59 protein-coding genes, 2 tRNA genes, 3 pseudogenes and 1 riboswitch (2 of these 65 running past the window's edge) are annotated in these 54180 nt (G+C 69.2%); of the genes and pseudogenes, 38 read left to right on the forward strand and 26 right to left on the reverse strand.

Going from position 1 to position 54180, the window contains the following annotated elements; genetic code table 11:
• From thiD to folP, 4 genes are all read left to right on the forward strand, one after another.
• A protein-coding gene (gene thiD, locus AC2YHA_RS17910; protein WP_487402708.1) for a bifunctional hydroxymethylpyrimidine kinase/phosphomethylpyrimidine kinase crosses the window boundary here: on the forward strand, window positions 1–2 show a 2-nt sliver of it. 769 nt of this gene lie to the left of the window's left edge; a 2-nt sliver of its 771-nt coding sequence is all that appears in the window; the start codon falls outside the window, past its left edge; only part of the stop codon is in view: it crosses the left edge, with 2 bases visible at window positions 1–2.
• Complete coding sequence (gene rnhB / locus AC2YHA_RS17915) at window positions 2–700, forward strand: ribonuclease HII (RefSeq protein ID WP_487402709.1); 699 nt, start codon at window positions 2–4, stop codon at window positions 698–700. The genes thiD and rnhB overlap by 1 nt, the downstream gene beginning before the upstream one ends.
• Window positions 701–797: 97 nt before the next feature.
• Window positions 798–1925 (forward strand): DNA methyltransferase, encoded by a 1128-nt coding sequence (locus tag AC2YHA_RS17920; RefSeq protein ID WP_487402710.1) that lies wholly within the window; start codon window positions 798–800, stop codon window positions 1923–1925.
• Between the two features lie 18 nt (window positions 1926–1943).
• On the forward strand, window positions 1944–3068 hold the full coding sequence (gene folP / locus AC2YHA_RS17925) for a dihydropteroate synthase (RefSeq protein WP_487402711.1): 1125 nt from the start codon (window positions 1944–1946) through the stop codon (window positions 3066–3068).
• Between the two features lies 1 nt (window position 3069).
• Here the strand turns inward: folP and AC2YHA_RS17930 are convergent, their stop codons facing one another.
• Both AC2YHA_RS17930 and AC2YHA_RS17935 read right to left on the reverse strand, forming a co-directional pair.
• Complete coding sequence (locus AC2YHA_RS17930) at window positions 3070–3393, reverse strand: hypothetical protein (RefSeq protein WP_487402712.1); 324 nt, start codon at window positions 3391–3393, stop codon at window positions 3070–3072.
• 49 nt (window positions 3394–3442) lie between these two features.
• The gene (locus tag AC2YHA_RS17935) at window positions 3443–4867 is read right to left on the reverse strand and encodes a sigma-54-dependent transcriptional regulator (RefSeq protein WP_487402713.1); all 1425 of its coding nucleotides are present in this window, start codon (window positions 4865–4867) and stop codon (window positions 3443–3445) included.
• Window positions 4868–5160: 293 nt separating this feature from the next.
• Here AC2YHA_RS17935 and AC2YHA_RS17940 point away from each other — a divergent pair, with 293 nt between their 5' ends.
• The 7 genes from AC2YHA_RS17940 (at window position 5161) to AC2YHA_RS17970 (ending at window position 9760) form a co-directional block, all read left to right on the forward strand.
• Window positions 5161–5286: an aa3-type cytochrome c oxidase subunit IV gene (locus AC2YHA_RS17940; RefSeq protein ID WP_233784768.1), complete on the forward strand. Its 126-nt coding sequence runs from the start codon at window positions 5161–5163 to the stop codon at window positions 5284–5286.
• The gene (locus AC2YHA_RS17945; RefSeq protein WP_487402714.1) at window positions 5287–6414 is read left to right on the forward strand and encodes an NAD(P) transhydrogenase subunit alpha; all 1128 of its coding nucleotides are present in this window, start codon (window positions 5287–5289) and stop codon (window positions 6412–6414) included.
• A gap of 26 nt (window positions 6415–6440) precedes the next feature.
• Window positions 6441–6776, forward strand: a complete 336-nt coding sequence (locus AC2YHA_RS17950; protein WP_487402715.1) for a hypothetical protein — start codon at window positions 6441–6443, stop codon at window positions 6774–6776.
• 3 nt (window positions 6777–6779) lie between these two features.
• Window positions 6780–7076: an NAD(P) transhydrogenase subunit alpha part 2 gene (locus AC2YHA_RS17955; protein WP_233784770.1), complete on the forward strand. Its 297-nt coding sequence runs from the start codon at window positions 6780–6782 to the stop codon at window positions 7074–7076.
• Window positions 7077–7170: 94 nt separating this feature from the next.
• Complete coding sequence (locus tag AC2YHA_RS17960; RefSeq protein WP_487402716.1) at window positions 7171–8586, forward strand: NAD(P)(+) transhydrogenase (Re/Si-specific) subunit beta; 1416 nt, start codon at window positions 7171–7173, stop codon at window positions 8584–8586.
• Window positions 8587–8708: 122 nt separating this feature from the next.
• A complete protein-coding gene (locus AC2YHA_RS17965; RefSeq protein ID WP_487402717.1) occupies window positions 8709–9659 on the forward strand; it encodes a hypothetical protein in 951 nt (316 codons plus the stop codon).
• A 25-nt stretch (window positions 9660–9684) separates the two neighbouring features.
• A tRNA-Val gene (locus AC2YHA_RS17970) sits at window positions 9685–9760 on the forward strand.
• A 21-nt stretch (window positions 9761–9781) separates the two neighbouring features.
• Here AC2YHA_RS17970 and AC2YHA_RS17975 read toward each other — a convergent pair.
• A complete protein-coding gene (locus AC2YHA_RS17975; protein WP_487402718.1) occupies window positions 9782–10345 on the reverse strand; it encodes a helix-turn-helix domain-containing protein in 564 nt (187 codons plus the stop codon).
• A gap of 93 nt (window positions 10346–10438) precedes the next feature.
• Between AC2YHA_RS17975 and AC2YHA_RS17980 the strand changes: the two genes are divergently transcribed.
• Window positions 10439–10915: a DUF6456 domain-containing protein gene (locus AC2YHA_RS17980; protein WP_487402719.1), complete on the forward strand. Its 477-nt coding sequence runs from the start codon at window positions 10439–10441 to the stop codon at window positions 10913–10915.
• Here AC2YHA_RS17980 and AC2YHA_RS17985 read toward each other — a convergent pair.
• Window positions 10900–13356 (reverse strand): DUF2339 domain-containing protein, encoded by a 2457-nt coding sequence (locus AC2YHA_RS17985; protein ID WP_487402720.1) that lies wholly within the window; start codon window positions 13354–13356, stop codon window positions 10900–10902. The two genes, AC2YHA_RS17980 and AC2YHA_RS17985, sit on opposite strands and share 16 nt — an antisense overlap.
• Window positions 13357–13565: 209 nt before the next feature.
• On the opposite strand from AC2YHA_RS17985, the gene dapF reads away from it, so the two are divergent.
• From dapF to AC2YHA_RS18065, 16 genes are all read left to right on the forward strand, one after another.
• A complete protein-coding gene (dapF, locus tag AC2YHA_RS17990; protein ID WP_487402721.1) occupies window positions 13566–14498 on the forward strand; it encodes a diaminopimelate epimerase in 933 nt (310 codons plus the stop codon).
• A 348-nt stretch (window positions 14499–14846) separates the two neighbouring features.
• Window positions 14847–15359: a hypothetical protein gene (locus AC2YHA_RS17995; RefSeq protein ID WP_487402722.1), complete on the forward strand. Its 513-nt coding sequence runs from the start codon at window positions 14847–14849 to the stop codon at window positions 15357–15359.
• The gene (locus tag AC2YHA_RS18000) at window positions 15343–16683 is read left to right on the forward strand and encodes a DNA-packaging protein (RefSeq protein WP_487402723.1); all 1341 of its coding nucleotides are present in this window, start codon (window positions 15343–15345) and stop codon (window positions 16681–16683) included. The genes AC2YHA_RS17995 and AC2YHA_RS18000 overlap by 17 nt, the downstream gene beginning before the upstream one ends.
• 278 nt (window positions 16684–16961) lie before the next feature.
• A complete protein-coding gene (locus tag AC2YHA_RS18005) occupies window positions 16962–17930 on the forward strand; it encodes a hypothetical protein (RefSeq protein ID WP_487402724.1) in 969 nt (322 codons plus the stop codon).
• Between the two features lie 120 nt (window positions 17931–18050).
• A complete protein-coding gene (locus AC2YHA_RS18010; RefSeq protein WP_487402725.1) occupies window positions 18051–19148 on the forward strand; it encodes a phage portal protein in 1098 nt (365 codons plus the stop codon).
• Window positions 19145–19456 carry a DUF6127 family protein gene (locus tag AC2YHA_RS18015; RefSeq protein WP_487402726.1) on the forward strand — a complete coding sequence of 104 codons (312 nt, stop codon included), beginning with the start codon at window positions 19145–19147 and terminating at the stop codon, window positions 19454–19456. Before AC2YHA_RS18010 ends, AC2YHA_RS18015 begins: the two co-directional genes overlap by 4 nt.
• A complete protein-coding gene (locus AC2YHA_RS18020) occupies window positions 19441–19869 on the forward strand; it encodes an HK97 family phage prohead protease (protein WP_487402727.1) in 429 nt (142 codons plus the stop codon). The genes AC2YHA_RS18015 and AC2YHA_RS18020 overlap by 16 nt, the downstream gene beginning before the upstream one ends.
• Window positions 19870–19947: 78 nt before the next feature.
• Entirely contained in the window at window positions 19948–20076 is a 129-nt protein-coding gene (locus AC2YHA_RS18025) for a hypothetical protein (RefSeq protein ID WP_264757862.1), read from the forward strand.
• A 212-nt stretch (window positions 20077–20288) separates the two neighbouring features.
• Window positions 20289–21338 carry a phage major capsid protein gene (locus AC2YHA_RS18030; protein WP_487402728.1) on the forward strand — a complete coding sequence of 350 codons (1050 nt, stop codon included), beginning with the start codon at window positions 20289–20291 and terminating at the stop codon, window positions 21336–21338.
• Between the two features lie 68 nt (window positions 21339–21406).
• On the forward strand, window positions 21407–21961 hold the full coding sequence (locus AC2YHA_RS18035; RefSeq protein ID WP_487402729.1) for a head-tail connector protein: 555 nt from the start codon (window positions 21407–21409) through the stop codon (window positions 21959–21961).
• Window positions 21955–22158, forward strand: a complete 204-nt coding sequence (locus tag AC2YHA_RS18040) for a hypothetical protein (protein ID WP_487402730.1) — start codon at window positions 21955–21957, stop codon at window positions 22156–22158. The genes AC2YHA_RS18035 and AC2YHA_RS18040 overlap by 7 nt, the downstream gene beginning before the upstream one ends.
• On the forward strand, window positions 22155–22553 hold the full coding sequence (gene gp17 / locus AC2YHA_RS18045; protein ID WP_487402731.1) for a tail completion protein gp17: 399 nt from the start codon (window positions 22155–22157) through the stop codon (window positions 22551–22553). Before AC2YHA_RS18040 ends, gp17 begins: the two co-directional genes overlap by 4 nt.
• A 156-nt stretch (window positions 22554–22709) precedes the next feature.
• Window positions 22710–23117: a phage major tail protein, TP901-1 family gene (locus tag AC2YHA_RS18050; RefSeq protein ID WP_487402732.1), complete on the forward strand. Its 408-nt coding sequence runs from the start codon at window positions 22710–22712 to the stop codon at window positions 23115–23117.
• Window positions 23114–23425, forward strand: coding sequence for a gene transfer agent family protein (locus AC2YHA_RS18055; protein WP_487402733.1), 312 nt, complete (start codon window positions 23114–23116; stop codon window positions 23423–23425). The genes AC2YHA_RS18050 and AC2YHA_RS18055 overlap by 4 nt, the downstream gene beginning before the upstream one ends.
• A 49-nt stretch (window positions 23426–23474) precedes the next feature.
• Complete coding sequence (locus tag AC2YHA_RS18060; protein ID WP_233784789.1) at window positions 23475–23645, forward strand: phage tail assembly chaperone; 171 nt, start codon at window positions 23475–23477, stop codon at window positions 23643–23645.
• Window positions 23638–24207 carry a tail tape measure protein gene (locus AC2YHA_RS18065; protein ID WP_487402734.1) on the forward strand — a complete coding sequence of 190 codons (570 nt, stop codon included), beginning with the start codon at window positions 23638–23640 and terminating at the stop codon, window positions 24205–24207. Before AC2YHA_RS18060 ends, AC2YHA_RS18065 begins: the two co-directional genes overlap by 8 nt.
• Here the strand turns inward: AC2YHA_RS18065 and AC2YHA_RS18070 are convergent.
• Window positions 24204–24455, reverse strand: a complete 252-nt coding sequence (locus tag AC2YHA_RS18070; RefSeq protein WP_487402735.1) for a hypothetical protein — start codon at window positions 24453–24455, stop codon at window positions 24204–24206. The two genes, AC2YHA_RS18065 and AC2YHA_RS18070, sit on opposite strands and share 4 nt — an antisense overlap.
• Before the next feature lie 35 nt (window positions 24456–24490).
• Between AC2YHA_RS18070 and AC2YHA_RS18075 the strand changes: the two are divergent.
• From AC2YHA_RS18075 to AC2YHA_RS18105, 7 genes and pseudogenes are all read left to right on the forward strand, one after another.
• Window positions 24491–26772, forward strand: a pseudogene (locus tag AC2YHA_RS18075) (phage distal tail protein, Rcc01695 family).
• A gap of 115 nt (window positions 26773–26887) precedes the next feature.
• Window positions 26888–27695: pseudogene (locus tag AC2YHA_RS18080) on the forward strand (DUF2163 domain-containing protein).
• On the forward strand, window positions 27692–28051 hold the full coding sequence (locus AC2YHA_RS18085) for a peptidoglycan endopeptidase (RefSeq protein WP_487402736.1): 360 nt from the start codon (window positions 27692–27694) through the stop codon (window positions 28049–28051). The pseudogene AC2YHA_RS18080 and the gene AC2YHA_RS18085 overlap by 4 nt, the downstream one beginning before the upstream one ends.
• A gap of 3 nt (window positions 28052–28054) precedes the next feature.
• The gene (locus AC2YHA_RS18090) at window positions 28055–29155 is read left to right on the forward strand and encodes a phage tail protein (protein WP_487402737.1); all 1101 of its coding nucleotides are present in this window, start codon (window positions 28055–28057) and stop codon (window positions 29153–29155) included.
• On the forward strand, window positions 29107–30201 hold the full coding sequence (locus tag AC2YHA_RS18095; RefSeq protein WP_487402738.1) for a GTA baseplate fiber-binding domain-containing protein: 1095 nt from the start codon (window positions 29107–29109) through the stop codon (window positions 30199–30201). The genes AC2YHA_RS18090 and AC2YHA_RS18095 overlap by 49 nt, the downstream gene beginning before the upstream one ends.
• Before the next feature lie 12 nt (window positions 30202–30213).
• Window positions 30214–30717 carry a DUF2793 domain-containing protein gene (locus AC2YHA_RS18100; protein ID WP_233784796.1) on the forward strand — a complete coding sequence of 168 codons (504 nt, stop codon included), beginning with the start codon at window positions 30214–30216 and terminating at the stop codon, window positions 30715–30717.
• 108 nt (window positions 30718–30825) lie between these two features.
• Window positions 30826–31962 carry an OmpA family protein gene (locus AC2YHA_RS18105; RefSeq protein WP_233784797.1) on the forward strand — a complete coding sequence of 379 codons (1137 nt, stop codon included), beginning with the start codon at window positions 30826–30828 and terminating at the stop codon, window positions 31960–31962.
• A 351-nt stretch (window positions 31963–32313) separates the two neighbouring features.
• Here the strand turns inward: AC2YHA_RS18105 and ygfZ are convergent, their stop codons facing one another.
• Complete coding sequence (ygfZ, locus tag AC2YHA_RS18110) at window positions 32314–33036, reverse strand: CAF17-like 4Fe-4S cluster assembly/insertion protein YgfZ (RefSeq protein ID WP_487402739.1); 723 nt, start codon at window positions 33034–33036, stop codon at window positions 32314–32316.
• 47 nt (window positions 33037–33083) lie between these two features.
• On the opposite strand from ygfZ, the gene pyrC reads away from it, so the two are divergent.
• Entirely contained in the window at window positions 33084–34121 is a 1038-nt protein-coding gene (gene pyrC / locus AC2YHA_RS18115; RefSeq protein WP_487402740.1) for a dihydroorotase, read from the forward strand.
• A 99-nt stretch (window positions 34122–34220) separates the two neighbouring features.
• Here pyrC and AC2YHA_RS18120 read toward each other — a convergent pair whose 3' ends face one another.
• Window positions 34221–35018 carry a DUF1134 domain-containing protein gene (locus tag AC2YHA_RS18120; RefSeq protein WP_233784800.1) on the reverse strand — a complete coding sequence of 266 codons (798 nt, stop codon included), beginning with the start codon at window positions 35016–35018 and terminating at the stop codon, window positions 34221–34223.
• 185 nt (window positions 35019–35203) lie between these two features.
• Between AC2YHA_RS18120 and AC2YHA_RS18125 the strand changes: the two genes are divergently transcribed.
• Together AC2YHA_RS18125 and AC2YHA_RS18130 are read left to right on the forward strand one after the other, a co-directional pair.
• A tRNA-Ser gene (locus AC2YHA_RS18125) sits at window positions 35204–35296 on the forward strand.
• Window positions 35297–35551: 255 nt separating this feature from the next.
• Window positions 35552–37819 (forward strand): FdhF/YdeP family oxidoreductase, encoded by a 2268-nt coding sequence (locus AC2YHA_RS18130; protein WP_487402741.1) that lies wholly within the window; start codon window positions 35552–35554, stop codon window positions 37817–37819.
• Window positions 37820–37822: 3 nt separating this feature from the next.
• On the opposite strand, the gene AC2YHA_RS18135 is transcribed toward AC2YHA_RS18130, so the two are convergent.
• The 19 genes and pseudogenes from AC2YHA_RS18135 to AC2YHA_RS18225 form a co-directional block, all read right to left on the reverse strand.
• Window positions 37823–39043, reverse strand: a complete 1221-nt coding sequence (locus tag AC2YHA_RS18135) for a molybdopterin molybdotransferase MoeA (RefSeq protein WP_487402742.1) — start codon at window positions 39041–39043, stop codon at window positions 37823–37825.
• Window positions 39040–39570, reverse strand: a complete 531-nt coding sequence (mobA, locus tag AC2YHA_RS18140) for a molybdenum cofactor guanylyltransferase (protein ID WP_487402743.1) — start codon at window positions 39568–39570, stop codon at window positions 39040–39042. Before mobA ends, AC2YHA_RS18135 begins: the two co-directional genes overlap by 4 nt.
• Window positions 39567–40400, reverse strand: coding sequence for a formate dehydrogenase accessory sulfurtransferase FdhD (gene fdhD / locus AC2YHA_RS18145; protein WP_487402744.1), 834 nt, complete (start codon window positions 40398–40400; stop codon window positions 39567–39569). Before fdhD ends, mobA begins: the two co-directional genes overlap by 4 nt.
• Before the next feature lie 33 nt (window positions 40401–40433).
• A complete protein-coding gene (gene thiC / locus AC2YHA_RS18150; protein WP_487402745.1) occupies window positions 40434–42281 on the reverse strand; it encodes a phosphomethylpyrimidine synthase ThiC in 1848 nt (615 codons plus the stop codon).
• A gap of 33 nt (window positions 42282–42314) precedes the next feature.
• Window positions 42315–42424: riboswitch (TPP riboswitch) on the reverse strand.
• Window positions 42425–42490: 66 nt separating this feature from the next.
• Entirely contained in the window at window positions 42491–43345 is an 855-nt protein-coding gene (locus AC2YHA_RS18155; RefSeq protein WP_487402746.1) for a MipA/OmpV family protein, read from the reverse strand.
• Window positions 43346–43572: 227 nt separating this feature from the next.
• A complete protein-coding gene (gene katG, locus AC2YHA_RS18160; RefSeq protein WP_487402747.1) occupies window positions 43573–45804 on the reverse strand; it encodes a catalase/peroxidase HPI in 2232 nt (743 codons plus the stop codon).
• A gap of 162 nt (window positions 45805–45966) precedes the next feature.
• The gene (locus AC2YHA_RS18165) at window positions 45967–46887 is read right to left on the reverse strand and encodes a hemolysin family protein (RefSeq protein ID WP_487402748.1); all 921 of its coding nucleotides are present in this window, start codon (window positions 46885–46887) and stop codon (window positions 45967–45969) included.
• Window positions 46888–46895: 8 nt separating this feature from the next.
• Complete coding sequence (gene ybeY, locus AC2YHA_RS18170) at window positions 46896–47420, reverse strand: rRNA maturation RNase YbeY (protein WP_487402749.1); 525 nt, start codon at window positions 47418–47420, stop codon at window positions 46896–46898.
• Window positions 47420–47818 (reverse strand): type II toxin-antitoxin system VapC family toxin, encoded by a 399-nt coding sequence (locus tag AC2YHA_RS18175; RefSeq protein WP_487402750.1) that lies wholly within the window; start codon window positions 47816–47818, stop codon window positions 47420–47422. The genes ybeY and AC2YHA_RS18175 overlap by 1 nt, the downstream gene beginning before the upstream one ends.
• Window positions 47815–48072, reverse strand: a complete 258-nt coding sequence (locus tag AC2YHA_RS18180; protein ID WP_233784811.1) for a type II toxin-antitoxin system VapB family antitoxin — start codon at window positions 48070–48072, stop codon at window positions 47815–47817. The genes AC2YHA_RS18175 and AC2YHA_RS18180 overlap by 4 nt, the downstream gene beginning before the upstream one ends.
• A 48-nt stretch (window positions 48073–48120) precedes the next feature.
• Window positions 48121–49119, reverse strand: coding sequence for a PhoH family protein (locus tag AC2YHA_RS18185; protein WP_487402751.1), 999 nt, complete (start codon window positions 49117–49119; stop codon window positions 48121–48123).
• A 198-nt stretch (window positions 49120–49317) separates the two neighbouring features.
• Window positions 49318–50622 (reverse strand): tRNA (N6-isopentenyl adenosine(37)-C2)-methylthiotransferase MiaB, encoded by a 1305-nt coding sequence (gene miaB / locus AC2YHA_RS18190; protein ID WP_487402752.1) that lies wholly within the window; start codon window positions 50620–50622, stop codon window positions 49318–49320.
• 17 nt (window positions 50623–50639) lie between these two features.
• Window positions 50640–51035, reverse strand: coding sequence for a DUF7079 family protein (locus AC2YHA_RS18195; protein ID WP_487402818.1), 396 nt, complete (start codon window positions 51033–51035; stop codon window positions 50640–50642).
• Window positions 51027–51809 (reverse strand): annotated as a pseudogene (locus AC2YHA_RS18200) (lysophospholipid acyltransferase family protein); the annotation flags it as partial. The pseudogene AC2YHA_RS18200 and the gene AC2YHA_RS18195, both read right to left, overlap by 9 nt.
• Before the next feature lie 80 nt (window positions 51810–51889).
• Window positions 51890–52312 (reverse strand): Fur family transcriptional regulator, encoded by a 423-nt coding sequence (locus AC2YHA_RS18205; RefSeq protein ID WP_233784814.1) that lies wholly within the window; start codon window positions 52310–52312, stop codon window positions 51890–51892.
• 148 nt (window positions 52313–52460) lie between these two features.
• Window positions 52461–52877 carry a Ros/MucR family transcriptional regulator gene (locus AC2YHA_RS18210; RefSeq protein ID WP_233784815.1) on the reverse strand — a complete coding sequence of 139 codons (417 nt, stop codon included), beginning with the start codon at window positions 52875–52877 and terminating at the stop codon, window positions 52461–52463.
• Between the two features lie 104 nt (window positions 52878–52981).
• Window positions 52982–53467: a GNAT family N-acetyltransferase gene (locus AC2YHA_RS18215; protein WP_233784816.1), complete on the reverse strand. Its 486-nt coding sequence runs from the start codon at window positions 53465–53467 to the stop codon at window positions 52982–52984.
• The gene (gene tsaB, locus AC2YHA_RS18220; RefSeq protein WP_487402819.1) at window positions 53464–54090 is read right to left on the reverse strand and encodes a tRNA (adenosine(37)-N6)-threonylcarbamoyltransferase complex dimerization subunit type 1 TsaB; all 627 of its coding nucleotides are present in this window, start codon (window positions 54088–54090) and stop codon (window positions 53464–53466) included. The genes AC2YHA_RS18215 and tsaB overlap by 4 nt, the downstream gene beginning before the upstream one ends.
• Window positions 54077–54180 carry the end of a malonic semialdehyde reductase gene (locus tag AC2YHA_RS18225; RefSeq protein WP_487402753.1) on the reverse strand. It continues 490 nt past the right edge of the window, so only the last 104 of its 594 coding nucleotides appear in the window; its start codon lies beyond the right edge, outside the window — the gene reads right to left on this strand; the stop codon is at window positions 54077–54079. The genes tsaB and AC2YHA_RS18225 overlap by 14 nt, the downstream gene beginning before the upstream one ends.

The following is a 54180-nucleotide window of genomic DNA, read 5'->3' on the forward strand; positions in this document are numbered from 1 at the left end:
GATGCCGGGCCTCAAGCACGAGAAGCTGTGCCTGGCGCCGGTCGCGGGCGTCGACGAGGCGGGCCGCGGGCCGCTGGCCGGCCCGGTGGTGGCGGCGGCGGTGATCCTGCCGGCCAGAGGCGTGCCGCGCGGCATCGACGATTCGAAGAAACTCACCGCGCCCGAACGCGCGCGGCTGTGCGAGCGGCTGCGCGGCTGCGCGACCGTCGGCATCGGCATCGTCGAGGCGGACGAGATCGACCGGCTCAACATCTACTGGGCGACGATGAAGGCGATGACGCTGGCGGTGGAGGCATTGGGCTGCGCGCCCGGCCATGTCCTGGTCGACGGCAACCGCCTGCCGCGCTGGGGTTATGCCTCGACCGCGATCGTGGGGGGCGACGCGATCAGCCTGTCGATCGCCGCCGCCTCGATCGTCGCCAAGCACACCCGCGACACGATCATGATCGCCCATGCCGAATCGCATCCGCACTATGGCTGGCATTCCAACAAGGGCTATGCCGCGCCCGAGCATCTCCGGGCGCTGCGAGAACACGGACCGTCGCCGCTCCACCGCCGCAGCTTTGCGCCAGTCGCCCAAGCCGAGCTGCCGTTATCCATGCCGGCTGAGTCTTTCGTGCCACACCCCAAGGGGTTGTGGATCGAGGATTCGGACGGACTCAATATCGAGTCGCGGTCCACGAATGTTCCGCTCGGTTAACGACTTGGCAAGATTTTCCGTTAACCAATGTTCGCTTGACGGGTAGGAGTTCGCCCGCTGACGTGACCCGTCCGGAAAACAGGGTGAAGGACCGCCGATGGGGGTGATCGAGAAGGTTGCGCGGGGACACGCGAGCGCGGAGGCGCCGATCGAGCTCGCGCTCGACCGCATCATCCGCGGCGACTGCATCGAGGCGATGCGGGCGCTTCCCGCCAAGTCGGTCGACCTGATCTTCGCCGATCCGCCCTACAACCTCCAGCTTGGCGGCGACCTCAGTCGGCCCGACGGCAGCCGTGTCGACGCGGTCACCGACGACTGGGACAAGTTCGACAGCCTCGCCGCCTATGACGCCTTCACCCGCGCCTGGCTGGCCGAGGCGCGCCGCGTGCTCAAGGACGATGGCGCGATCTGGGTGATCGGCAGCTACCACAACATCTTCAAGGTGGGGGCGGCGATCCAGGATCTCGGCTTCTGGATCCTCAACGACATCGTGTGGCGCAAGGCCAATCCGATGCCCAACTTCAGGGGCACGCGCTTCACCAACGCGCACGAGACGCTGATCTGGGCATCCAAGGGCGAGAAGGCGAAATACACCTTCAACTACCGCTCGATGAAAACGCTCAACGACGAGCTGCAGATGCGATCGGACTGGGAGTTTCCGATCTGCGGCGGGCAGGAGCGGCTCAAGAAGAACGGGGTCAAGGTCCACCCGACCCAGAAGCCCGAGGCGCTGATCTACCGCATCCTGCTCGCCTGCTCGAAGCCGGGCGACGTGATTCTCGACCCCTTCTTCGGCACCGGCACCACCGGCGCGGTGGCGAAGCGGCTCGGGCGGCGCTGGATCGGGATCGAGCGCGAGGGCGTCTACATCGACGCCGCCGAGGAGCGGATCGCCGCCGCACTGCCGCTCGACGAGAGCGCGCTCACCACCATGCAGAGCCCCAAGGCGCAGCCCAAGGTGGCGTTCGGCACCCTGGTCGAGACCGGGCTGCTGCCGGCGGGGAGCCGGCTCACCGACACCAAGCGGCGCTGGTTCGCGACCGTGCGCGCCGACGGCAGCCTGGCGAGCGACTGCGGCGCCAGCGGATCGATCCACAAGCTCGGCGCGACCCTGCAGGGCGCGCCGGCGTGCAATGGCTGGACCTTCTGGCACCATGAGGAGAACGGCGCGCTCGCCCCGATCGACACGCTGCGCCAGCGCTACCTGCTCGCGACGCAGCCCTAGACCGGCTAGGGCGCCGGCATGATCGACCCTGCCGAGATTCCTGCCGGTGCCCGCCTCTATCTCCGCCCCGAGCAGCTCGTCGATTCGCCGGTCGGCCGCGATGGCGAGGTGGCGCGGATCGCGGGCGGCCTCGTCTGGTGCGCGGCCTATGAGCTGATCGCGGTCGAGGACGGCCGGCGCGTCGTGCAGGCGAGCCTACCGGTGAGCCGCCTGCCGGGGATGATCGCCAACCTGCCGCCAGCGCAGGCCGAGCGGCTGCGCGAGCTCGCGCATCGCATCTCGGCCCCGCGTGCGCCGATGACGCTCGGCGAGCGCGTGCTGCGGTTCGAGCAGCCGCAGGTGATGGGCATTCTCAACGTGACGCCTGACAGTTTCTCCGACGGCGGCAAGCATCAGGGCGATCAGGGTGCGATCGCGCGGGCGGGCTTCGATCTGGGGGTAGCCGGCGCCGCGGTGGTCGACATTGGTGGCGAATCGACGCGGCCCGGCGCGGCCACGGTGTGGGAAGGCGACGAGATCGCCCGCGTCGTCCCGGTGATCGCGGCGATGGCGCCAGGCGGCACGCCGATCTCGATCGATACCCGCAAGGCCGCAGTGATGGAGGCGGCACTCGCGGCCGGAGCGCACATGGTCAACGACGTCGCCGCGCTGCTGTGGGACGATCGCGCGGCCGGCGTGGTCGCGCGCGCCGGCTGTCCCGTGGTGCTGATGCACTCGCCCGATCCGGCCAAGGGCCCGCACGGGGACGAGGGCTATCGCGACGTGCTGATCGAGGTGTTCGACTGGCTGGAGGCGCGGATCGAGGCCGTCGTGGCGGCGGGAATCGATCGCGCGAAGATTTTGATCGATCCCGGCATCGGCTTCGGCAAGAGCCTGGCCGACAACCTCGCGCTGCTGAACGGGCTCGGCCTGCTCCACGGCCTCGGCGTCCCGATCGTGCTCGGCGCGAGCCGCAAGCGCATGATCGGCGCGCTGAGTCACGAGGCGCCGGTCGACGAGCGGCTGGGCGGCAGCCTGGCGCTGGCGCTGCACGGCGCCCAGCAAGGCGCGCAGATCCTGCGCGTCCACGATGTCGCCGAGACCGCGCAGGCGCTGCGGGTGTGGCGCGGCCTCAGGGACGCGGCGCTGAGCGCGGTGCGTTAGATCAAACGGGCTGGATCGGCTGAAATCCGGTCGCGAAGGCGATCACGATGAGCAGTCCGCCTAGCACGGCCAGCACGGCCGCGGCGATCCGCAGCAGGCGGGACGCGCCGATCCAGCCGAGCACGGTCGCCGCCAGGATCAGCCCCGCGCCGACCAGCCAGCGCGAATCGCCGATCGCATGCCAATGAGCGATGCCGAACAGACCGCCGGCGAGTCCGGCCACTGATGCGGCCAGGCGGGTCGCCGCCGGGGCGGCTGCGCTGAGGCGATAGAGCATGATCAGAGCGAAGGCGACGGCGGCGACGAGTGCGATGAAGTCGATCATGACGGGCTCCCCGTTGGATAGACGAGCATGATGTTTCCGCCGCTGCCCATCAGGCGGCGCTGCTCTGGTCGATGCCGAGCTCGCCGAGCTTGCGGTAGAGCGTCGAGCGGCCGATGCCGAGCCGGCGCGCCACCTCCGTCATCCGGCCGCGGTAATGGCCGATCGCGAGGCGGATGACGTCGGCCTCGATCTCCTCGAGCGCGCGCAGGTTGCCGTCGGGGCGGAACAAGGTGACGCCGCTCGCGCCGGCGAGGCTGCCGGCCGGGCCGCCCTGGCGCACCCCGGCGAGCGTCGCGATCTGCGGGAAATCCGAACGCGTCAGCGCATCGCCGTCGCACAGCACCGCGGCGCGGAACAGCGCGTTGTGGAGCTGGCGGACGTTGCCGGGCCAATCATACTGGACGAGCAGCGACAGTGCGTCGTCGGTGATGCCGAGCGGCCTCAGCCCCGGCTGGGTGGCGATGCGGCCGAGCAGGTGGCGGGCGAGCGGGGCGATGTCGTCCGGCCGCTCGCGCAGCGGCGGGATCGTCACCTGCACCACATTGAGACGATAATAAAGGTCCTCGCGGAACCGGCCCGCCTCGACCTCTTCGATCAAGGTCTTGTTGGTCGCGGCGATGACGCGGACGTCGACCTCGCTGGTGTGGCGCGCGCCGATCGGCTGGATCTCGCCCGACTGGAGCACGCGCAGCAGCTTGACCTGCGCCTCCAGCGGCATCTCGCCGACCTCGTCGAGGAACAGGGTGCCGCCGTCGGCCTCCTGGAAACGGCCGATCTTGCGCTCGAACGCGCCGGTGAACGCGCCCTTCTCATGCCCGAACAGCTCGGATTCGACGAGGTTGGCGGGGATCGCGCCGCAATTGACGCGGACTACGGCCTTGCGGCCGCGCGGCGAGGCGGCGTGGATCGCCTCCGCCACCACTTCCTTGCCGACGCCGCTTTCGCCCTCGATCAGCACCGGGACACGGGCGCGCGCGGCCTTGGCGGCAATGGCGAGCGCGGCGCGGAACTGCGGTGCGGCGCCGACGATCTCGTCGAAGGCGAGTGCGGCGGGAATCTTCTCCGTCAGCGGGCGGAGCTCACCGGCGGCGCTGCCGCCCACGGCGGTATCGAGCGCGGCGAGCAGGCGTTCGGCGCCGATCGGCTTGACCAGGAAATCGGTGGCGCCGGCGCGCATGGCGTCGACCGCGGCGGCGACCGAGCCATTGGCGGTCAGCATCAAGAGCGGCAGCGCCGGGCGGCGCAGGCGGATCTCGCGGATCAGCGAGCCGGCATCGGCGTCGGGCGACCAATGGTCGAGCAGGACCACGTCGAGCGCCATGCCATCGGGGGTGCCGAGCGTGGCGATCGCCGTCTCCGCGTCGCCCGCGAAGATCGTCCGCCACCCGCGCCGCGCCGCGATGGCGGCGACCAGGCGGCGCTGCGCCGGCTCGTCGTCGATCAGCATCAGCACGCGCTGGCCGTTCCGCGTCATAATCCTATCCCACTGTCCCAGATCAGGTCAGCGACTTTTAGGTGCGGTTCGGTAAAGGCCGCCTTAAGCGCGTCTCGTGGTGGTGACGAGCGCGGCTCTTCTTCTTCGTCATTCCCGCGAAGGCGGGAATCCATTCTGGCTGGCGCCGATGGGTCTCACGACATTCAGCGACAATGGATTCCCGCCTTCGCGGGAATGACGACGGGGAGGCTCATCCCATCTCTTGCCAGGACTTGAGGGGCGGCGGCGGGGTGGGTAAGACGGCGGCCACAGCAGCTAGGGGATGGATGCGAATGGCCGAGCAGACCGACATGAAGGCGCACGAGGCGACCTATCACGGGGTGATGGCGCTGCTGAAATGGGGCGCGCTCGGTTGCTTCCTGGTGGCGTTCGCCGTCATCCTGCTGATCGCCAGCTAAGTGCGGATCGCCGTCCTCAAGGAGGGGGCTGCAGGCGAACGCCGCGTCGCGGCGGTGCCGGAGACGGTGAAGAAATTCGTCGCGCTCGGCGCCGAGATGGCGGTCGAGGCCGCCGCCGGCGAGGCCGCTTCCTATGCCGACGCCGACTATGCCGCGGCGGGAGCGACGCTGGGATCGCGCGCCGAGGTGGTGAAGGGCGCCGACATCCTGCTCGGCGTGCAGGGACCCGACCCGGCCAGCCTTGCCGGCGTGCAGCCGGGCGCGTGGCTGGTGGCGGGGCTCAATCCGTTCGGCGAACGCAAGCGGGTCGACGACTACGCCAAGCTCGGTCTCGAAGCGCTGGCGATGGAGTTCATGCCGCGCATCACTCGCGCGCAGTCGATGGACATCCTGTCCTCGCAATCGAACCTCTCCGGCTACAAGGCGGTGCTCGACGCGGCGGCGGAATATGGCCGCGCCTTTCCGATGATGATGACCGCGGCCGGCACAGTCAGCGCCGCCAAGGTCTTCGTGATGGGCGTCGGCGTCGCTGGGCTCCAGGCGATCGCGACCGCGCGGCGGCTGGGGGCGCAGGTCTCGGCCACCGACGTGCGTTCGGCGACCAAGGAACAGATCCTGTCGCTGGGCGCCAAGCCGATCTTCGTCGAGAACGTCGCCGGCATCGAGGGCGAGGGCTCGGGCGGCTACGCGACCGAGATGAGCGAGGAGTATCAGAAGGCGCAGGCCGAGCTGGTCTCCGGCCATATCGCCAAGCAGGACGTGGTGATCACCACCGCGCTGATCCCCGGCCGGCCGGCGCCGCGGCTCATCTCCGACGCGCAGGTCAGGGCGATGCGGCCGGGCAGCGTGATCGTCGACCTCGCGGTCGAGCAGGGCGGCAACGTCGAGGGTGCGGTCGCCGGCGAGGTGGTCGAGAAGCACGGGGTGAAGATCGTCGGGCACAGGAACGTGCCGTCGCGGCTGGCGAGCGACGCCTCGGCGCTGTTCGCGCGCAACCTCTACAATTTCCTGTCGGCCTTCTGGGACAAGGATGCCGGGCGGCCGGTGCTGCCCGACGGCGACGAGATCGGCGATGCGGTTCGGCTGACCAAAGGTGGTCAGGTGGTGAGCGTGAGGTTGCTGGGGTGATCGCAAACCTCCTTCTGCCGTTTGCAATGGCGACCGCTCTGCAAGGCGCACCGGTTCCGGCCGAGCCACCAATGGCAATTCTGTTCGGCTTTTATCGTATCAAGAGCTTTCATGATCGCGCGGATGACTTGCGCTGCAACCACCCCGACCGAAGCGAGGCCGACGCCCAATACAAGGCCTTGCGGGAGCGACTGATCGCGCGATATGGCGACAAGTTTTTCTCACCGAAACGCTCGCCGTCCGGCGGCCCCGGAGAGTGCCAGACGGTATTAATGGTGTATCGCACCAACCTTGCCGAATATCGTGCTGTCGTCGAAGCGGAATTGGCTAAATCGTCAACGACCGCAAAGAATCCGGAGTAGTCAATGGACTTCATCTCGATCCTGTCGATCTTCGTGCTGGCCTGCTTCGTCGGCTATTACGTCGTCTGGTCAGTGACGCCGGCGCTCCACACGCCGCTGATGGCGGTGACCAATGCGATCTCGTCGGTGATCGTCGTCGGCGCGCTGATCGCCAGCGCGGCGGCGGGATCGGCCACCTCGAAATGGCTGGGCCTCGCGGCCGTCGTGCTGGCGAGCGTCAACATCTTCGGCGGCTTCGCGGTCACCGAGCGGATGCTGGCGATGTACAAGAAGAAGGACCGGCCGGCGGCCAAGCATTGACTGACGTCACCCCGGTGGAAGCCGGGGTCTCAGGCGATGGCGCGATCCGGCGCGAGATTCCGGCTTTCGCCGGAATGACGATTTGGGGGATGGAATGGAACACGCAGCACCGGTGAACCCTTGGGTGGCCCTGGCCTATCTCGTCGCCGGTGTGTGCTTCATCCTGGCACTCCGCGGGCTCTCCTCGCCCGAGAGCAGCCGCCGCGGCAATCGCTTCGGCATGATCGGCATGGGCCTGGCGGTGGTGACCACGCTCGTCACCCATGAGATCGCGAGCCTGCCCGAGATCGCGGTCGCCATCCTGATCGGCGGCGGTATCGGCTTCGTCGTCGCGCGGCGGATCGCGATGACGGCGATGCCGCAGCTCGTCGCCGCCTTCCACAGCCTTGTCGGCATGGCCGCGGTGCTGGTGGCGGCCGCCGCCTTCCTCAACCCCGAGGCGTTCGGGATTGTCGGCGCCGACGGTGCGATCCTGCCGGTCAGCCGGATCGAGATGGGTCTCGGTGTCGCGATCGGCGCGATCACTTTCTCCGGATCGGTGATCGCGTTCCTGAAGCTCAACGGCAACATGTCGGGCAAGCCGATTCTGCTGCCCGCGCGCCACGTCATCAATCTCGGCGTGCTCGCCGGTATCCTCGGGTTGATCGGCTATTTCACCCAGGACCAGGCGCCCTGGGTGTTCTGGACGGCAACCGCACTCGCCTTTGCGATCGGCTTCCTGCTGATCATCCCGATCGGCGGCGCGGACATGCCGGTCGTGGTCTCCATGCTCAACAGCTATTCGGGCTGGGCGGCGGCGGCGATGGGATTCACGCTGCACAACACCGCGATGATCATCACCGGCGCGCTGGTGGGCAGCTCGGGCGCGATCCTCTCCTACATCATGTGCCGGGCGATGAACCGCAGCTTCCTCTCGGTGATCGCGGGCGGCTTCGGCGGCGGCGACGCGGCGGCCGCCGGCGGCGGCGCGGCGATCGACCGGCCGTGGAAGCGCGGCTCGGCCGAGGACGCGGCTTTCCTGATGAGCCAGGCCGAGCAGGTCATCATCGTCCCCGGCTACGGCATGGCGGTGGCGCAGGCGCAGCATGTGCTGCGCGAGATGGCCGACAAGCTCAAGGAAGAGGGGGTGCGCGTCAAATATGCGATCCATCCCGTCGCCGGGCGCATGCCGGGGCACATGAACGTGCTGCTCGCCGAGGCGAACGTGCCCTATGACGAGGTGTTCGAGCTCGAGGACATCAACTCCGAGTTCGCGCAGACCGACGTCGCCTTCGTGATCGGCGCCAACGACGTCACCAATCCCGCGGCCAAGACCGACAAGTCGTCGCCGATCTACGGCATGCCGGTGCTCGACGTCGAAAAGGCCAAGACCGTGCTGTTCGTGAAGCGCAGCATGGGCGGCGTCGGCTATGCCGGCGTCGACAACGAAGTGTTCTACCGCGACAACACGATGATGCTGCTCGCCGACGCCAAGAAGATGGTCGAAGAGATCGTCAAGGCGCTCGGTTGATCCGCTCCGGAGGCATTTCGCACGGATTCGGCGGGTGACGGGTCCATTCCGGCGGTGATGCTACTCGTCCGGATAGATGCCTTGCGGCAAACCGGAACAGAGATCGAACGAAGGGGATCGCGATGAGCGAGAGCGATGCGCCTGATGTGACCTATGCCGACGCACCCACCGTCCTGCTGATCGCCGACGACACCCGTGCGGGCGGCGCGGCGGAGCGGGCGGTCGCCCTTGCCGGCGCCCGGCTGCTCGACCGTGTCCGCATTGCCGACGCGGCGGAGCGGCTGGCGGTGCAACCCGCGCTCGATATCCTGATGGTCGAGTTGACCGGGATCACAGCCGATGTTGCCGACGATGTGCTCGGCCACGTCGAGGCGGCGATGCGTGAGCGCGAGCTGCGCGTGATCATCGCGTTCGGCGAGGATCAGATCGATCTCGTCGCCGCCCGGCTGATGGGACCGGGCATCAAGCTGCTGTGCGCCCCCGGCGTCGGCGATCGCGTCGCCGCGCTCGCGACGATGCCGCAGGGCCCCGCTACGCAGATCAACGAGCCGCGCCGGGACGAGGCCGAGCAGCTCCGGATGCTCAACGCGGAGGTGGCACGGATCGCCGAGACGCTGGCGCGGCTGACGCGCGGCGAAGACGACGAGCCGGGCAGCCGTATCCGGCCGACCCTGCACGAGCCTGCGCGCGGCTACGGCATGCCGCCGGTGATCGAGACGGGCGTGACGGTGAGCGCCGCCGAGGTGCGCGGTGCGATCCGGGCGCGGCGGCTGCGCGCCAATTTCTTCGCCGCCGATCTGTTCGCCGATCCGGCCTGGGACATGCTGCTCGACCTGTTCGCGGCCGAGCTCGAGCATGTGCGCGTCTCCGTCTCGAGCCTGTGCATCGCCGCGGCGGTGCCGGGAACGACGGCGCTGCGCTGGATCGGAACGATGATCGACGCCGGGCTGTTCGAGCGCCACGCCGATCCGTTCGACCGGCGGCGCGCCTATGTCTCGCTGTCGGAGAAGGCGCGCGAGGGGATGCTGCGCTATTTCGCTGCGATCCGCCGCGCGGGCTTGGCGAGCGCCTGAGCCTGGCGTATCGAGGCCGTCCCGAGGGCGGTTAGCTCAGTTGGTAGAGCATCTCGTTTACACCGAGAGGGTCGGCGGTTCGAGCCCGTCACCGCCCACCATCGGCCGATCCCCTAGAGGTACTAGAGGCTCCGGACCAGCCGCACCGCCCGGGCAAGCCAGGGCGGATCGGTGACGACCTGCTGCCGCTGACCGGCGCCGAGCGGGAGCAGATGGAGCTTGCCTTCCTCCCGACCGATCAGGCGGCCGAACAGGAAGCGGCCGGCGGGGCGGGGCACCAGCACGTCGCGGTTGAGCGCCTGGCCGAAGGCATCGGGCGCAAGCCGTTCGCACCAGATCTCATCACCTGCGCGATAATCGCCGACTCCGTTGGCAACCGTGACTGCAACCATCTCCGGCGCCGGCCGCGGCGGAACGACTGTGGCGGGGCGACGGGGCGCGTGGACACCGTCGGCGCCGAGTTCGGCCGCCACCGCAACGTCAGGGCGGTCGGGAAGTGTCACCAGATCGCTCGCGTCGACGCCGAGCGCGGCGGCGATGCGATTGAGCCAGGCGACCGAGACGGTGCGGGTCCCCGTCTCCAGCCGGCCGATCGTCTGCGCGGTCGTCGGCGGCACGCACGCCCTGGCGACGTCCTCGAGCGTCATTCCCTTGGCGCGGCGGACTTCGCGGATGGCGGTGATCATGATCGGATTCCTGAACCTATATGGTGATTCCTGTTTCCTACATACTTGCCGTTATGGCAAGCCCCTCCCGCGACTCGGAACAATGGAGGGTGTATGCGGGAACTTGTGGAGCGGACCTTCGAGGACGGGCGGGTGACGGAGCGGCGGTCCGGCCGCGGCGGGCGGAGCGTGACGGTGAACCTGGCCGAATCGCCGCTGAGCTGGCTGCGCTCGCGCGGGCATGTCGACGTACGGCAGTATGAGGCGGGGGAGCGGCTGCGTGCGGACTATGAGACGGCGGAGCTGGGCCCGCGCGTCACCATGCGCTGGGACGCGGCGCCGGCCGGCCGCGGGCGGCGATCGGCGCCGGACGCGCTCGATCCGACGCTGGCCGGGATCGCGGCGAAGCGGCGGTTCGATGCGGCGATGCGGGCGGTCGGCGCCGGGCTCGGCGACGTGCTGTGGCGCGTGGTGTGCGCGGGCGAAGGGCTGACGATGGCGGAGAAGGCGCTCGGCTGGCCGAGTCGGTCGGGCAAGCTGGTGCTCGGCCTGGCGCTCGACCGGCTGGCGGATCATTACGGGCTGGGCTGAGGGTCCTCCGCCACGGTGCTGGGGAAGACGCGGCGATAGGCCCAGCCGATCCCGATCAGCGCGATCCCCAGCCCGAGCAGCGAGACGATGCGCAGCAGCCCGCCCGACGAGGCGATGTCGAGCAGGAATACCTTGAGCACCACCAGCGTGAGCAGGCCGAGCCCGAAGCTCCTCAGAGTATGCGACCGCGTCGTGATGCCGCGCCAGAGCCAGGCGATCGCGAGCAGCAGGAAGGCGGCCGAATAGCCCCAGTTCTCGCCGCTGCCGACGGGACCGGTGAGCAGGTTGCCATGGGCGAGCTGGCGGACGGCGGCGGCGACGGCGAGCGCGGTGAGCGCGAGGCAGGCGATGCGCCAGACGCCCATGCGCCGGACGAGCAGCGCCGCCGCGATCGCCGGGAGCAGCACCGCCGCATTGGCGACCGGCGCAGGGCCGACGAGTTGCGGCGTGTGGAGCGGGTCGAGGATCAGCAGGTCGAACCAGAGGATGCGCAGCAGGGCGATGCCGGCGAGCACGTTGCCCAGGACATCGCGCCGCAACCGCCAGGCGAGCCAGCCGGCGGCGAGGAAAGCGAGCGTGATGATGGCGCGCTCGGTGAATCCCCAGGTGATGAAGCGCTCGGGCGTGGCGATCTCCAGCGGTTGCTTGGCGAGCGCGTAGAGCGCCGCCGCGATGAACAGGACGGCGACGGCACCGGCGCCCGGACGGCTGCTCGCGAAGGCGGTGCGCTCAAACGCGAGAAGACCGGCGACGGCGAGACCGGGCACACCGACGCGCAGCAGCAGGTCGGCGAGCGGCGGGAGGTGCGTGTAAGGCGTGTGGTTGCCGATCAGCGATTCGCCGATGAGGCCCGCCATGCCGATGAGCGGCTGCATCGCGAGCAGCACCAGCGCAACCAGGGCGAGCGTCGGGAGCCGTGCGAGAGCCGGATCAGGCCAGCGCCTTGCCCAGAAGGCGAGGCCGGCCATGATGGCGGCAATGGGCAGGCCCGCCCAGAGCGGGGGGACCCAGGTGGCGAGCGCGATGCCGGCGAGCAGCGCCGCAGCGGCGGTGCCGCCGACCAGCCCGACGTCGCTGCTGCCCGCGCGATCGCGGTGGCGCCAGGCAAGCGCGAGGGCGGCGGCGGCGAGGACCAGCTCGATCGCGCTCCAGGCGGACGGTGCGAGCAGGGTTGGAGCGAGGCCATGGACGACAAGCACCGGTCCGGCGAGGCCGACGACGGCGACGCCGGCCCATTCGCGCGCGGTGCGGGACAGCGCGCCGCCGGCACCGGCGAACAGCAGCGTCGCCGCCGCGGCTGCGATCGGCGTTACGCGCGTTTCGGGTGCAAGCAGGCCGGCACCGATCAGAAACAGGAGGAGCAGCGCGGCGGCGAGCGCTCCCGCACGCATCCGGGGGTCGCGCCATGCCAGGATCAGCGCGGCGGCGGCGAGAATCAGGTCGAAGCTCCACGACAGCGCATCGAAGCGCAGGACCGGTGCGAGCACGACGAGCTGGATCAGTCCGGCAACCAGCGGCGCGAGCAGCAGCCAGGGATTGCGTGCGCCCGTGCGCGGCAGCGCCAGCGTCGCGCCGATCGCCAGCGCGACGACGAAGCCCGCGACCGCACCCGCGTCGCGGCCGTCAAGCAGCAGCGTAGTCAGGTTCGCCCAGCCGAACCCCGCGGCGACGGCGGCGATCGCGAGCCAGCTCCACCCGCGCCGGATCGCGAGGCCGAACAGCGCCGTCACGAGCAGCGCAAGATAGACCAGCAAAGGCCCGACGCCCGTTGCTTCGAAGCCGGCGACGAGCGGCGCGGCGAATCCGCCGACCAGCGCCATCACTGCCGTCGGCGGGCCGTGACGCAGCGCCAGGAACAGCGCCAGCGCGGTGATCGCGACCATGATCGCGAACCCGGCGAGCGCGCCGATCAGATGATATTGTGCGGCGGCGATGTAGAGCGTGCCATAGGCGCTGGCGACACCCGCACCCGCCAGCACCTGTCCCACGCGCGGATCGTCCCGCGTGAGCGGCAGACGGCGCGCGACTTCGCTGGCAGCGACCAGCAGCAGCGAGAACAGCGCCGCGAGAATCGTGCGGACGGCCGGGCCGAGAAGGCCGGTTTCTATGGAATAGCGCACCAGAAAGAAGCCGGCGAGGACCAGAGCGGCGCCGCCGATCCAGATCGGGAGGCGTCCGCCGATCGCGTCCTCCAGGCTGAAGCGCGGCAGGGCAGTGAGCGGGCTTTCGTACGGCGGCGGAACAGGTTCGGGTGGTGATGCCGGTGTTTCGCTGCGTTGTCCCGCGACGACCGTGGCCGGAGCGCGGCGTTCCGCCGCCGGCCGTGCGGACGAAGCGACCTCGCGTTCGGCCGGGCGGACGGACATGCCGGGATCGAGCGCGATCAGCCGGTCGTGGAGCCGCTCGACCTCCGCTTCGAGGCGGGCGATCCGCCGATGCAAGGCAGCGGCCCCGACGACACCGATCAGCAGGATGACGAACGATGAGAAGATAAGCGGCCCCTTTCGCTGGACCTGCTATGCCACAAGCGAGCGACGCCGTCCGCCGCGAAACTGCGTTGCGATGAAAAACGGCAACGCTAGGCTTGCCATGGATTGGAGCACATCATGATTCTCGTCGGATCGACCCCTTTGCCGGACGCAGCGCGCGCATGAGATTCACGTTCGTCAAATGCCACGGATCGGGGAATGATTTTCCCTTGATCGACGCCCGCGCGATCGAATTGAGCGACACCGAGTGGGCAGCGGTAGCGCGGGCGCTCGCCGACCGGCGGGGACCGGTGGGCGGCGATGGACTTCTACTGCTGACACCCGGTAATAAAGTTGCGAAATTCGGGCAAAGAATGTTCAATTCTGACGGGTCCGAGGCGGCGACCTGTTTGAACGGGCTGAGGTGCGTGGCGCGGGCAGGGTTCGAGGCGTTGGGGATCGATGCCGCGACCGTTCAGCTGATGCGGTCGACCGCCGAGGTCGAGCGGGTGGCGGAGCTGGCGCCCGGGGTGGTGACGGTGCGCACGCGGGTGGGGCCGGCTTCGCTGGCGCCGGGCGACGTCGGGCTGAGGGTCGACGCGCCGGTGATCGAGGCGACGATTCCGGGACTGCCCAACGCGCGCGCCTTCACCGCGGTGGCGATGCCCAACCCGCACCTGGTGGCCTTCGTCGACAAGGTCGACGAGCGCGAGCTGGTGTCGCTTGGCTGGTGGTGCGAGGCCGGCCCGGAGCTGCTCGCCGACCGCGCCAACGTGTCCTTCGTCGAGGTGCGGGGAAGCGACCTCTACGTGCGCACCTTCGAGCGTGGGGTCGGCCTGACCGACGCCTGCGGCAGCGCGATGGCGGCGTCGACCTATGCCGCGGGCCTGACCGGCCGCGTGCCGTTCGGGCGCGAGATCACCGTGTTCAATCCGGGCGGGATGGTGCGCGCCGCAGCGGGCGAGGACGGCATGGTGACGATCGCCGGCAACGCCACCTTCGAGTGGGACGGCGAGATCGAGGTGGACCTCGCCACCGCCACCGCATCCGGCCTCACCGTGACGCGGCGACGCGAGGACGAAGTGGCCGCCTGGGAAAGTGCCAAACCAATTTAACCTATCTGGCACTTTTCTATTGACATCGTCACGCTCTTCTGGCACAAAAAGAGAACGCTGAAGAATTGCGAGTCGGGGGATGGCGTCGCCGCAGGCCGTGCCATCGTCCGATCGAGGATCAGCTGGCCAAGAGGATTCATTTCTCCGGCAAAAGCCGGGATCCAGGGCCGCGGGCGACAACCTGCCTGACCCTGGATCCCGGCTTTCGCCGGGATGACGACGGAGAAGGAACGGAAACAAGTTCGAAGCGGGGATAGCGGTTGGGCGGCCGCATCCCTGCTTCGCAGCGAACGGGCTGGCGCGCCGCAGGGCTGCTGCCGGCCCATTCGCGTTTCGGGAGATCGTGACATGGACGATACCATGCGAAAGCGGCGGAGAGCGTCGGGGTACGACACGGGAACGAGAGCGAACAGCTTCGGGATAAGGAAGCGGCAGAAGTTCCTCGATGCACTGGCGCTCACCTGCAATATCACCAAGGCGGCCGCCTATGCGGAGGTCTCCAGCGCCACCATCGCACGCACGCGCCATCGCGATCCGGTGTTCGCCGAACAATGGCGCAAGGCGCTGGAGATGGGCTACGATCGGATCGAGGCGCTGGTGCTCGAGTATAGCGGCGCCTGCGGACGGATAGAGCCCGATCCCGAACGCGCCGCGGCGGACGGCGCCGATCCCGAACCATTTGATTTCGAGCGGGCGATGAAGGTGCTGATCTATCGCCGCGGCGAGCGCAATGGCGAACCCAATCGCCGCACCGGCGGTCCGCGCCGCGCCGCGACGCGCGAGGAGACCAATGCCAACCTGCTGAAGGCGCTCGCCGCGGCGAAGCGGCGCGTGGAGAAGCGTCGTGGCGACGGGAGCTGAGCCCGCGGATGCGGTCGACGATGCCTGGCTGCGTGATGCGCTGGCCGACCTGCCCGAGGATGAGCAGGCGCGCGTGGTGGCCGCGCTCAGCGACCCGCAGGCGCGCGAGCTCGAGCGGCGCTGGACGATGTGGCGCCGCGACGAGCAGCACGAGCCGCCCGGCGACTGGCGCGTGTGGATGATCCGCGCCGGACGCGGCTTTGGAAAGACTCGGACCGGGGCGGAATGGGTGAGCGAGCTGGCCCGGCGCGATCGCTCCGCGCGGATCGCGCTGGTCGGCGCGACCTTCGACGAGGTGCGGCGAGTGATGATCGAGGGCAAGAGCGGCTTGATCGCGGTCGCCCGCGACGGCGAGACGATCGACTGGCGGCCGACCGCGGGCGAGCTCGTCTTTGCCTCGGGCGCTGTCGCCTTCGTCTATTCGGCCGAGGCGCCCGAGGCGCTGCGCGGGCCCGAGCATCATTTCGCCTGGTGCGACGAGCTCGGCAAATGGCGCGAGCGCGGCGAGCCGGCGTGGGACAATCTGGTGATGGGCCTGAGGCTTGGCGAGCGGCCGCGCGTGCTGGTGACGACGACGCCGCGGCCGACACGGCTGATGCGGCGGGTGATGGCGCTGCCGGACATCGCGCAGACGGTGGGGCGGACACGCGACAACCCGCACCTGCCCGAGAGCTTCGTCGAGGCGGTGACGGCGGAATATGGCGGCACGCGGCTGGGGCGGCAGGAGCTGGACGGCGAGATGATCGACGACGTCGCCGGCGCGCTGTGGACGCGCGCGCTGCTGGAGGCGTGTCGGGTGCGCAGGCGGCCGGAGGTGACGCGGGTGGTGGTTGGCGTCGATCCGCCGGCGGGGGTCGACGGCGATGCGTGCGGGATCGTGGCGGTGGCGCTGGGCGCGGATGGGATCGGTTACGTGCTGGAGGATGCGAGCGTCGCGGGCGCCTCGCCCGGCGAATGGGCGGCGGCGGTGGCGGGCTGCGTGGCGCGGCACGGCGCCGACCGGGTGATCGCCGAGAAGAACAACGGCGGGGAGATGGTGCGCAGCGTGCTGACGGGTGCGGATGCGGCATTGCCGCTGACGCTGGTGCACGCGAGCCGAGGAAAGAGCGCGCGGGCGGAGCCGGTGGCGGCGCTCTACGAGAACGGGAAGGTCAGGCACGTCGGGGCGTTTCCGGCGCTCGAGGACGAGCTGTGCGGGCTGACGGCGGGGGGCGGCTACGAAGGGCCGGGGCGGTCGCCGGATCGGGCGGATGCGCTGGTGTGGGCGATGACGGAGCTGATGCTCGGGCGGCGGAGGGAGGCTCGGGTGCGGGGGTTGGGGTGAGGGGGATGCCCCGCCGATAGCCTAGGACCGCCAGGGTGACCTTCAGAATGCCTCTACTCGCCCATGAGCGGCTCTATCGCAAACAGCATAGACGATCTCGACACGACAACGCAGGTTGGCCGAGATGTCATCGCGCGCTCGGCCAAGTCATGCAGGTCATGGGCGCCGAGTTTTCCGAGGGAACCCGCTATTACTGGGCGCGGGGCTTTTGGCGCGCTCGGAGGCCAATCGGTCTCGCGGGGCCGGCGATCGCAACGGTTGGTTGAGGAGGTAAGACGATGGTTATCAAGGCGAGCGATGAGGTCGGAACCACGGCCGACAATAATACAGTCCTGGGGCTCAACGCCGGCGAGATGGTGTTGTTCGACTTCACGATGTTCCGCAAGGCGGGGCTCGGCGGGCAGGCGATCTTCATCGGCAATGCCGGAAATTTCACCGCAACGGGAGGCGCCAATATCGCGATCGGCATCACCGCTGGTTTCAGCCTCGCCAATGCGGACAGCAATACGCTCATCGGCTATGAGGCGGGCTACAATATCGTCAGTGGCGGCAACAATGTCGCGCTTGGGGCGCGGGCGCTGATCTCCGGTACGACGGCGCGCGACTGTACCGCCGTTGGAGCGGGTGCGCTCAACAAGATGATCGATGGCGTCGGCGTGACTGCGATCGGGCGCTATTCGCTTCAGTCGCTCGTGCAGGGCGGGAACAATACGGCGCTCGGCGATTCCGCCGCCCGCAACCTTTATGGCGGCGCGGATGCCAGCGCCGCCGGGCTGGGCCAGGGCGAGCAGAACTGCGTCGTTGGGTACGGCGCGATGCGATACGGCTATTACAACAGCTATAATGTCGTGATCGGACAAGGCGCCCTCTACAATGCCGGAAAGCCGGTCGGGCCGTTGCCGGAAGATAGCGGCACGCCGACAGACCCGGGCACGCCCAGCAGCTACAACGCGATTGTCGGCTGGCTAGCCTTCGAGAACACGTCTGGCGGAGGTCATACGGGCCTCGGAGCCAATGCTGGACGGTCGCTCACCGGCGGCAACGACACGATCTTTATCGGGCGCGATGCCGGCTTCGGTGCCGGGCAAAAGATCGATGCGAGCGGCAGCGTGGTGATCGGAGTCGGGGCCGTCTCCACTCGCGATAATGAAATTGTCATCGGCAAAACGGCCGACACCCATGTGACCATTGCCGGGGTGGAATTCACTAAGAGCCAAGTCGAAGCATTGCTGGGCCTGGTAAGCTAACCCTTCTCGGGAGCGTCTGCGGTGCTCTCCTTGTCCACGGCTTTCCACGGACGATCGCGACCCGGTCCTGATTAAGTTTAAGCGCTAACCCGCCTCCGCGACAAACAAGGAGCACGTCACATGAAATTGTTCGGACGCAAGTCCGGGCGCGAGGGTTCGCGTCCGGCGCTGGGGCGCGTGTCGGTGGGGCCGGCGGTCGGGGAATGGCCGCGGTCCTATGAGGCGCAGGTGCGGGACGGCTATTGTCTCAATCCGATCGCGCAGCGCGCCGTTCGGATCGTCAGCGAGGGGGTCGGCTGGGCGCCGGTCGACGCCTCCGCGCCCGAGCTTGCCCAGCTGCTGGCTGCGCCTTCCGGGGCGCAGCCGCTGCTCGAGACGGTGGCGGCGCAGCTGCTGCTGCACGGCAATGCCTATGTGCAGCTGCTCGGCGACGGCCAGGGCGGGATCGGCGAGCTGTTCGCGCTCAGGCCCGAGCGGGTGACGGTCGAGCCGGCCGCGGACGGGTGGCCGGCGGCCTATCGCTACCGCGTCGGGGAGCGCGTCATGCGGCTGATGGCCGAGGGGCCGCGGCCGGAGGTGATCCATCTGAAGGCCTTTCATCCGGCCGACGATCATTATGGGCTCGGCTGCCTGGGGGCGGCGGCGGGCGCGATCGCGATCCACAATGCGGCGACGCGCTGGAACAAGGCGCTGCTCGACAATGCGGCGCGGCCGTCCGGCGCGCTGGTCTATGATCCCGGCGACGGGGCGGCGCTGTCGGCGGAGCAGTTCGCGCGGCTCAGGCAGGAGATGGAGGAGGGGTTCGCCGGCGCCGCCAATGCCGGGCGGCCGATGCTGCTCGAGGGCGGGCTCAGGTGGCAGGCGATGAGCCTGTCGCCGGCCGACATGGACTTCGTCGGGCTGAAGGCGGCGGCGGCGCGGGAGATCGCGCTGGCGTTCGGCGTGCCGCCGATGCTGGTCGGGCTGCCGGGCGACGCCGCTTATGCCAATTACCGGGAGGCCAACCGGGCGCTGTGGCGGCTCACCATCCTGCCGCTCGCCGCGACGATCCTCGGCGGGCTGGCGCATGGATTGCGGGGATGGTGGCCGGAGGCGGCGATGAGCGTCGACCTCAACCGGGTGCCGGCGCTGGCGGAGGACCGCGAGCGGCTGTGGCGGTCGGTGGCGGGGGCGGATTTCCTGACGGACGACGAGAAGCGGAAGGTGGTGGGATTATGAGCAGCGCGGCGGTGCTGGCGCAGCTGATGGCGCAGGCGGCGGGCGACGGGGCGGACCTGTCGACGCTGCGCGCGATCGCCGAGGAGGCGGGCGAGCTCGGCGCCGGGCGGGCGCTCAAGCGGCTGGGGCTGGCGGATGAGGATGCGGCGGCGGACATGGCGGAGCTGCGCGAGCTGCTGCGCGCCTGGCGGGATGCCAAAAGATCCGCGGTGAAGGCGGCGGTCGGTTGGGTGGTGCGGATGCTGCTCGCGCTGGTGCTGGTGGGGCTGGCAGTGAAGCTGGGGTTCGGCGCATGGGTGGGGGAGTGAGGTTCGCGGGCTATGCCGCGGTGTTCGACGCGCCCGACCGGGGCGGCGACGTGGTGCGGCGCGGGGCGTTCGACGCGACGGCGCGGCCGGTGCCGCTACTGTGGCAGCATCAGGGTTCGCCGATCGGGGTGATCGAGGCGCTGGGCGAGGATGCGCGGGGGCTTCGGGTGATCGGGCGGATCGACGAGCCGCGGCTGGCGGCGGCGGTGCGCGCGGGAGCGGTGGACGGGCTGTCGTTCGGCTATCGCGTGCGCGACTGCCGGGAGGGGGCGCGGCGCGAATTGACCGCGCTGGAGCTCGTCGAGGTGAGCCTGGTGGCCGAGCCGATGCAGCGGCTGGCGCGGGTCCACGCCGTTGTGGAGGATTCTCCCACTCGGTCTGCGTCCCAAGCCTCCGAAACGGAGACTGTTTGAGGAAACTTGGAAGGCCGGTTCGCGTCACATTGCGCGCGAGCCGCCGGTCCTGGCGGTGGAAGCGAGGCGGAGGACCTTATGGCCGATCGAGTGAGGAACAGGGATCGCAAGCAGCCGTGGCAGGCGCCGCGCGTGACTCGGCTGCGCGCGGGCGAGGCGGAGAACGGCTCGCTGCTCGGGCAGGAGGCGCTGGTGCTGCTGTCGTGATGTGCCTGTTTCAGCGAAGCTGAAACGGTTGCGGTGCCGGCCCGCTCCCCCACCCGGCCACCCATAGAATACTGCCGTTGGGTGGCCGGGTGGGGGAGCGGGCCGGCACCGCGACGACACAGCTAAACCGGCCGGCCGGTGCCGGTCGCAGGTTTTGGACGGAAAGGGCGTGCCCCGGTGGGCGCGCCCTTTTTCTTTTGGAGGAGACGGGGATGAGTGAGGTGATGGACGCGCTGGAGGCGAGCTTCGGCGCGGTGGAGGGTGCGGGCGTGCCGGCGGCGCGGCCGCCGCTGGCGGGGGCGAGCGCGCGGGACGGCGCGTTCGCGGGCTTCGTGCGATCGGGCGCGATGCTCGAGACCAAGGCGATGAGCGGGGCGAGCGACGCCGCGGGCGGCTATGCGGTGCCGTGCGAGATCGACGCGGCGATCGACGAGACGCTGGCGAGCATCTCGCCGATCCGCGCGATCGCCAATGTGGTGAAGGTGGGATCGGCCGGCTATCGCAAGCTGGTCGCCTCCGGCGGCACGCCGTCGGGCTGGGCGAGCGAGACGGGCGCACGGGCCGAGACCGGCACGCCGACCTTCAACGAGGTGGCGCCGCCGATGGGCGAGCTCTACGCCAATCCGGCGGCGAGCCAGGCGATGCTCGACGACGCCGCGTTCGACGTCGAGGAATGGCTGGCGCACGAGATCGCGACCGAGTTCGCCAAGGCCGAGGGCGCGGCGTTCGTCAACGGCGACGGCGTCGACAAGCCGCGGGGCTTCCTCAAGGTGCCGACCTCGGCGGCGGGCGACGCGACGCGGCCGTTCGGGACGCTGCAGCATCTGGTGAGCGGCTCGGCGGGCGCGTTCGCGGCCAATCCCGAGGAGGTGCTGATCGACCTGGTGCAGGCGCTGCGCGCGCCCTATCGCCAGGGCGCCGTCTGGGTGATGAACTCGGCGACGCTGGCCAGGATCCGCAAGTTCAAGACCAGCGACGGCGCCTTCCTGTGGGTGCCGGGGATCGCGGCGGGGCAGCCGGCGACGCTGCTCGGCTATCCGGTGGTCGAGGCCGAGGACATGCCCGACATCGCCGCCAACAGCCTGTCGATCGCGTTCGGCAACTTCAAGGCGGGCTATCTGATCGCCGAGCGGACCGAGACGCAGATCATGCGCGATCCCTACACCAACAAGCCGTTCGTCCACTTCTACGCCGCCAAGCGGATCGGCGGGATGGTGTCGAACTCCGAGGCGATCAAGCTCATCAAGTTCGCCGCGAGCTGAGTGGAGGGCCCCTCCCTCTCCTATGCGGGAGAGGGAGGACGGCGTAACGGCAACATTGGGGGACGAACATGACACCACCGCCCTTTCCGGCGGAGGCGATCGCGGCTGCGCGCGATGCCGCCAAGGCGCACCTCAGGATCGCGAGCGCGGACGAGGATGCATTGATCGAGACGCAGGCGGCCGCGGCGCTGGCGCTGTGCGAGAGCTTCACCGGCGCGGCGATGATCGCGCGCGAATGGCACGAGACGGCGCCGGCGGACGGGCGCTGGACCCGGCTCACGATGGGGCCGGTGCAGGGCATTGCCGGTGTCGAAGGACTGGCCGACGATGGCACGGCGATCGTGCTGCCGGCGGAGGCCTATGCAGTCGATATCGATGCGGCCGGCGACGGCTGGGTGCGGGCGCATCGCAGCGCCGGCGAGCACCGGGTCGCGATACGTTACCTGGCCGGATCGGGCGAAAGCTGGGAGGCACTCCCGGCGCCGGTGCGGCAGGGCGTGGTGCTGCTCGCCGCGCATCTGTTCAACGCACGGCCCGGCAGTGCGGCGCCGCCGACGGCGATCGCGGCGTTGTGGCGGCCGTTCCGGCGGATGCGGCTGTCGGCGGAGCGCGGGCGATGCTGAGCGGGGTCGAAGCGCGGGGCGACGCGGCGGCGGAGCGGGCACGGCAGCGCGCCGTCGAGCGGGTGCTGGCCGCGCTGGGCGAGATGCAAGGCGTGCGGGCGGAGGCGGTCGACGAGGGCGTCGCCGTCAGCGGGCGCGGGCTCCGGCGGCGCTGGCTGACCGACGCGCGTCTCCGATGGCTGGGGGGCTGGCTGTGAGCGGGGCAGCGGCGGTGCGCGCAGCGGTGGCCGAGGCGCTGCGGGACAATGCCGAGCTGCGCGGGCTGCTCAACGGCGTGTTCGCGGGACCGGCGGTGCGTGTCTCCACGCCCTTCGCCGAGGTGAGCGAGACGCTGGCGGCCGACTGGGGGACCAAGGACGCGCGCGGGCGCGAGGTGCGCGTGGCGGTGATGCTGCGCGATGCGGCGGAGACGCCGGCGCGGCTGGGTACGATCGCGGCGCTGGCGGAGCGGGCGATCGAGGCGATGCCGCGCGAGGTCGCGGGGTGGCGGGTGGCGAGCATCGCCTTCCTGCGTTCGCGGACCACCGGCGACGGGCCGGGGAAATGGCTGTGCGTGCTCGAATATCGGGTGCGGGTGCTGGAGGCGATGTGATCCTCCCCGGCGCGGGGAGGGGAACCGCGCGACGTCGTCGCGTGGTGGAGGGGGCGGGCCACGGGCGATGTCGTCCGAGGAGGCGGGCCCCCTCCACCATCCGCTGCGCGGATGGTCCCCCTCCCCGTGCCGGGGAGGATTTTTTGGGAGAGTCTTATGGCGGCGGAAAAGGGAAGCGCGTTCCTTCTCAAGGTGGGGGATGGGACGGCGACGCCCGCATTCACTACGGTGGCGGGGCTGAGGACCACGCAGCTTTCGATCAACGGCGAGATGGTGGCGATCACCTCCAAGGATTCGGGCGGGTGGCGCGAGCTCTTGTCCGGGGCCGGCGTGCGGTCGGTGAGCGTGTCGGGGGCCGGCGTGTTCACCGGCAGCGCGGCGGAGGCGCGGATCAAGGCGTCGGCGCTGTCGGGCGTGCTCGACGACTATCGGCTGAGCTTCGAGGGAGGCGAGACGATGACGGGCAGGTTCCTGGTCACGCGGCTCGACTATTCGGGCGATTTCAATGGGGAGCGGGCCTACACGCTCAGCCTGGAGAGCTCCGGGCCTGTGGTGTCGGCGTGAGCGGGGTTAACCCCGCGCGGGGCGAGGCGGTGCTGCGGGTCGGCGGCGTCGAGCTGGCGGTTCGGCCGAGCTTCGCTGCGCTGGTGGCGGCCGAAGCCGAGATCGGGCCGCTGTTCGCGCTGGTCGAACGGGCGGCGGAGGGGCGGCTGGCGCTCGGGGAGATGACGGCGCTGTTCTGGCATTGCCTGCGGGAACGGCCGGATGGGCTGACGCGGGAAGCGTTCGGGGAGGCCGTGGTGGCCGGCGGACTGGTGAGCGCGACGCCGGTGCTGAAGGCGCTCGTCGGGCAGATTCTGGCGGGGCGGTGATGGAGGCGAAGATCCTCCCCGTGCCGGGGAGGATTTTCGGAGTGCCGCCGTGCGGCTCGCAGGGTTGGCCGGCGTTTTGTTCGGCTGGGCACCCGACACCTTCTGGAATGCGACGCCGGCGGAGCTGGGGGCGCTGGTGGCGGCGGTGGCGGGCGATGCGCCCGACGCGCTCGGCGGCGGCGAGCTTGCGCGGCTGATGGAGGCTTTTCCCGATGGATGAGGAGATCGAGCGGCTGATCGTCAGCGTACGTGCCGATACCGGCGCCTTCGCCAGGGACGTGGCCGAGATGCGCGGCAACTTGGAAGGGCCGTTCGCCGACGGGGTCGATCGCGCCGGGCGACGCATCGAGACCTCGCTGGCGCGGGCGATCGCGACCGGCAAGGTCGGATTCGACGACCTGGGCAAGCTCGCGCTGCAGGTGCTGTCGGAGATCGCGACGGCGGCAGTGCGCAGCGGGATCGATGCGATCCTGCACGGCGGATCGGGCGGAAGCGGCGGCGGTGCCGGCGGGCTGCTGACCGCGCTGCTGGGGTTGCCGGGACGCGCGACGGGCGGACCGGTGTCGCCGGGCGCGGCCTATCTGGTCGGCGAGCGCGGGCCCGAGCTGTTCGTGCCGACGACGAGCGGGCGGGTGGCGGCGCCGGCCGCGGCGGCGGGGCCGCGCGAGGTGCGGGTCGCAATCACGGTCAACGCGCGCGGCGGCGAGGCGCCGGCGGCGCTGCAGCAGTCGAGCCGGCAGGTGGCGCGCGCGGTGCGGCAGGCGCTGATGGAAATGGATTAATCCGCGGCGGACGCTCCCAGCCAATCGAAATTGGCTTTCGCATCGGCAATTGCATCGGCGGCATTGGCGTAGAGCCCCGGCGGAATCCAGACGGAACTCCAATATTCGTAGATGACGCCGCCCTCCGGGGTTTCGTCCAGAGTGACGAACGCCTCTTCATACCAGCGGAAATGTCCGTTGCCGTCCTCTGTGACGACGACGCGTCGATCAACCTCGTTGCCCATGAGGATGGCGACCTGTTTTTCCATCCGGTCATCATCGTCCAACCAAAGGGAGACGGCAATTGGGTCACTGGCTTGCCGGCCGGGTGCCGAAGGACGGCATCGCCGGCTTCATCCAGCGCTTCGATCCGCGATTCTGGACGGTCAACTTCCCGCGGCCGATGGGCGCGAGCGTGGTGTCGACCGGCGCGGATGCGTTGAGGGTCGATGCGGTCTTCTATCGGCGGAGCGATCTTGCCGGGCTGATCTGGGAGGCGGAGGATGTCCACGATCATCCGCTGCTGCGCTACGAGACGTCGCGTGACTTTCGCGGATGCCGGCTGAGCTTCCGCTGGCGGTCGTCGGGGGTGCGGGCGCTCGATGCGACGCATGGGCCGACACTGACGATCGAGGGGCGCGATGCCGCGGGCAATCCGCGCGCCTGGTACGTGCGGCTGTGGAACTATGCGACGGGAACGCCCGAGGACGCGGCGGTCGCGATCGATTTCGATGCGCTCGTCGGCGGGTTCGAGTGGCCGGGCGAGGCCGATCCGGTGTTCGCCGGGGATATCGACCGGATATTCGTGTCGCTGGTGGCGCCGGGCTATGTCGAGGGCGACGATACGCCGCTCGACGCGCGGGCGGAGGGTTGGGTCGAGATCAGCGGCATCAGCTGCGAGGGACCGGGCGCGGTGCTGGCGATCGGCGACACGATCGTGCCGGAGCACGGGATCGGCATCGCCGGGGGGTATGACGACAGCTATCACCTGACGCCGGCGCGGCTGCTGAGGAACGCGCTGCACCTCGGCTATCGCGGGGCGATCACCATTATGTCGGGATGAGCCATTATTTCCGGCTCGAGGCGAATTCCGGCGGCTATTATGTGAGCCTCGCAGGCGGGGTGCTCAACGTCGCGGCGCTGGCATGGCACAGGGACTTCGCCATGCGGGCGAAGGCGCTCGGCTACGATGTCATCTGGTCGCTGTCATACGAGATGCTGGCGCAGCATTGCTGGGGCGACTGGGCGCAGCGCACGTGGAACGGCGAGATGGCGCTGACCGGGTGGGAGCCGCCCTCTACCTTGCTGTCGCCGGCCCATGCCGGAGCGATGGGCTATCTGCGTCAGGTGGCGCTGGCGTTCGTCGGTATCGCGCTGGAGGCGGGCCTGCCGGTCAAGTTCCAGGTCGGCGAGCCCTGGTGGTGGACGGTGCCGGGGGACGGGCGGCCGTGCCTCTATGACGCGGCGGCGCGGGCGGCATTCGGGGCGGAGACCGTCGAGATCCCGACGATGTTCGCGCCGCTCGATGCGGCGCAGAAGGCGCTGCTCGACCGGGCTGGCGCACTGCTGGCGGAGTCGACTGCCGCGCTGACGGCGGCGGTGTAGGCAGCGGCGCCGGGGGCGGAGACGTTGCTGCTCGCCTATCTGCCGACCGTGCTCGACGGGCGGGCGCCCGAGGCCAAGCGCGCCAACCTGCCGCTCGGCTGGGCGAGCCCGGCGTTCGATGTGCTCCAACTCGAGGATTACGACTGGGCGGCGACGGGCAATCCCGGCGCGACCGCGCGCGGGGTCGCCGCCGCCGAGGGGCGGCTCGGCTATCCGACTGAGCGGCAACATTATTTCGCGGGGTTCGTGCTGAGGCCCGAGGACCGCGCGCAGTGGGCGGCGATCGATGCGGCGGCCGAGGCGGCGCGGCGGCGGGGCGTGGCGGCGAGCTTCGTCTGGGCGCTGCCGCAGGTGATGCGCGACGGCTTCGTGCATTTCGATGAGGAGGAAACGGTGCAGGGGTTCGACGACGTGCGCTTTCCGCTGGCGCTGGGGCGCGAGGCGGAAGTGATCCCCGAGACGTCGACCGCGATCGTGACGTCTGCCGGCGGGCGGGAGAGCCGCAACGCCGGCTGGGCGGAGGCGCGGACGCGCTACGACGTGGGGCCGGGGGTGCGCAGCGAGGCCGATGTCGCCGAGCTGCTCGCCTTCTTCCGTGCGCGGATGGGTCCGGCGCGGGGCTTTCGGCTGCGTGATCCGTTCGACTGGCGGGGCGAGCGCGAGCGGATCGGGATCGGCGACGGTAGCCGCATGCGGTTCGCGCTGGTCAAGCATTATGGCGAGGTCGCGCGGCGGATCACGCGGCCGGTGGCGGGGAGCGTGACGGCGTTCGTCGGCGGCGTCGAGACCGCGGCGTTCACGCTGGAGGAGGGCGGCTGGGTGGCGTTCGACGCGCCGCCCGCCGCCGGCACCTGGGTGGAGGCGAGCTTCGACTTCGACGTGCCGGTGCGCTTTGCCGAGGACCGGCTGAGCGCGAGCCGGGCGACGTTCCTGGCCGGCGTGGTGCCGAGCGTGCCGCTGGTCGAGGTGAGGGAAGGATAATTCCCTCTCCCCGTCGGGGAGAGGGCCGGGGAGAGGGGCAGTGCGGCAGGCGGCGGGCTCGGTGAGACACCGCCCCTCTCCCAACCCTCTCCCCAGAGGGGAGAGGGCTTTATTTATGAGCTGGCTGGATGAACCGATCACGACGCTGGCGCTGTGCTGGAGGCTCGAGCGGCGCGATGGAGTGGGGATCGGGCTCACCGCGCATGACCGCGACCTGGTGATCGACGGCAATATCTATCGCGCGAGCCCCGGCATGGTGCCGTCGGCGATCAAGCGCGGCGACGGCGCGGACCCCAGCAGCATGGACGTGAGCGGAGCCCTGACCAGCGCGGCGATCGGGGAACGCGACCTGCTGGCGGGGCGCTGGGACGGGGCGCGGGTGGCGATCTTCGCGGTCGACTGGACCGACACCGGCCGGCGCATCGCGCTGGGCGAAGGGACGATCGGGGCGGTCGAGACCGCGGACGGCAACTTCACCGCGGAGCTGAAGGGCGTCGCGGCGGTGCTGGATGCGCCGGTGTGCGAGGAGACCTCTCCCGAATGCCGCGCCGAGCTCGGCGACCGGCGATGCCGGGTGGCGATGGCCGGGCGGCGGCGCTTCGCGCGTGACGGCGGCGGAGGACGAGACGGTGACGCTCGACGTGGCGGAGCCGGTGGCGAACGGCTGGGGCGGGGGGAGACTGCGGTGGTTCGGCGGCGCGAATTCGGGACTGGAGGATGCGATCGTCGCGTCGAGCGGGGCGATGGTGACGCTGCGGACGGTGCCGCGGTTCGTGCCGGCGCCGGGCGACCGCGTCGAGGTGATCGAGGGGTGCGACAAGAGCCTGGCGACCTGCTCGGCGCGGTTCGGCAATGCCGTGAACTTCCGCGGGGAGCCTTATCTGCCGGGGATCGACCTGTTGACGCGCTACCCGGGAGCGTGAGCGCGGCGCGGGGTGCGGTGGGCGCGCGGTTCCGGCTGCACGGGCGATCGGCGGCGGACGGGCTGGATTGCGTGGGATTGGCCGGGCTGGCGTTCGGGGTCGAGGTGCCGCGCGGCTATCGGTTGCGGACCGGGGATACGGAGCGGGCCGCCCGCGCGATCACGGCGGCGGGGTTGGCGGCCGCGGAGGGCGCGGCGGCCGGCGATCTCCTGCTGATGCGGACGGGGCCGGGGCAGCTTCATCTCGGCGTCGCGACCGACAGCGGGTTCGTCCATGCCGATGCGGGGCTCGGGCGCGTCGTCGAGCGGCCGGGAGCACCGCCATGGCCGGTGCTCGGGCGCTGGCGGAAGGAGTAGGATATGGCGACGCTGGTGCTGACGGCGGTGGGCGGCGCGATCGGCGGGCCGATCGGAGCGGCGCTGGGGGCCGTGCTGGGCGGTGCGGCCGACCGGCAGATCTTCCGGCCCAAGGGTCGCGAAGGGCCGCGGCTGACCGACCTTGCGGTGCAGATGTCCTCCTATGGCGCGCCGATCCCGCACCTGTTCGGGACGATGCGCGTGGCGGGGACGGTGATCTGGTCGACCGACCTCATCGAGCATCGCACGCGCAGCGGCGGGGGCAAGGGCGCGCCGTCGACCACGAGCTACTCCTATTCGGTGTCGTTCGCGGTGTTGCTGTCGGCGCGGGCGATCCGGGGCGTGTGGCGGATCTGGGCGGACGGGAAGCTGCTGCGGGGCGCTGCGGGGGATTTCAAGACTTCGGTCGGCGGGTTTCGCCTGCATCTCGGCGGAGAGGAGCAGGCGGTCGATCCGCTGATCGCTTCGGCAGAGGGGGCGGCGCTCACGCCCGCGTGCCGAGGGCAGGCCTATGCGGTGTTCGAGGAGCTGGCGCTCGCCGATTACGGCAACCGGATTCCGTCGCTGACCTTCGAGGTCGAGGCGGATGCGGGGCCGGTGAGCGTCGGCTCCATCGTCGAGACGGTGACCGGCGGCGCGGTCGCGGGCGGCGAAGCGGCGACGATGCTCGGCGGCTATTCGGCTTATGGCGCGAGCCGGCGCGACGTGGTCGACGGGCTCGCAGAGGCGGGCAGCGCCTGGTTTGCGGCCGAGGGCGATCGGCTAGCATTGAGGACCGGCGAGGGCGTTGCAGCGGCGATCGCCGACGACGGTGTCGGTGAGGGCAAGCGCGGGAGCCGGGCGATCGCGCCGGCGGACACGGCGCCGCGCGGCCTGACGCTCGGCTATTATGATCCGGCACGGGATTACCAGGCGGGACTGCAGCGCGCCGACCGGCCGGGGGCGGGATCGCGGACGGCGCGGATCGAACTGCCGGTGGTGCTCGATGCGGCCGGAGCCAAGCGGATCGCGGCGGCGGCGCTCGGACGGCTCGACGTCGAGCGGAGCGGCGGACGGTGTCGCTCGACTGGCGGGCGATCGGGATCGCGCCGGGGGATCGCGTGACGATCGCCGGCGAGCAGGGGCGCTGGCGAGTGGCAGGCTGGTCGCTCGAGGGGATGGTGCTCGGCCTCGAATTGAAGCGGATCGCCCGGGCGATGGCGCCGGCGACCGCCGCGCCGGGACGGGTGAGCAGCGCGCCGGACCTGACGGCGGGGCGCACGGTCGTCCATGCCTTCGAGATCCCGCCAACCGACGATGCGGTGCTCTCCGCGCCGCGGCTGACGATCGCGGTGGCGGGTACCGGCGCCGGGTGGCGGAGCGCCGCGCTGCAGATCAGCGCCGACGGAGCGAGCTGGACGCCGGCCGGGCGCACGCCCATGCCGGCGGTGCTCGGCGACGTCGTGGTCGCCCCCGGTGCAGCGGGGGCGGCACTGATCGATCGGCGTCATGCGATTGAGGTGATGCTCGCGAATGAAGCGATGGAGCTTGGCGACGCCGATGCAGCGGCGCTCGACGCCGGAGCCAACCTGGCGCTGGTCGGCGACGAGATCGTCCAGTTCGGCCGCGCCGAACGGATCGGTCCGCGGCGTTGGCGGCTCACCGAACTGTGGCGCGGGCGGCGCGGAACCGAATGGGCGACCGGCGCGGCCGTGGCGGGAGATCGCTTCGTGCTGCTCGAGCCGCCGACGCTGACGACCATCGACCTGCCCGCCGGCAGTATCGGCGGAACGGCAAGGGTCATGGCCTCAGGCGTCGCGGATGGCGATGCGCCGCCTGTCGCGGCCGTGCCGGTGACTGGCGCGTCGGTGCGCCCGCCCTCTCCGGTACATGTCACGGTGCGCCGATCGGAGGAGGCGATGCGGCTCGCCTGGGTCCGGCGCAGCCGAGCCGGCTGGCGGTGGATCGACGGCGCGGATGTACCGCTTGCTGAGGAGAGCGAACGCTATCGCGTGACGCTGCGCCGCGGCGACGGGTCGACGCTGGCGATCGACACGGACGCGAGCGAGGCGTCAATTGATCGAGCGACGATCGGAACGACGGTCGTCGAGGTGCGGCAGCTCGGTTCGTTCGGCTGGTCGCCCGCCGCCACGCAGGCGCTGTCGGAATGACGGAGGACAGATATGAACGATGATATGACCGCGTGCTGGGCGCTGCCGCTGCTCGCGCCGGGGCAGGTGCAGAAGGAGATGACGCATAACGAGGCGCTTGCCGCACTCGACATGATCGTGCAGCCGGCAGTCGTGGCGGCGGGCGTGGATGCGCCGCCGGAGGGCCCGGCGGAGGGCCAGTGCTGGATCGTGGGCGACACGCCGACCGGAGGCTGGGCCGGACATGCCGGCGAGATCGCGGGCTGGACAGCGGGCGGCTGGCGCTTCGTCGCACCTCGGCAAGGCATGGCGGTGTGGGTGGCGGACCGCGGCGTTGCGGCACGATACGAGACGGCCTGGAAATTCGGCGAGATCGTGGGGGAGACCCTGCTCCTGGCGGGTCAGCCGATGCTCGCTTCGCCCGCGCCGGCCATCCCCGATCCGATCGGAGGCGCAACGATCGACGCCGAAGCCCGCGCGACCCTTGCCGAGGTGCTCAACGTTTTACGCCGTCATCACTTGGTCTTATCCGCGTAAACTGTGACGATAAGGCAACAGTCCGCAGAATTTGTCGTCTTGCGCCGCAACCAAGCTGAGGGTAGGGAGTTTGGGCTGTCCGTTGGACGTCACTGAAAGGGGATTATGATGCGGAAGCTTGTCGTCGCTCTGGCGCTCGCCTCTACCGCGCTCAGCGCTCCCGCCGTCGCCCGCGATAAATCGTGGTACGTCGGCGTCGAGGGCGGCGTGACTCTCGTCGAGGACATCGACTTCGACATCACTAGTGCTGCCGGCACTACCGTCAGCAATGCCTCGACCGTCGACAGCGGTTACGGCTATGATTTCGACGGCAACATCGGCTACGACTTCGGCGCGTTCCGCCTCGAGGCAGAGGTCGGCTACAAGCGTTCGAACGTCGACGGCTATCGTTCGACCGTGGCGACGCCGGCGTTCAATGGCGCGGGCGTACTCGGCACGGCACCGGCCGGCGATTATGACTATGCCGGCGGCAACACCAGCGCTCTCAGCTTCATGCTGAACGCGTTGCTCGACTTCGGCGACGATGACGGCATCCAGGGCTTCATCGGCGGTGGTGCCGGTGTCGCGCGCATCAAGGCCAAGTACGGGCTGAACACCAACGGCTGGTTCCTGAACGATTCGGACACCGTGTTCGCATGGCAGGGCCTCGCCGGTATCCGTGCGCCGATCACCGACCACATCGACGCGACGCTGAAGTATCGCTTCTTCAATGCGCAGGATCCGAAGTTCGTCGACGTCGTCGGCAGCACCTACGAGGGTCGCTACCGGTCGCACAGCATCCTCGGCGGCTTCACCTACAACTTCGGTGAGCCGGCGGCTCCCCCGCCGCCGCCGCCCCCGCCGCCCCCGCCGCCGCCTCCCCCGCCGCCGCCCCCGCCGCCTCCGCCGCCGGTGTGCACGCCGGGACCGTACATCGTGTTCTTCGAGTGGGATCGCTCGGACATCACGCCGGAGGCCTCGGGTATCCTGGACAACGCCATCTCGGCGTACCAGAACTGCGGCAACGCGCAGGTCATGCTGGCCGGTCACGCCGATCGTTCGGGTTCCGCCAAGTACAACGTCGGCCTGTCGCAGCGCCGCGCGGACTCGGTGAAGGCCTACTTCACCTCGCATGGAATCCCCGACGGGGTCATCTCGACCGAAGCGTTCGGCGAAAGCCGCCCGCGCGTCGAGACCGCCGATGGCGTCCGCGAGCTCCAGAACCGTCGCGTGGAAATCACCTACGGGCCTGGCTCGGGGATGTAATCCACCGTCCGGTTCCGGACGACACAATCAGGGAGGTCGGGCAACCGGCCTCCCTTTTTGTTTGGGGCGCTGGGGCTTATCGAGATTTGTTCGTGTAAGACGTGGAGAAAAAAAGGGTTTGTTCACGCGAAGGCGCGAAGGCTCGAAGAGAAGAAGAAAGTTAAGAGGTTCGCGCGGAAACGCGGAGGTGTCTCGCTCGCAGCTCCGTCTCGCGTCAGCGAGACCTTTTCACCTGCGGCTCCGGAGCTTTGAAAACCGCTTACGCGGCTGACGGTGCAGCAGGCGAGGCGCCTCCGCGTCTCTGCGCGAACAGATCCTTCTTTCTTCGTGCCTTCGCGTCTCCCAATGGACTCAATCAGCCTCGCCTGAGACCGCGTTCGCGAGCCAATCCGGCATGATCGCGTCGCCCAACGCCTCCACGCGGCGATGCTCGACCATCAGGCCGAGCTCCGGATAGATCGCACGGGTGCGCTCGCCCGGCTCGCCGAGCGGCGCCACCACCAGCCGGCGGTTGACCTTGCTGCGATGATGCATCCGCGCCGTATTCTCCTGGCCAACGTAGCAGCCCTTGGCGAAGCTCACCCCGCCCAGCTCTGCGGCATTGCATTCGAGCCAGAGCGTCGCGTCGTGGCCGAGCTCGGCGACGCCTTCCGTGACGCCGAGCTTCAGGCGATGCTCGACCCAGCCGGCGGCTGGATCGCCTTTCTCGCCCAGCCAGCGGCGGCCGAGCTCAACGAGGCGGGGATCGGGCACGCCCTTGTCCGCATCCGCCGACCAATGGACGGCACCGGCGGCCGGCTCGATCGTGATCGCGCGGCGCAGGCGGTACATGGCGAGGCGGCGCGCGAGTGCCTCCGCCTCGCCTGCCTCGCAATCGATCAGCAGCGCGTCGCCGTCGTCCCATAGGATGAAGTCGAACAGCGCCTTGCCCTGCGGCGTCAGCAGGCCGCTCCAGCGTGGTACATTCGGGGCGACGAGATTGGTGTCCTGTGTCACGAGGCCCTGGAGGAAGTCCCGCGGATTATCGCCGGCGACGCGGATCAATGCACGGTCGGCAAGGGTGGTGTTGGCCATGACGTCTAGGTAAGCGGGGCCGACGCAAATCCAAGCCGGACATCCGCATGACCGATCGCCTCACCATCCGCCGCCCCGACGATTGGCATGTGCATCTGCGCGACGGCGCGATGCTGGCGGCGATCGCGCCGCTCACCGCGCGCCAGTTCGCGCGGGCGATCGTGATGCCCAACCTGGCTCCGCCGGTGACCGATATCGCCGCCGCCGAGGCTTATCGCACGCGCATCCTCGCCGCGGTGCCGGAGGAGAGCGGCTTCGCGCCGCTGATGACCTGCTATCTCACCGATGCCACCGATCCGGGCGAGGTGGAGCGCGGCTTCGTCCAGGGCGTGTTTGCGGCCTGCAAGCTCTATCCGGCCAATGCCACCACCAACTCGGCTCATGGCGTGACGCGGATCGCCGCGATCATGCCGGTGCTGGAGACGATGCAGCGGATCGGCATGCCGCTGCTCATCCACGGCGAGGTGACCGATCCCGAGGTCGACGTGTTCGATCGCGAGGCGGTGTTCATCGAGCGCGTACTGGCGCCGTTGCTGCGCGACATTCCTGAGCTGCGCGTCGTGCTCGAGCATATCACCACCGCCGAGGCCGCCGATTTCGTGCTCGCGCACCCCGGACGCGTCGGAGCGACGGTGACGCCGCAGCACATGATCATCAACCGCAACGCGATCTTCGCCGGCGGGCTGAGGCCCCACGCCTACTGCCTGCCGGTCGCTAAGCGTGAGCGGCATCGGCTGGCGGTGCGGCGTGCGACGACCTCCGGAGCGCCCAACATCTTCCTCGGCACGGATACCGCTCCGCATATGGTGGAGGCCAAGGAGAGCGCATGTGGGTGCGCGGGGATCTTCACCGGGCTGCATGCGCTCGAGCTCTATGCCGAGGTGTTCGAGGAAGATGGCGCGCTCGACCGGTTCGAGGCGTTCGCCAGCGGGAACGGCGCGCGCTTCTATGGCCTGCCGCTCAACGAGGGGACGGTGACCCTCGAGCGGGCCGAGTGGACGGTGCCCGAGCGGATCGCCGCCGGCGGGAGCGCGGTGGTGCCGTTCCGGGCGGGCGAGCGGCTCAGGTGGCGGATGGTGGAATAGCGCTGGCGCGGCGCGGCAAAGCCGCGCCGTCGGACGAAGCTTCGCCTCGCCGGCCGGCCGCGCGCTGATCGCGCCGGACACAGCCGGCGCTGCGCGCGGCTAGAACGGCAGCCAGCGCGATTTCTCGCTGAATTTCATGTAGCCGACGTTGGCGCCGAGCCGCCAGCCGACGCCGAGCCGGATCGGGATCAGCACGATGTTGCCGCGGCGCAGATAGGTCGCCGCGAAGCCACCGACGAAATAGACGCGGCCCTCGGCGGCCGGGAAGCGGCGGTAGAGCTCCTGGGTATCGTAAAGGTTGTAGACCAGCACGAACACCTTGTTGGCGTCGCCGCCGACATCGAAGCCGACCGACGGGCCGGTCCAATAGACCGGACGCGTTCCCTCGACCTTGTGGCTGAGCGTGCCCGAACCATAGCGCAGCCCCACGACCAGCGCGCCGCCCGCCTCGCGGCCGGCGATATAGGCGTTGGGGCGGCCCTGCTTCTTGAGCAGGTCCTCGATCATCGAGGCGAGACCCTTGGCACCTTTGCCGAACACCCCTTCCGCCGCGGAGAGCACGTCCTCGTTGTCGTAGGTGGGCGCCGCCTGCGAGCCCGGGACCGGCGGCGGCAGGTCGCCCGATCGGGCGGTGCTCGCCGGCGCGGCGCCAGTGTCAGCCTGGGCATCGGCTTGAGGAGCGGCCTGGGCGGCGGAACTGTCGGAACCGGGATCGACCGGCATCTCCTCCCCCGGCTCGGGCGGCGGAGGGGTCGTCTGCTGGGCGGGAGGCGACGATTGCCGGAGGTCGGCATCGATCGCGCTGTTGGGATCGACCGTGCGCACCTGCGTGGCTGCGGGCGTGGCCAAAAGACCGGCGGTCAGAACGAACAGGCCCAGGGCCCTCAAAGCACGCATTGTCGACCCCCGGCCTTCGGATTCATCCTTCACGACTGATCCTGCCATGCTTGACCGGCAATGAACAGGCGATAGGGCGAGTCGCACGGACGACGAGGCGAGTCGATTCCACGTCGGTTCGTGATGCGCATGGTCGGTTGATCACCCTTCCCACCGTCGCTATAGCCCGGCGCTCTGCCGCATCCGGAGACGTGGGTGAGTGGCTGAAACCAGCGGTTTGCTAAACCGCCGTACGGGGATTACTCGTACCGAGGGTTCGAATCCCTCCGTCTCCGCCATTGATCTCAATAAGATGCTGATATATCGCGATTTTATCGCATCATCGGCGATGCATCCAACATCGCGTCCAACAATCCGATAGCTGGCCACATGAGGTTGACCTGGCGTCAGACGTTCTCCGTTTGGTTACCGGGTCAGCCTCCTGCTTCATCAGCCGCCACCCCTCCGACAGCGCCAAGTCGCTCAGGCACGATATCAATAGGATAGCGTGATTCCATCGTATAATCATCGGGCTATTTTCGGAGTCTGCCGCCATGGCTGAGGAAAAGCCCCGCTATAAGACCTATGATCGCCCCGCGGGCGGCTGGGGCGCGGCCGCGGCGACGGCCAAGGTCCTGCTCGAACAGAGCGTCGTCACCAAAGGGTCGCGCGCGCTGCTGTCGATGAACCAGCCCGGCGGCTTCAAATGCCCGAGCTGCGCCTTCCCCGATCCCGACTGCAAGAAGACGCTCGAATTCTGCGAGAACGGCGCCAAGGCGCTCGCGCACGAGGCGACCAAATTCCGCGTGACCCGCGCGTTCTTCGCGCAGCATAGCGTCGCCGAGCTGATGGAGAAGCCCGACTATTGGCTGGAGATGCAGGGACGCCTGACTGAGCCGATGCGTTACGACGCCGCGACCGACCATTATGTGCCCTGCGACTGGGACACGGCGTTCGCGATGATCGGCGCCCATCTCCGCGCGCTGGAGAGTCCTCACCAGGCCGAATTCTACACCTCCGGCCGCACCCCAAACGAGGCGGCGTTCCTCTATTCGATCTTCGTCCGCGCGTTCGGCACCAACAATTTCCCCGACTGCTCGAACATGTGCCACGAGCCGACCAGCCGCGGCCTTCCCCCGGCGATCGGCGTCGGCAAGGGAACGGTGGTGCTCGAGGATTTCGAGCACGCCGAGGCGATCTTCGTGATCGGCCAGAACCCCGGCACCAACGCGCCGCGGATGATGACCACCCTCGTCGAGGCGCGAAAGCGCGGCGTGCCGATCGTCGCGGTCAACCCGATGCCCGAGCGCGCGCTGATCCGCTTCACCGAGCCGCAGGACGTCGTGCAGATGGCGACCTTCGGCTCGACGCCGATCGCCAGCGAGTTCGTTCACATCCGGATCGGCGGGGACCTCGCGCTGATCAAGGGCATGATGAAGGACATGTTCGAGCGCGAGGCACGCGGCGAGACGGCGCTCGACCACGACTTCATCCGCGAGCACACTGCGGGGGTCGAGGCGATCCGCGACGAGGTGATGGCGCTCGACTGGGCGGACATCGTCCGCGTTTCCGGGCTGGAGGAGGCGCAGATCCGGCGCTGCGCGGAGATCTACGTCCGCTCGCGGGCGACGGTGATCTGCTACGGCATGGGCCTCACCCAGCACCAGCAGGGATCGCGGCTGACCCAGCAGGTCGCGAACCTGCTGCTCCTCAAGGGCAATTTCGGCCGGCCCGGCGCGGGCATCTCGCCGATCCGCGGACATTCGAACGTCCAGGGGGACAGGACCGTCGGCATCGACGAGAAGCCGACCGAGGCCTATCTCGACCGCGTCCGCGACGTGTTCGGGTTCGAGCCGCCGCGCGAGCACGGGCATCACACGGTGGAATCGGTCGAGGCGATGCTGGACGGCACCGCGCGGGTCTTCATCGGGCTCGGCGGGAACTTCGTCCGGGCGGTGCCGGATACCGAGCGCGCCTATGCGGCGATGCGCAAGCTCGCGCTCACCGTCGGCATCGCGACCAAGCTCAACCGCGGCCATCTGGTCCATGGCAAGGACGCGCTGATCCTGCCCGTCGTCGCGCGGTCGGAGCGCATCGAGACCGCGGCAGGCGAGCAGTTCGTCACGATCGAGGATTCGATGTCGAACGTCACCGCCTCACGCGGCGTGCTGGCGCCGGCCAGCCCGGACCTCAAGCCCGAGGTCGAGATCGTCTGCCGGATGGCGATGGCGACGCTGCCCGACAGCGGCATTCCGTGGGGGGATTACATCCACGATTATGGCCTGATCCGCGATAGGATTGCGGAAGTCTATCCTGAAATCTACGCCGGCTTCTCGGAACGGATCAAGGAACCGAAGGGCTTCCACCTCGACGTCGCTCCCCGTCGCCGGGTGTGGAAGACCCCCAACGGCAAGGCGAACTTCCTGCCGCTGCCGGGCCTCGAGGTCGATGCGCCGGTCGATGATCCCGACATGCTGCGGCTGGCGACGGTCAGGTCGCACGACCAGTTCAACACCACCATCTACAGCTACAACGACCGGTATCGCGGCGTGTACAACGACCGGATGGTCCTGTTCATGAACCGGGAGGACCGGATCGCCCGCGGGATCGCGGCCGGGACGCGCGTCGCGCTGGAAACGATTGCGAACGACGAGGTGCGGCGGTGCGTCGATGGTTTGACCGTCATCGATTACCCGATGCCGCGCGGCGCGGTCGCCGGCTATTATCCCGAGCTCAATCCCCTGCTGCCGCTCGACCACCACGACAGGATCAGCGGCACGCCGGCGGCCAAGTCCATCCCGGTCCGCGTCGTCGCCGCTTAGGTCCTATCGCAGCAGGTCGAGGGTCGGCACGAGCGTGCCGGGCGAAAGCGATGGCGCTTCCGACGGGCGGCGGACGATCATCTCAGCCCCGGCGAGTGGCAGCTGGGTCGAGGCGGATTGCCGCTCTATGACCTCCACGCCGCTGCTGTCGCTACGGGCGAAGAGAAAGGTCTCCCGCGTCCCCACCGCGGGAACCGGGCGCGACAGCGGCATCTCTCGCCACTGCAGCGCGTCATCGAAGCTCCGCCCGCTTAATGCATGGATCATTGGCGCCAGGAACAGCCGGGCGACCACCAGCGCTGCGGCGGGATTGCCGGGAAGCCCGACAACGTGGGTCCGGCCGATCCGGCCGAACCAGGCCGGCTTCCCGGGCTTGATCGCGACTCCCGCAAAACCGAGCCGGAGTCCGGCCGCGCGCAACGCCGGCCGCGCCAGATCGCGATCGCCGTTCGACGCGCCGCCCGCCAGCACGAGGATGTCGCTGTCGGCGATGGCGCGCCGGGCCGCGTCCTCGATCGCCGCGACGTCGTCGCCGACGGTGACCGCGCCCAGGCTTTCGGCGCCCCATTGCCTGGCAAAGAGCAGCAACGCCGCGCTGATGCTGTCGGGGACGCCGGCCTCGACGCCGAGCGCGGTGCCCGCCGGGACCAGCTCGTCCCCGCTCGCCACGATCCGCAGCCGCGGCCGCCGATGGACCGCAACGGAGGGTTGATCGGAGGCCATCGCCACCAGCAGCCTCGCCGGGTCCAGCAGCGTCCCGCGTTCGAGAAGCGGGTCACCGGCACGGAAATCGCTCCCTTGCGTCCGCACGTGCAGGCTATGGGGGAGGGCGCCGTTGATGTGAATCCGGCCGTCATGCTCGTCGACCAACTCGAACGGGATGACCTGGTCGGCGGCAGGCGGTATCAGCCCGCCGGTCATGACACGATAGGCCGAATCCGGCTCAAGCGCCGTGCCCCGCTCGCTCCCGGCATAGGTCGTTCCGGCGATGTCGAAGGTCCGGCGTCCTGCCCGTGCCACGGAGTCCTGAATCGCAAATCCATCCATGGCGGCAACATTCCCGCGCGGAGCATCGATCCGGGCGCGAAGCGTCTCGCCGAGGACGCGAAGGCCGGCATCGGCGATGGGAACGGTCTCCAGATCGAGGGGAACCGCCTCGGTCCGGATCAGGGCAAGCGCCTCCTCGAGCGGAACATGGGCGGGGCAGGATGGCGTCTCCGTCATTCCGGCGCCCCGGACAAGGCGGTGAGATCGTCCCGCGTGTTGATGTTGGGGAATGCGAAGTCGCTTGCGACCTCACGCGCCCGGATCATGTCGGCGAACGCCCGCATCGCGCGGCTCCCGCTGCCGGCGAGCAGGTCGTCGATCCGGGAGGCGGCGGTGACGGGCCACAGGCCGATGACCGGCTGGCTGGCCAGATAGGATGGGGCGGGCTCGAGCATCGCCCGGATGCCGGGCGGGAGCACCGCGCAATCGACCGGAATGCTGAGCACCTGCCCGAAACCGTGCGCCGCCGCATGGTGGAGCGCTGCGGCGAGCCCGCCGAGTGGGCCCAGCCCGGACCGCGGGCGATCGGCGAGCGACAGATGGGGGACGCTCGCCCGGCCGGCCACGGCGACCTCGTCGCAATGCGGCGATAGCGCCGCGATCGCGTGGTCGAGCAGCCGGCGCCCGGCGAGCATCGCCTCCGCCTTGTCCGATCCGAAGCGACTGGAACGGCCGCCGGCCAGCACGACGCCCAACGTCCTCATCCGATCGCCCCATGCACGTCGCTGACGACCAGGGCGGAATCGGCGCGCGCGAGCGTGGCGAGGATCAGGCCGGCTGCGACCGCCCGCTCGGCGGCGAGGCTGGTCGGTGCCGAGATGGTGACCAGCATCGGGCACCCCGCCCGGACGGTCTTCTCGACCAGCTCGTAGCTGCACCGGGCCGAGAGAAGGATGAAGCCCGACGCCGGATCGATCTCCGCCCGCGCGAGCGCGCCGATCAGCTTGTCGAGCGCATTGTGCCGGCCGACATCCTCGCGCGCCCGCACGATCTCCCCGTCGGGAGAGCAGAACGCCGCGACATGCGCCGCGCCCGTCGCCCGTCCGAGCGGCTGATGGTCGGGCAGCGAAGCGAGCGCGCGAGCGATAGCGCTCCGATCGATCGAGATACGCGCCGTCACCGCCGGCAGCGGCCGCAGCACCTGCTCGATATTGTCCATGCCGCACAGGCCGCAGCTGCTTTCGGTCACCCGCCGGCGCGCCCGATCGAGAGCGATTTCGGCGCGCTCAGGCGGCAAGGCGGCCCTCACGACCCAGCCGCCGCCGACCTGATCGACGTCGATCGCTTCGACCTGATCCGGCCGCTCCACCAGCCCTTCGCTCATCGCAAAGCCGAGCGCGTAATCGACCAGGTCCGACGGTGTCGCCATCATGACGGCGTAGCCGAGACCGCAGACCTCGATCGAAACGGGCGCCTCGATCGGCACGCTGCGCAATGATGCGTCGTCGCCGGGCTCGGCCAGGCCGAGCCGACGAACGGAGATATTTCTTATCGGAAGATCAGGCTGGGCCATCGCGGTTTGGTCGAATATCATTCTCGCGAGCCTATCCAAATCCGTGCTCGCGAATTACTCCGCTTCGGGCAGGTAGATCTCGCCTCCCTTTTCCCGGAACACGTCGCTCATCGCCTGCATCCCAGCCTCCGCCTCCTCGGCGGCGACGAAGCTTTCCACCGGCGCATTCTGCTTCGCCGCGAAGTCCCGCACCTCCTGGGTGATCTTCATCGAGCAGAACTTCGGACCGCACATCGAACAGAAGTGGGCGGTCTTCGCGCCCTCCGCCGGCAGCGTCTGGTCGTGGTACTGCTCGGCCGTCTCGGGATCGAGCGACAGGTTGAACTGATCGCGCCAGCGGAACTCGAACCGCGCGCGGCTCAGGGCATCGTCGCGCAGCTTGGCAGCCGGATGACCCTTGGCGAGGTCGGCGGCGTGGGCGGCGAGCTTGTAGGTGATGACGCCGACTTTGACGTCGTCGCGGTCGGGGAGCCCCAAGTGCTCCTTCGGCGTCACGTAGCAGAGCATCGCCGTGCCGTACCAGCCGATCATCGCCGCGCCGATGCCCGAGGTGATGTGGTCGTAGCCCGGCGCGATGTCGGTGGTGAGCGGTCCCAATGTGTAGAAGGGCGCCTCACCGCAGGCCTCGAGCTGCTTGTCCATGTTCTCCTTGATCTTGTGCATCGGCACGTGGCCGGGGCCCTCGATCATCACCTGGACGTCCTGCGCCCACGCCCGCTTGGTCAACTCGCCCAGCGTGTAGAGCTCGGCGAACTGGGCCTCATCGTTGGCGTCGGCGATCGAGCCGGGGCGGAGGCCATCGCCCAGCGAATAGGCGATGTCATAGGCCTTCATGATCTCGGTGATCTCGTCGAAGCGCTCGTAGAGGAAGCTCTCCTTGTGGTGCGCCAGGCACCATTTCGCCATGATCGAGCCGCCGCGCGAGACGATGCCGGTGACGCGCTTCGCCGTCAGCGGCACGTAGGGCAGGCGCACGCCGGCGTGGATGGTGAAATAGTCGACGCCCTGCTCGGCCTGCTCGATGAGGGTGTCGCGGAAGATCTCCCAGGTCAGCTCCTCGGCGATGCCGCCCACCTTCTCCAAGGCCTGGTAGATGGGGACGGTGCCGATCGGCACGGGCGAGTTGCGGATGATCCACTCGCGCGTGTCGTGGATGTTGCGGCCGGTGGAGAGGTCCATCACCGTGTCCGCGCCCCAGCGGATCGCCCACACCAGCTTGTCGACCTCGGCCGCAACGTTGGAGGCGACGGCGGAATTGCCGATGTTGGCGTTGATCTTGACCAGGAAGTTGCGGCCGATCGCCATCGGCTCGGTCTCGGGGTGGTTGATGTTGCTGGGGATGATCGCACGGCCGCGGGCGACCTCGTCGCGGACGAACTCGGGCGTGACATAGTCGGGGATGGCGGCGCCGAAGCTCTCGCCGTCGCGGACGTAGTCGCGCAGCATCTCGCGACCGAGGTTCTCGCGGGTGGCGACATATTCCATCTCGGGGGTGACGATGCCGAGGCGGGCGTAGTGCATCTGGCTGACGTTGGCGCCGAGCCTGGCGCGCAGGGGCCGCCGGACGACGTTGGGGAAGGGATCGACGCCGCCGGAGCGGTCGGGGCCAAGCTGGCCGTTGTCCTCGGGCCTTACCGCGCGCGCGTCGTAGGACTCGACGTCGCCGCGGGCGAGGATCCAGTCGCGGCGGCGGGCGGGAAGGCCGGCCATGATGTCGATGCGCGCGTTCGGGTCGGTATAGGGGCCGGAGGTGTCGTAGACGTTGAGCGGGGCTTCGCCGGACGAGGGCTCGAGGTCGATCGCACGCATCGCGACGTTCAGGGGGCCGACGTGGATTTTCCGCGAGCCGCGGATGGGGCCCGTCGTGACGCCGATTTCGGTGCGAGCGGGGATATCGGCCATTCGTCTTCTCCTTAAACGGGAGAGGACGGTCCGGTGGCGGGGCCGCTCCCTCCCTACGCCGGTGTCAGCCGGATCAGGTTCAGCGGGTCGAGGGCTCCTGCCCTCCTCTCAAGCGCGGACCAGCGCTCCCCCGGGGATGCGGACGTTCTAGGCGCTTCGCCGGCGCGGCGGAAGCCGAAATCTCGCGAGGCGTGCTGCCCGGCGGACCATCAGAAGGTGTAAGCGAGCCCCACCGTGCCGATCCACTGGTTGCGATCGCCCGCGACGCTGGTGACCGGCGAGTCGGCGAAGTCGTTCATCAGCCGGCTCCAGGCGCCGCCGCCGACCAGGCTGAGGCCGTGGGTGAGATCGCCGGTCAGCGACACGCCGGCCATCGCGCCGAGTGTCAGGTTCTTCCAGCCGCCGCGGGCGTTGTAGACGGGCAGGCCGCTCGCGATCGACTGGCCGGGGGTGATGCTGAAATAGGTGCGGGCGTATTTGCCCTCGACATGATCGGCGCTGGCGAACAGGCCGACCATCGCCTTGCGGCTCAAGGGCGTCATGTAGCTGACGGTCGGCGTCCAGATCCCGCTGTCGTGCGAGCCGGCGACGTCGTGGCGGTAGGTGACGCTGACGCTGAGGCGGTCATAGTCGCTGGTGATCACGCCGGTGCGCGCGATGCCGGCATAGCCGCCGAGCTCGATCGCGGTGTCGACCTTGCCGAGCGCCTTGATGCGGGGATCGTCGATGCTTTTGGTCGAGCTGCGGTTGAAGTTGACCGCGGCCACCGGGCCGAGCTGGAGGTCCCAGCCGGGCCCCGGGCGGTTGCGGATGAGATCGACGCTGAGGCGGTTGCCGATCAGCGTGAAGCGATAGCCGCTCACCTGCCCCATCGCCGCCGGGAAGGGGGCGATGCGATTGTCGTCGGAGCCTTCGTAGTCGGGCACGGTGGCGATACCGACGCCGACGGTGGCGAAGCTGTCGTTACGGGGCTCGGCGGGCGGTGGCGGATTGTCCTGGGCAGCGGCGGGGACGGCCGCCAGCGCGATCGCGAGGGCGGCAAGCGGAGCAACGCGTTCTATCATCCAGTGATTCCCTGTCCTTTTCGGAGCAAACGCGGCTCGCGTGGCTTTGCTCCCGCGAAACCAGGTGCGATATGGCTGGTGATGTCCATCAGCGTCATGACGCCAAGCATCGCGCCCAGCGCCGGCCTGAGCTCCTGCTTTCGGAGGAGCACCGATTCGGGCACGGCCTTCAACGGATCAGGGGCCGCGAGCAGTCCTCACGACCCCTGTCCTTCAGCGACACACGATCACGCAGCGAGATCGAAACGATCCGCGTTCATCACCTTGGTCCACGCCGCGACGAAGTCCTTCACGAACTTCCCGGCGGCGTCGGCCGAGGCATAGACCTCCGACAGCGCACGCAGCTGCGAGTTGGAGCCGAACACCAGGTCGGTGCGCGTCGCCGTCCATCGCGGCCGGTCGGTGCGACGGTCGGTGCCGACGAACTCCTCGTCGCCCGCCGGGTCCACTTCCTTCCACGCAGTGCCCATGTCGAGCAGGTTGACGAAGAAGTCGTTGGTGAGCTGGCCCGGCCGGTCGGTGAACACGCCGTGCTTCGACCCGCCATGGTTGGCGCCGAGCACGCGCAGGCCGCCGACCAGCACCGTCATCTCCGGCGCGCTGAGGCCGAGCAGCTGTGCGCGATCGACCAGCAGCTCCTCGGTCGGCACGCTGAAGCGGACCGAGAGATAGTTGCGGAAACCGTCGGCCTTGGGCTCGAGCACCGCGAAACCGGCGGCGTCGGTCTGCTCCTCGGTCGCGTCGGTGCGGCCGGGGGTGAAGGGCACCTCGATCGCATGGCCGGCGGCGCGCGCCGCCTGCTCGATGCCGACCGAGCCGCCGAGCACGATCAGGTCGGCGATCGACACCTTCTTGCCGCCGCCGGCGCTGCCGTCGAAGTCGGCCTTGATGCCCTCGTAGACCTTGAGCACTCGCGCGAGATTCTCGGGCTCGTTGACCTTCCAGTCCTTCTGCGGGGCGAGGCGGATGCGTCCGCCGTTGGCGCCGCCGCGGTGGTCCGAGCTGCGATAGGTCGAGGCCGAGGCCCAGGCGGTCTTGACGAGATCGGCGACCGACAGGCCGGACTCCGCGATCTTGCCCTTGAGCGCCGCCACGTCGCCCGCATCGATCGGCGCATAGTCCGCCTTCGGGATCGGATCCTGCCAGATCAGATCCTCTTCCGGCACCTCGGGTCCCAGGTAGCGCGCCTTGGGCCCCATGTCGCGATGGCACAGCTTGAACCAGGCGCGGGCGAAGGTGTCGGCGAAATAGTCCGGATCGGCCCGGAACTTCTCGATGATCTTGCGGTATTCGGGATCGACCTTGAACGCCATGTCGGCGGTGGTCATCATCGTCGGCAGGCGGCGGTCGGGGCTGTGCGCGCCGGGGGCCAAATCCTCGGGCTTCTGATTGACCGGCTGCCACTGCTTGGCGCCGGCGGGGCTGCGCACCAGCTCATATTCATAGTCGAGCAGCATGTGGAAGAAGCTCATGTCCCATTTGGTGGGCGTGGGCGTCCATGCGCCCTCGATGCCGCTGGTGATGGTGTGGTCGCCCATTCCAGACTCGTGCCCGCTCTGCCAGCCGAGACCCTGCTGGGCGATGTCCGCGCCCTCGGGCTCAGCGCCGACCTTGGACGCGTCGCCGGCGCCGTGCGCCTTGCCGAAGGTGTGGCCGCCGGCGGTGAGCGCGGCGGTCTCCTCGTCGTTCATGCCCATGCGCAGGAACGTCTCGCGGATGTCGCGCGCCGACTGCAGCGCTTCGGGGACGCCGCCAGGACCCTCCGGATTGACGTAGATGAGCCCCATCTGGATCGCCGCGAGCGGCTCCTCGAGCACCATCTCCTTCTCGGGCTGGATGCGGGTCTGGTTCTCGGGGTGGCCGACCCACTGCTCCTCGGTGCCCCAGTAGATGTCTTTCTCGGGCTCGAACACGTCCTTGCGCCCGCCGCCGAAGCCGAACACCGGCGCACCCATCGATTCGAACGCGACGTTGCCGGCCATGATCAGCAGGTCGGCCCAGCTCAATTTGCGGCCGTATTTCTGCTTGATCGGCCACAGCAGGCGGCGCGCCTTGTCGAGATTGGCGTTGTCCGGCCAGCTGTTGAGCGGCGCGAAGCGCTGCGAGCCCGACGATGCGCCGCCGCGGCCGTCGCCGGTGCGATAGGTGCCGGCGCTGTGCCACGCCATGCGGATGAAGAAAGGGCCGTAGTGGCCATAGTCGGCCGGCCACCACGGCTGGCTGTCGGTCATCAGCGCGTGGAGGTCGCGCTTCACCGCCTGATAGTCGAGCGTCCTGAACTCCGCCGCATAGTCGAAGTCGTCGCCCATCGGATCGCTCGACAGGCCGTTCTGCTGGAGGATCTCGAGGCTGAGCTGGTTCGGCCACCAGTCGCGGTTGATGCGGCCGAGCAGCCGCCGCAGCGCGGCCGGTTGCTTGGCGGGGGAGCTCAGGGGATCACCGGTGGTTGGGGCATCCATCTCGTCTTCTCCTTGTCCATGCGCTGACGTGCTCGCGCCCGGCGCGACGGCCGAGCGGCTTTTCCGAGAAGTTTCGACAAAAGCTAACCGAGGCGCAGTGATCGGAGAAACGCGAAAAGACGAAGTTGGTGATCGGCTAGGGCGATCACAGGACGAGCGGCTTCAGGCCGCCTCGTCCTCCTCGCGCGCGGGCCTGGGCGGGTGCAGGATCAGCCGGGTGACGCGGCGCGAATCGGCCTCAGTCACCTCGAGCGTCCAGCCGCTGTCGTGGACCAGGCACTCGCCGGGCTCGGGCACATGGCCGGCGAGCACGAAGGCGAGCCCACCGAGCGTGTCGACGTCCTCGTCGACCTCGCCGAGCCGCGGGTCGACCGTCTCGGCGACATCCTCCAGCTCCGCACGCGCATCGGCGTCCCAGGCGCCGCCGTCGAGCGGCACCAGCATCGCCACCGGCGCCTCGTCGTGCTCGTCCTCGATCTCGCCGGTGATCTCCTCGATCAGGTCCTCGATGGTGATGAGGCCCTCGGTGCCCGAATATTCGTCGAGCACCACGGCGAGATGGGTGCGGCTTGAACGCATCTGCGCGAGCAGGTCGATCGCGCCCATCGACTGCGGCACGTAGAGCGGCTGGCGCATGATGGCGGTGATCGAAGCCGGCGGCGTCGTGCCGTTCGCGACGATCTCGAACACGTCCTTGATGTGGACCATTCCGATCACCGTATCGAGCTCTTCGCGGTAGACGGGCAGGCGGCTGTGGCCGGCTTCGGCGAACAGCTTCACCAGATCGGCGAAGCTGGTCTGCTCCTCGACCGCGATGATGTCCGCGCGGGGAACCCCGATGTCGCCGGCGTCGCGCTCGCCGAAGTGGAGGAGGTTACGCAGCATCTGCCGCTCGACCGGGGCGAGGTCGCCGGCGATCGGGCGATGGCCCTCGCCTTCGTCCTCATGATTGTCGATCACTTCCTCGAGGCGGTCGCGCAGCGTCTCGCCGCTGTCCTCGCCGAACAGGAGGTTGCGCAGGCCGCGCCAGATACTGGAAGGTTCGTTGTCGCCGTTCCCGCTGCGACTTTGGCCCTCGGGCATGGTGGGGATCAGTCCTCGTCGATGAAATCTGGGTCGATGGCGTAGGGGTCGGCGATGCCGAGGCTCGCCAGCGCCGCGCGCTCGATCTCCTCCATCGCCTCCGCCGCGGCGTCGTCGCCGTGGTCATGGCCTAGCAGATGGAGCACGCCATGGACAATGAGGTGCGTCGCGTGATGCTCGACGCTGATCCCCTTCCCCGCCGCCTCGGCGACGCAGACGCCATGGGCGAGCACGATGTCGCCGAGGATCACCTCGCCGTCGTCGGAGCCCTGCGTCACCGTATCGAGCAGGTCGGGCTGCACCATCGGGAAGGAGAGGACGTTGGTCGGCTTGTCCTTGCCGCGATACTGACGGTTGAGCGCGTGGACCTCCGCATCTGAGGTCAGCCGCACGGCGATCTCGATCGCGGTCGGCAGGCCGATCCACTCGCCCTGCGGCGTGCGCTCGATCGCGGCGACCGCGGCGCGGGTGGCGAGCGCCTCCCATTCGCCCTCGGGCCAAGGGTCTTCGCGGAGGACGGCGACGTCGATCATCAGGCGAGGTCCGTATGGATGAAGTCGTCGCCCTTGTAGAGCAGGCGGGCCTGGTTGGCCTTCGCGCAGGCATAGGCGAAACAGTCGCCCATGTTGAGCCGGGCGGGGCTGCCGCTGTTGCGGCCGTAGGTCTGATAGGCGTCGAGCGCGATCTCCAATTCCGCCGCGCCGACCGGCACCAGGTCGAAGCGGCGTGTCCGAGCATAGGCCGTCACGTCTTCGCGCGCCTGTTCGACGTCGTACCCGTGCGAGCGGCGCAGACCCGAGATCGCTTCCCAGCAGGACATCGGCGACCATAGTCGTCGTGGCGCCTGATCGAGCTGATCGGCCAATGCGTCAAAACCGCTTTCCTCCGCGAGGATCGCGACCAGCACCGAAGCGTCGATGAACAGGGTCAATCGGGATCCTCGCCCCAGAGCTCATCGAAGAATGCCTTGTCGGCCTTCAGGCCGGTCGGCGGCGGCAGCGGATGATCGCGGCGATATTCGCGAAGCCATTCGACTGTCGATTGCTTGGCGGCCTGCGGTCCCAGCTCCGCCTCGACCTTGAGCAGGGCGCGCCGGACGGCCTCGGTCTTGGTCGTGCCGAGCCGGCGTGCGATGCGCGAGGCCAGCTCCGCGGTTTCGCCGTCCTTGATATAGAGCGATGCCATCCGACCCTCCGGGGATATCCCGCTATATAGTACGGGATATCCCTCCCTTCAAGCCTCCGCCCCCTCATAGGCCTCGACGATCCGCCCCACGATCGGATGGCGCACCACGTCGGCGGCGCTGAAGCGGACCATGGCGATCCCCTCGATCCCCTCCAGCCGTCCGACCGCGTCGTTGAGGCCGGAGGCGCCCATGCCGCCGGGCAGGTCGACCTGTTTGGGATCGCCGCAGATCACCATGCGGCTGTTCTGGCCGAAGCGGGTCAGGAACATCTTCATCTGTGCGGGCGTGGTGTTCTGTGCCTCGTCGAGGATGACGAAGGCGTCGGCGAGTGTGCGGCCGCGCATGAAGGCGATCGGCGCGATCTCGATCTCGCCCGACGCGATGCGCCGCTCGACCTGCTCGGGCGGCATGCAATCGTAGAGTGCGTCGTAGATCGGGCGGAGATAGGGATCGACCTTCTCCTTCATGTCACCGGGCAGGAAGCCCAATCGCTCGCCCGCCTCGACCGCGGGACGCGACAGGATCAGCCGCTGGACCGACCCGGTCATGAGCTGCGCCACCGCCTGCGCGACGGCGAGATAGGTCTTGCCGGTGCCGGCCGGTCCCAGCGCGAAGATCATGTCGCTCGACACCAGCTCGCGCATGTAGTGCGTCTGCATCATCGTGCGCGGCACGATCGTCTTGCGGCGCGTGCGGATCATGATCGGCGGCGGCGCGGTGCGGTCGGCGCGGATGATGCCGTCGAGTGTCGGCTCACTGGCGAGCGCGATCACCGCGTCGACCATGCCGGGATCGACGTCCTGCCCCTGCAGAAGCCGGGTATGGAGCCCGTTCAGCACGTCGCGGGCGAGCGCGACCGATTCCGCCGTGCCCTCGAGCTGCACGCGGTTGCCCCGCGCGGTGATGTAGACGCCGAGGCGGTTCTCGATCGCGACCAGGTTGGTGTCATATTCGCCGAAGAGCTGGGGCAGCAGTTCGGGCCGGTCGAAGGTCACTTCGGCGCGGCTGCGTTCGCCGGACTGGGCGGGGACAGGCTTGCGGCTCATGCGTCTCCTGAAGCGGAGGGGTGGAGGACAGGCGGGCGTGCCATGCCCCGGATCAACGGGGGGCGCATGGACGGGTTTCGTGACGGCGCCAAGAAAGCTGCGGGTCCGCGCTGCATCGCTGGCACGAGTGTGGCAGAAGCGGCGCGGCGTGGATAGCGGAAATAAGGGGGAAATATGGGTGGCCGGCGCGCGGACGCGTCACGCCGCCGCGCGCAGCCGTTCGACGCCGCCCAGCGAATTGGGGCCGGCGCTGACGATCTCGACCTCGACGATCTCGCCGATCGCGGCGTCGGTCATCAGGTGGACCGACTGCAGCCAGGGCGATTTGCCGATGCGCTGGCCGGGGAGCTTGCCGGAGCGTTCGATCAGCAGTTCGCAGCGCTTGCCGACGGTCGCGGCGTTGAACGCCGCCTGATCACGGTTGATCGCGGCCTGGAGGCGCTGAAGACGCTCGTCCATCACTTCGGCCGGCACGAAGCCGTCCATCTCCGCCGCCGGCGTGCCCGGGCGCGGCGAGTATTTGAAGCTGAACGCCTGGGCATAGCCGACAGCGTCGATCAGGCTCAACGTCTCCTCGAACTCGGCGTCGGTCTCGCCGGGGAAGCCGACGATGAAGTCGCCCGAGAGGGCAATGTCCGGCCGCGCGGCGCGGACGCGGTCGAGGATCCGCAGGTAGGAGTCGCGCGTGTGGCTGCGGTTCATCGCCTTGAGCACGCGATCGCTGCCGGCCTGCACGGGCAGGTGGAGATAGGGCATCAGCTTTTCGACGTCGCGGTGCGCGTCGATCAGCCCCTGGGTCATGTCGTTGGGGTGGCTGGTGGTGTAGCGGATGCGCTTCAGCCCCTCGATCCGGTCGAGCGCGCGGATCAGCGTCTCCAGCCCGCCCTCGTCCTGGCCCCAGGCGTTGACGTTCTGGCCGAGCAGCGTGATCTCCCGCGCGCCCGCGTCGACCAGCGCCTTGGCCTCGTCGACGATCGCCTGGAACGGCCGGCTGATCTCGGCGCCGCGGGTATAGGGGACCACGCAATAGGTGCAGAATTTGTCGCAGCCCTCCTGCACCGTCAGGAAGGCCGAGGGCGCGACCTTGCGGCGCGCGGGGAGCGCGGCGAACTTGCTCGCCGCCGGCATGTCGGTGTCGAGCGCGAGGCTGCCCTTCGCGGCCTTGGCGACCAGCTCGGGCAGGTTGTGATAGGCCTGGGGCCCGACCACCACGTCGACCTTGGCACGGCGCGCGATTTCCTCGCCCTCCGCCTGCGCGACGCAGCCGGCGACCGCGATCATCGGCTTGCGGCCGTCCTTCCGGAGGCGCCCGATCTCCGAATAGACCTTCTCGGTCGCCTTCTCCCGGATGTGGCAGGTGTTGAGCACGACGAGGTCCGCCTCGCCGGCATCGGCCGCGGCGGTCAGGCCGGCCTCGCCCATCAGCTCGGCCATGCGCTCGCCGTCATAGACGTTCATCTGGCAGCCGAACGACTTGACGTGAAAGGTTTTCGGGTCGGTCATTTGCGCCGCCCTTACTGCTAACTGCCCGAAGACACCAGCGAGGCGGACCCGCGAAGGCGAAGGACTTCATCACGCAGAGCACGCCACTCCGCCTCGACAGGAGCATATGGTTTGCCGCTACCCGGCCGGACGCGCACGGCGATGATGCGCTCGGCAAGCCATTGCTCGCCGAACCCCGACCATTCGCCAGCGACAGCCGACAAGTTGAACGAACAGGCCGGCGTTACTTCGTCCAGGAAGATGCGTTCGATCTGGTTGATCGTATACGGGCTGTCCGCCAGCACGCGGGCATTCGTATCACGCAGCAGCGATACGTCTGTGTCCAGGAACAGATCGGACAGCGAGGACCAGACCGGAAGCCGTCTGCTCCGCTCGATCTCGTCAAGGTGCGGCAGAGCCGCTTCGTAGCGCACCGAGGCGACATCGTAGCGGAACGGCCGCAGCGGCTCGCCAAGCGCGGCGACCAGCGCCTCTTCGATGCGGCGGCGGCTCTCGGCGGCGATCGCCTTGCGGCCGGGGAAGTCGCGCGGGTGGAAGGGCTCGAGGAAATGGACCCGGAGCGAGAAGCTGCCCTTGCGCGACAGCAGCCGCCTGGCGTTGTCAATTCCCGCCTCGACGCCGATCCAGGCGATCTCCTCGCCGACCGCGCCATATTCGAGCATCACCGGCTGGACCATCACTCCGGGCGGCGGTGGCTCCAGTACGCGCAGCATCGGCGTCTTGAACGGGAGCAGCGAGCGGCCGTCGGTGGTGGTGCCTTCGGGGAAGACGGTGACCGACCAATTCTCCGAAAGCGCATCCTTCAGCTGATTGATCTGCTCGGCGACCCCCATCCGATCCTCGCGGCTGACGAAGACGGTGCGGTTGAGCCGCGCAAGCCAGCCGACCACCGGCGCGTCGCGGATCTCGGCCTTGGCGACGAACGCCGAGCCCGAGGCGCCGGCGATCGCCAGGATGTCGACCCAGCTCAGGTGATTGGAGATGTAGAAGACGTCGCGCTTCAGCGGCACGCCGACCCGCGTCACGCGCGCGCCGGCGATCCGCGCCGCCCAGCCGAGGAAGATGCGCGGCCATGGCGAACCGAGCCGCAGCAAATGCCAGAGATAGTGGAGCGGCACGCACAGGATCAGCCCGCCGACCAGTCCCGCGGCGCGCAAGCCGACACGGCACCACCCCAGCGCGTCGATCGGCGGCGGGCGGCCCTCGAGAGCGGCGAGCCGGGCCTCGGGGCTGAGCGTCACCGGATCACAGCCGGACCGAACAGCGCTCAGCTCTTGCGGTCGAGCGAGACGCCGTAGAGCTCCATGCGGTGATCGACCAGGCGGAAGCCGAGCTTCTCCGCGATCTGCTTCTGGAGCTGCTCGAGCTCGGGATCGACGAACTCGATCACGCGGCCGGTCTCGACGTCGATCAGGTGATCGTGATGCGCCTCGGGCGAAGGCTCGTAGCGGGCGCGGCCGTCGCCGAAGTCGTGGCGGTCGAGGATGCCCGCCTCCTCGAACAGCCGCACGGTGCGGTAGACCGTCGCGATCGAGATGCCGGGATCGATCGCCGAGGCGCGCTCATAGACCTTCTCGACGTCGGGATGGTCCTCCGCCTCGGACAGGACGCGGGCGATCACCTTGCGTTGCTCGGTGATGCGCAGTCCCTTTTCGTGACAGAGAGCTTCGAGATCGATCTTGCGCGCCATGACAGCGATGTAATGCGAACGGGCGCGAGAAGGAAGGGCAACCGACTCGCAATAAGCTGTGGAGCAGATTCCGGCGCGGAGGGCGCAGATGAAAAAAAGGGAGCCGGCACGGCCGACTCCCTTCTCTATATCCGTACGAAGACGGCGCTCAGCGCGACTTGCGGCGCTTGGTGCCGAGGCCGATCTTCTTGGCGAGCGAACGGCGCTGCTCGGCATAGTTGGGGGCGACCATCGGATAGTCGGCCGGCAAGTTCCACTTGGCGCGATACTGTTCCGGGGTCATCTGATAGTGCGTCATCAGGTGTCGCTTCAGCATCTTGAGCTTCTTGCCGTCCTCGAGGCACACGATGTAGTCCGGCTTGATCGACGAACGGATCGAAACCGCCGGCTCCTGCTTGACCTCGGGAGCGGGAGCGGGGGTGCCGAGGCCCGAAAGCGCGCCATGGACGTTCTGAATCAGCAGCGGAAGATCGGAAACCGCGACGCTGTTGTTGCTGACGTGCGCAGCGACAATATCAGCGGTCAGCGTGACCAGCGTTTCCTGTAGATCGTTCGTATTGTCCATGGTCGTTTCCTTGGTCCCCGTATATGTATTGCACCAACAGCCCCTGCCGGGCGCCTTTCGGACGATTTGCGAGCGAACGCAAGCGCAATCGTTGCTTACTACGATTAGCCGACTCGGCTGACCGACAGTTCCCGCGCATAGGTATGCGCATCGAACGACTGGCCCGTAATGCCGCGATAATAATCGCGTCGCTCGCCGACCTTGGCGAAACCATTAGCACGATAGAGATTCACCGCATCATTGCCCGCGCGGACTTCGAGATGGAGCCGCGTCGCCGATCGCGCTTCGGCATCGGCGATCACGCTTCGGAGCAATGCCGCGCCGATGCCGTGGCCGCGCTTCGCCGGCCGCACCGCGAGCAGCAGCAGCTCGCCGTCGCCCGCGACCGCGCGGGCGAGCGCGAAGCCCGCCAACCGGCCCCGATCATAAGCGAGCGTCAGCCACACGCCCGCCAGGCTCAGCATTCCCAGGCACTGGTTGAGCGTCCACGCCTCGCCGAAACGCGGATCGAACGCGTCCGCCATCAGCGCCGACACCTCGGGCAGGTCGGTGGCGTCCCCCGCGCGCAGATCGATCAGCTTCGCGCTCATGGCTTGGCGACGGCATCCGGTGCGCGGCCATAGATCGGCCGAGGCGGCAGCGCGGCGAAGGTCGGCGGCAGCAATATGGCCTGCGCTGCATCGGGCAGCGCCTCGACAAGGTCGAGCGAGGAATCGAGCGCGGCGAGATGGCGCACGCCGTTGCCGACGGCGCGACGCCCGGCGAGCCTGGCGAGCGCCGCCTCCGGGCGCAGCGAGGCGAGCGCGTCGATTTCGGCGAGCGGATGGGTGAAACTCTGCATGAACACTTCACCGTGGCCGCCTTCGAGCACCACGGCAAGCTCGCCGAGGCCCGGGCGCGCCGCGAAACCGGCCGCGGCGACCAGCGCGAGCGACGAGAAACCCCGGACCTCGGCGCCCCAGCCGATGCCGAGCCCGATCGCTGCGGCCAGGCCGACGCGGATGCCGGTGAAGCTGCCGGGACCGCAATCGACGAGGATGCGCGCGGCACGACCCTCGCCCGGCAGCTCGGCGATCATCGGCACCAGCCGCTCGGCATGGCCGCGGCCGACCACCTCGTGACGCGCAGCGGCGACCGCACCGTCGACGATCAATGCGACCGAGCAGGCTGCGGTCGCGGTCTCGATGGCGAGGATCAGGTCAGAGGACGCGATTGAACTGCTCGAATTCAGGGCGGGGGAGGCGTTCGAAAATGGTGGAGGGGTCGCCATGTCCCAATGTTGCGATGAAGTTGGACCGGACGC

The sequence above is a fragment of the Sphingomonas sp. SRI_018 genome, assembly GCF_057586275.1.

Coding starts and splice junctions, on each gene's coding strand:
- AC2YHA_RS17950 (WP_487402715.1), top strand. CDS start 6,441: ATGGCGACCGCTCTGCAAGGCGCACCGGTTCCGGCCGAGCCACCAATG.
- AC2YHA_RS18050 (WP_487402732.1), top strand. CDS start 22,710: ATGGCGGCGGAAAAGGGAAGCGCGTTCCTTCTCAAGGTGGGGGATGGG.
- AC2YHA_RS17960 (WP_487402716.1), top strand. CDS start 7,171: ATGGAACACGCAGCACCGGTGAACCCTTGGGTGGCCCTGGCCTATCTC.
- ybeY (WP_487402749.1), bottom strand. CDS start 47,420: ATGATCGACGTCGCCGTCCTCCGCGAAGACCCTTGGCCCGAGGGCGAA.
- AC2YHA_RS17995 (WP_487402722.1), top strand. CDS start 14,847: ATGGACGATACCATGCGAAAGCGGCGGAGAGCGTCGGGGTACGACACG.
- AC2YHA_RS18135 (WP_487402742.1), bottom strand. CDS start 39,043: ATGACGGAGACGCCATCCTGCCCCGCCCATGTTCCGCTCGAGGAGGCG.
- AC2YHA_RS18185 (WP_487402751.1), bottom strand. CDS start 49,119: ATGAGCCGCAAGCCTGTCCCCGCCCAGTCCGGCGAACGCAGCCGCGCC.
- AC2YHA_RS18070 (WP_487402735.1), bottom strand. CDS start 24,455: ATGGAAAAACAGGTCGCCATCCTCATGGGCAACGAGGTTGATCGACGC.
- AC2YHA_RS17975 (WP_487402718.1), bottom strand. CDS start 10,345: ATGATCACCGCCATCCGCGAAGTCCGCCGCGCCAAGGGAATGACGCTC.
- AC2YHA_RS18010 (WP_487402725.1), top strand. CDS start 18,051: ATGAAATTGTTCGGACGCAAGTCCGGGCGCGAGGGTTCGCGTCCGGCG.
- AC2YHA_RS18130 (WP_487402741.1), top strand. CDS start 35,552: ATGGCTGAGGAAAAGCCCCGCTATAAGACCTATGATCGCCCCGCGGGC.
- AC2YHA_RS18035 (WP_487402729.1), top strand. CDS start 21,407: ATGACACCACCGCCCTTTCCGGCGGAGGCGATCGCGGCTGCGCGCGAT.
- AC2YHA_RS17980 (WP_487402719.1), top strand. CDS start 10,439: ATGCGGGAACTTGTGGAGCGGACCTTCGAGGACGGGCGGGTGACGGAG.
- AC2YHA_RS18090 (WP_487402737.1), top strand. CDS start 28,055: ATGGCGACGCTGGTGCTGACGGCGGTGGGCGGCGCGATCGGCGGGCCG.
- AC2YHA_RS18205 (WP_233784814.1), bottom strand. CDS start 52,312: ATGGCGCGCAAGATCGATCTCGAAGCTCTCTGTCACGAAAAGGGACTG.
- AC2YHA_RS18005 (WP_487402724.1), top strand. CDS start 16,962: ATGGTTATCAAGGCGAGCGATGAGGTCGGAACCACGGCCGACAATAAT.
- mobA (WP_487402743.1), bottom strand. CDS start 39,570: ATGAGGACGTTGGGCGTCGTGCTGGCCGGCGGCCGTTCCAGTCGCTTC.
- AC2YHA_RS18100 (WP_233784796.1), top strand. CDS start 30,214: ATGAACGATGATATGACCGCGTGCTGGGCGCTGCCGCTGCTCGCGCCG.
- AC2YHA_RS18065 (WP_487402734.1), top strand. CDS start 23,638: ATGGATGAGGAGATCGAGCGGCTGATCGTCAGCGTACGTGCCGATACC.
- AC2YHA_RS18105 (WP_233784797.1), top strand. CDS start 30,826: ATGCGGAAGCTTGTCGTCGCTCTGGCGCTCGCCTCTACCGCGCTCAGC.
- AC2YHA_RS17930 (WP_487402712.1), bottom strand. CDS start 3,393: ATGATCGACTTCATCGCACTCGTCGCCGCCGTCGCCTTCGCTCTGATC.
- ygfZ (WP_487402739.1), bottom strand. CDS start 33,036: ATGGCCAACACCACCCTTGCCGACCGTGCATTGATCCGCGTCGCCGGC.
- miaB (WP_487402752.1), bottom strand. CDS start 50,622: ATGACCGACCCGAAAACCTTTCACGTCAAGTCGTTCGGCTGCCAGATG.
- AC2YHA_RS18015 (WP_487402726.1), top strand. CDS start 19,145: ATGAGCAGCGCGGCGGTGCTGGCGCAGCTGATGGCGCAGGCGGCGGGC.
- AC2YHA_RS18120 (WP_233784800.1), bottom strand. CDS start 35,018: ATGCGTGCTTTGAGGGCCCTGGGCCTGTTCGTTCTGACCGCCGGTCTT.
- pyrC (WP_487402740.1), top strand. CDS start 33,084: ATGACCGATCGCCTCACCATCCGCCGCCCCGACGATTGGCATGTGCAT.
- dapF (WP_487402721.1), top strand. CDS start 13,566: ATGAGATTCACGTTCGTCAAATGCCACGGATCGGGGAATGATTTTCCC.
- thiC (WP_487402745.1), bottom strand. CDS start 42,281: ATGGCCGATATCCCCGCTCGCACCGAAATCGGCGTCACGACGGGCCCC.
- AC2YHA_RS18180 (WP_233784811.1), bottom strand. CDS start 48,072: ATGGCATCGCTCTATATCAAGGACGGCGAAACCGCGGAGCTGGCCTCG.
- AC2YHA_RS17940 (WP_233784768.1), top strand. CDS start 5,161: ATGGCCGAGCAGACCGACATGAAGGCGCACGAGGCGACCTATCACGGG.
- fdhD (WP_487402744.1), bottom strand. CDS start 40,400: ATGATATTCGACCAAACCGCGATGGCCCAGCCTGATCTTCCGATAAGA.
- folP (WP_487402711.1), top strand. CDS start 1,944: ATGATCGACCCTGCCGAGATTCCTGCCGGTGCCCGCCTCTATCTCCGC.
- rnhB (WP_487402709.1), top strand. CDS start 2: ATGCCGGGCCTCAAGCACGAGAAGCTGTGCCTGGCGCCGGTCGCGGGC.
- AC2YHA_RS17955 (WP_233784770.1), top strand. CDS start 6,780: ATGGACTTCATCTCGATCCTGTCGATCTTCGTGCTGGCCTGCTTCGTC.
- AC2YHA_RS18030 (WP_487402728.1), top strand. CDS start 20,289: ATGAGTGAGGTGATGGACGCGCTGGAGGCGAGCTTCGGCGCGGTGGAG.
- AC2YHA_RS17935 (WP_487402713.1), bottom strand. CDS start 4,867: ATGACGCGGAACGGCCAGCGCGTGCTGATGCTGATCGACGACGAGCCG.
- AC2YHA_RS18210 (WP_233784815.1), bottom strand. CDS start 52,877: ATGGACAATACGAACGATCTACAGGAAACGCTGGTCACGCTGACCGCT.
- katG (WP_487402747.1), bottom strand. CDS start 45,804: ATGGATGCCCCAACCACCGGTGATCCCCTGAGCTCCCCCGCCAAGCAA.
- AC2YHA_RS18155 (WP_487402746.1), bottom strand. CDS start 43,345: ATGATAGAACGCGTTGCTCCGCTTGCCGCCCTCGCGATCGCGCTGGCG.
- AC2YHA_RS17920 (WP_487402710.1), top strand. CDS start 798: ATGGGGGTGATCGAGAAGGTTGCGCGGGGACACGCGAGCGCGGAGGCG.
- AC2YHA_RS18040 (WP_487402730.1), top strand. CDS start 21,955: ATGCTGAGCGGGGTCGAAGCGCGGGGCGACGCGGCGGCGGAGCGGGCA.
- AC2YHA_RS17965 (WP_487402717.1), top strand. CDS start 8,709: ATGAGCGAGAGCGATGCGCCTGATGTGACCTATGCCGACGCACCCACC.
- AC2YHA_RS18215 (WP_233784816.1), bottom strand. CDS start 53,467: ATGAGCGCGAAGCTGATCGATCTGCGCGCGGGGGACGCCACCGACCTG.
- AC2YHA_RS18165 (WP_487402748.1), bottom strand. CDS start 46,887: ATGCCCGAGGGCCAAAGTCGCAGCGGGAACGGCGACAACGAACCTTCC.
- AC2YHA_RS18020 (WP_487402727.1), top strand. CDS start 19,441: ATGGGTGGGGGAGTGAGGTTCGCGGGCTATGCCGCGGTGTTCGACGCG.
- AC2YHA_RS18025 (WP_264757862.1), top strand. CDS start 19,948: ATGGCCGATCGAGTGAGGAACAGGGATCGCAAGCAGCCGTGGCAGGCG.